Genomic DNA, 55,496 nt, shown 5'->3' on the forward strand with positions numbered 1-55,496 from the left:
GAACACGGAAGTTAAGCTCTCTAGCGCCGATGGTAGTTGGGACCTTGTCCCTGTGAGAGTAGGACGTCGCCAAGCAACTAAACACGAGTCAAATGACTCGTGTTTTTTCGTGTTTTCTTTTATAATCCATAGTAATTAAAAAAATGTGCTTAAATAATTACTATTTTGATTAAATGCAGGGGAATGTGGCTAGGATAGTGAATAAGCAAAAGAGTTGCAAATTTTATTAATACGTATATAATTAAAGTCAAAGATAGTCAAAGTCAATAAAGGTGGCGGATAAATGAGAAATATATCTGATATCATTGAGCAATATCTAAAGCAAGTTATTGACTTAAGTAATAATAATGTGATTGAAATCAAAAGAAATGAGATTGCGGATCGATTCGAGTGCGTACCATCTCAAATCAATTATGTAATCAATACCCGTTTTACATTAGAAAGAGGATTTGTAGTAGAAAGTAAACGTGGTGGAGGAGGTTACATTCGCATTATAAAAGTCAAACTGCATGATGATATAGACATTATTGATCAAATGCTTCATATGATTGATCATAGCGTTGCACAAGGGAATGCAGAGAGTATGATTATACGTTTATTAGAAGAGGGAATCATAACAGGCCGTGAAGCAAAACTAATGTTAAGTGTACTAGATCGTTCTGTATTATCAATGGATATTCCTTCTCGAGATGAACTTAGGGCTCGAATATTATGCGCAATGTTAAGAACACTGAAATATAAATAAATACAGCTTTTGTAAAAGAATGATAATTAAGATAGGGCAGTTAAATATTGTAGAAGTTTTGAAAAAGAGCATGTACTTTTATCTAAATGGATTAAGGAAAGAGGACAATCTAGTAATGTATGAAAAGTATCATGAGGTAGATCGTTCCTGTTGTAAAGGTGGGGATATTGATGACTTGTCAAAACTGTAATATAAGACCAGCAACTTTACATTATACAAAAGTAATCAACGAGAAGAAGGCGGAAGTTCATCTTTGTGAGCAATGTGCGGAGCAAAGTGGCTATACGCCTTTCTTTCAATCATCACAGTCTAACTTTTCATTTCATGATGTATTTGCTGGTTTATTACACGGTGAATCAACAATGTTTGGAGAAGGAAAAAATGGGTTTTCAAATACAAATACAGTAAGATGTCCAGGTTGTAAGATGACATATGAACATTTTACAAAGGTGGGACGCTTTGGTTGTGCTTCTTGTTACGATACATTTAAAGGACACTTAAACCCATTGTTAAAGCGACTTCATGGTGGACATACAGAACATTGTGGAAAAATTCCGGAACGAATGGAAGGAAATATCCACTTAAAGAAAGAATTAGATGAACTAAAACTTATTCTGAAACAATATGTACAGAATGAGGAGTTTGAGAAAGCTGCTGAGGTAAGAGATGAAATTCGAGGGCTTGAAACTCAGCTTAGTGAGCATAGAGAGGGGGAGTAGTTCTATGTCACTGGACAAAATTATGAATGAAGCGATTAGTCCATGGATGAAGGGGGATGGCCCTGATTCTGATATTGTTTTAAGTAGTCGAATTCGTTTGGCTCGTAATTTTAAGCAATATCAATTTTCTACTATGCAAAACGAAGAGGAAGCTCAAAAGGTTCAAGAATTATTTAAAAAGAAATTTATAAATAAAGCGGTAGAGCCCTTTGGGAAGTTTGGACTATTAAAAATGAATGAATTAACGCCTCTTCAAAGGAGAGTTTTAGTCGAAAAGCATTTAATTAGTCCAAATCTAGCAGGGACTGAATATGGAGCATGTCTGTTATCAGAAAGCGAACACATTAGTGTGATGCTTAATGAGGAAGACCACATTAGGATTCAGTGCCTATTTCCAGGACTACAGTTATCAAAGGCGCTTCAAAGCGCCAATCAAATAGATAATTGGATTGAGAAAGAGGTTGAATATGCTTTTGATGAATCACTTGGATATATTACGAGTTGTCCTACTAACGTTGGTACAGGATTAAGAGCTTCTGTAATGATTCATTTACCAGGGCTGGTTTTAACAAAAAGAATTAGCCGTATTATACAAGTAATTCAAAAATTAGGTTTAGTAGTAAGAGGAATATACGGTGAAGGTAGCGAAGCGTTAGGTAATATATTTCAAGTATCAAATCAAATGACGCTAGGGAAATCCGAAGAAGATATTATTGCAGATTTAAAGAGTGTCATGCAGCAAATTATACAACAAGAAAAATTGGCCAGAGAATTAATTGTACAAAATTCGAGTATTGAGCTTGAAGATAAGGTTTATCGTTCTTACGGTATACTAGCAAATAGTCGTTTAATTCAATCTGCAGAAGCGGCAACTTGCTTATCGGATGTACGACTTGGTATTGATCTAGGATATATAAAAGGTATATCGAGAAATATTTTGACTGAGCTAATGGTTCTTACGCAACCAGGTATTTTACAACAATACGCAGGAGGACCTTTAGGACCAGAAGAAAGAGATTATCGAAGAGCAACCTTAATCCGTGAGCGATTACGTATTGAAAAAAACTAAGCGCAAGTAGGAGGCGATTTCTATGATGTTTGGAAGATTTACAGAAAGAGCACAGAAAGTATTAGCTTTATCTCAAGAGGAAGCAATTCGCATTGGGCATAATAATATTGGAACAGAACATATTTTACTTGGGCTTGTACGCGAAGGTGAAGGAATTGCAGCAAAAGCGTTAATTGCTCTTGGATTGAGCCCGGAGAAAGTGCAAAAAGAGGTAGAAGCGTTAATTGGACGTGGAACAGAAGCTTCTCAAACTGTACATTATACACCTCGTGCTAAAAAAGTTATTGAATTATCTATGGATGAAGCGCGTAAGCTAGGACATTCTTACGTTGGAACAGAACATATTTTACTTGGCTTAATCCGTGAAGGTGAAGGTGTAGCGGCACGTGTTTTAAATAATTTAGGCGTCAGCCTTAACAAAGCAAGACAACAAGTGTTACAACTTCTTGGAAGTAACGAGGCAAGTTCAGGTCACCAAGGTGGTTCATCGACAAATGCCAATACACCGACACTAGACAGTTTAGCGCGCGACTTAACAGTTGTTGCACGTGAGAATCGTTTGGATCCTGTTATTGGACGTAGTAAAGAAATTCAACGTGTAATTGAAGTGTTAAGCCGTAGAACAAAAAACAATCCAGTGTTAATTGGAGAGCCTGGTGTAGGTAAAACAGCAATTGCTGAAGGGTTAGCACAGCAAATCGTAAATAATGAAGTTCCTGAAACGTTAAGAGATAAGCGTGTTATGACACTAGATATGGGAACAGTGGTAGCTGGGACGAAATATCGTGGTGAGTTTGAAGATCGTTTAAAGAAAGTAATGGATGAAATACGTCAAGCAGGGAATATTATTCTATTTATTGATGAACTTCATACATTAATCGGTGCAGGTGGAGCAGAAGGTGCAATCGATGCATCAAATATTTTAAAACCATCTTTAGCACGCGGAGAATTACAATGTATTGGTGCGACAACTTTAGATGAGTATCGTAAATATATTGAAAAGGATGCAGCTTTAGAGAGACGTTTCCAGCCAATTCATGTTGATGAGCCGAGTCTAGAAGAATCAACTCAAATCTTGAAAGGTTTACGCGATCGTTATGAGGCCCATCACCGTGTGTCTATTACAGATGATGCAATTGATGCAGCTGTGAAACTTTCTGATCGTTATATTACGGATCGTTTCTTACCAGATAAAGCAATTGATTTAATTGATGAAGCTGCTTCAAAGGTTCGCTTACGTTCTTATACAACACCACCAAACTTAAAAGAGCTTGAAGTGAATCTTGAGGAAATTCGAAAAGAAAAAGATGCGGCTGTACAAAGTCAAGAGTTTGAAAAGGCTGCTTCCTTACGTGATATGGAACAACGCTTACGTGAGAAATTGGAAGATACAAAGCGTCAGTGGAAAGAACAACAAGGAAAAGAAAATTCAGAGGTTACGGTAGAAGATATTGCAAATGTCGTTTCTACATGGACACGTATCCCTGTTTCTAAACTTGCACAAACAGAGACTGATAAATTATTAAACTTAGAATCCATTCTTCATGATCGTGTCATCGGCCAGGATGAAGCGGTAGTGGCTGTAGCGAAAGCTGTTCGTCGTGCAAGAGCAGGACTGAAAGATCCGAAACGTCCAATTGGTTCATTTATTTTCTTAGGACCAACAGGTGTAGGTAAAACAGAATTAGCAAGAGCATTGGCAGAATCTATGTTCGGTGATGAGGATGCAATGATTCGCATTGATATGTCTGAGTATATGGAGAAACATTCAACTTCTCGCTTAGTTGGTTCTCCTCCAGGATATGTTGGGTATGAAGAAGGCGGACAATTAACAGAGAAGGTTCGTCGTAAGCCGTATTCAGTTGTCCTATTAGATGAAGTAGAGAAGGCGCATCCTGATGTATTTAATATTTTACTACAGGTATTGGAAGATGGTCGTTTAACTGATTCTAAAGGACGTACAGTTGACTTCCGTAATACGATTGTTATTATGACGTCTAACGTTGGTGCTGAGGCGTTAAAACGTAACAAACATCTTGGATTTAACGTACAAGATGAAAGCCGTGATTATTCGGATATGAAAGGTAAAGTAATGGATGAGCTGAAAAAGGCATTTCGTCCAGAATTCTTAAACCGTATTGATGAAATTATCGTATTCCATATGCTTGAGAAAAAACATATTCAAGAAATTGTGACTCTTATGGTAAATCAGTTAGTGAATCGCTTAAAAGAACAAGAAATTGAATTGCAATTAACAGAAGGGGCGATTGCAGCTATTGCTGATAAAGGGTTTGATCGTGAATATGGTGCTCGTCCACTACGTAGAGCAATTCAGAAGCATGTAGAAGATAGACTATCGGAAGAACTTTTAAAAGGTGCTATTGAGAAAGGACAAAAAGTTATCTTTGATGTAGAAGGGGAAACATTTGTCATTCATAGTGCTGAAAAGGTAAAATAAGTATAGACAAACTAAGAGGGCTACGAGATAGCCCTCTTTCTTGTACGAGAAGGTCAAATGTTTATAGATGAAAGCGAAGTGAAATATAAAAAGATATGGCTAAAAAGAAAACAAAATTCACATGTCAAGAGTGTGGTTATCAATCACCAAAATATATGGGTAAATGTCCAGGGTGTGGTCAATGGAATTCGCTTGTTGAAGAGATGGAACCCGTTGTATCATCCAGACGCCTAAATTATGCAAATGCAATTCAAACAGAAGTAACAAAACCAAGACGTCTTACAGAAGTAGAAACAAAGTCTGAGGCACGTATTGAAACAAAATTTCAGGAGTTTAACCGTGTACTAGGTGGCGGAATTGTAGATGGATCTTTAGTACTTATTGGTGGGGACCCTGGGATTGGAAAATCAACGTTATTATTACAGATTTCCTCGCAATTAGCAGATGCTTCATATGATGTATTGTATATATCAGGTGAGGAGTCAGCAAAGCAGATTAAACTTCGTGCAGATCGTTTACATGTAAATGGTAGTAATCTATTTGTTGTATCAGAGACAGATTTACAGCGTATTGCAGCACATATTGAAGAGATGAATCCTGCTTTTGTTGTTATTGATTCTATTCAAACGATACATTTACCTGAGGTGACATCAGCTCCTGGTAGCGTGGCGCAAGTACGTGAATGTACAGCAGAATTAATGAAACTTGCAAAAACAAAGGGAATCCCAATTTTCATCGTAGGACATGTGACAAAAGAAGGTGCAATTGCGGGGCCGCGTATGTTAGAACATATGGTCGATGCAGTTCTTTACTTTGAAGGAGATCGACACCATACATATCGTATTTTACGAGCTGTAAAGAATCGTTTTGGTTCTACGAATGAAATGGGTATCTTTGAAATGAAAGAACTTGGCCTTGCAGAAGTCTTAAATCCTTCTGAAATTTTCCTTGAGGAAAGACCAGTTGGAGTTGCAGGTTCAACAGTAGTTGCCTCAATGGAAGGAACAAGACCAGTTTTAGTAGAAATACAGGCATTAATTTCCCCTACTAGTTTTGGAAATCCTCGAAGAATGGCGACAGGAATTGATCATAATCGTGTCTCGCTTATTATGGCGGTACTAGAGAAAAGAACAGGTTTACTATTACAAAATCAAGATGCGTATTTAAAAGTAGCTGGTGGTTTGAAATTAGATGAACCGGCAATTGATTTAGCTGTTGCCTTAAGTATAGCTTCAAGTTTTAGAGATAAATCTACGGCACCAACTGATGCGGTAATAGGAGAAGTTGGATTAACTGGAGAAATAAGAAGAGTATCAAGAATCGAACAACGTGTACAAGAAGCAGCTAAATTAGGATTTCAACGTGCTATCATTCCTAGAAAAAATTTAGGGGGGTGGACAATTCCAGAGGGGATTGAGGTTGTAGGTGTTTCTAATTTAGGAGAAGCGCTTCGTTTGACATTAGGAGGCTAGGCTATGGAAGAAAATAAGCAACGTGTCAAAAGTATAATTAATATTTTACAGCTCGTGGCCCCGGGAACACCACTGCGCGAAGGGATAGATAATGTACTTCGTGCACAAACAGGGGGACTAATTGTTCTTGGGTATAATGAGCAGATTAAAAGCATTGTTGATGGTGGTTTTCATATTAATTGCGCATTCTCTCCTGCTAGTTTATATGAATTAGCAAAAATGGATGGAGCACTTATTTTAAATGAAACTGGAAGTAAAATTTTAATTGCAAACGCACAGTTAGTTCCGGATTCATCTATTGATTCTATTGAAACAGGTATGCGTCACCGAACAGCAGAGCGTGTAGCAAAGCAGACGGGCAGCCTTGTTGTGGCCATTTCACAAAGACGTAATGTAATTACGCTATATCAAGGGAACTTACGTTATACACTAAAAGATATAGGTGTCATTTTAACGAAGGCAAATCAAGCAATTCAAACGCTAGAAAAATATAAGGCTGTATGGAATGACGGCATTACGAATTTGGGTATTCTAGAATTTGAAGAGGTCGTTACAATGTCCGAGGTGGTTCACGTTTTACATAGTGTTGAAATGGTGCTGCGTATAAAAAATGAAATATTGAGCTATATTCATGAGCTAGGAACAGAAGGTAGGTTAATTCGTTTACAGCTTACAGAATTACTAGCTGATTTAGAGGCAGAGGCAGCATTGTTAATTAAAGATTATCACCAGGAGAAAACACAAGACCATCATCAAATCTTGAAAAAGTTACAAGATCTTGCAAATACACAACTTTTAGAGGATAGTGATTTAGTTAAATTACTTGGGTATCCAGGACAAACAAGTTTAGAAGAAAGTGTGACACCTAGAGGGTACCGAATCACAAGCAAGATTTCTCGTGTTCCGCCACTTATTATCGAGAATTTAATTAATCGATTTAAAACATTGCAAGGTGTTTGCCGAGCAACTATTAATGAATTGGATGATGTGGAAGGAATTGGAGAAGTGAGAGCGAAGAAAATACGAGAAGGTCTAAAAAGAATTCAAGAGCATCTCTATATGAGTAGACACAATTAAGAATATTACATTGATTCTATAATATAACGACACTAGAACATTTTTGGTATATGATATGATATATTGGTAAATAAAACTATTTACAAAAAAACACGTCCGCTTTTGCATTCGGCGTTTTGATTAGCGAAACAATGGTTAATAATGAGTAGGAGGTGGTTGGATGTTAAAACGGATTGTACAGCTCTTCTTTTTAGTGATCGGGGGAGCGTTAGGGATTTACTTAATCCCAAAAATTATTAATGTATTAGATATCGGTGCGGTTCCTTTGTTGGAAGGATCGTATGTTCGTGCAATTATTGGTGCAATTATTTTATTTTTAACAACATTTTGGCTTGTAGATTATATTGTTCAACTTATTAAGCATATTGAAGAGGCTCTTGTAAAGGCGCCTGTAGCAGATGTTTTATTTGGTACATTAGGATTAATCTCTGGTCTTATTGTTGCATATTTAATTTTGATACCAATTCGTGAATTTACAATTCCAGTTATTAGTACGGTGTTGCAAGTGTTCTTCACCCTTTTACTTGGATATTTAGGATTCCAAGTAGGGTTTAAAAAGAGGAATGAATTGCTAGGATTATTTACATTACCCCAACGCGGAGGTAAGAAGAAAAACAATAGTGAGAATGAAGAGGTAGAGGTCGAAGCAGAAAAATCTACGACTCATTGGAAAATTCTTGATACGAGTGTAATTATTGACGGACGTATTGCAGATATTTGCCAAACAAAGTTTTTAGAAGGAACAATTGTCATTCCGCAATTCGTATTAGAAGAGCTTCAGCATATTGCCGATTCTTCAGATGCTTTAAAGCGTAATCGTGGCCGCAGAGGGCTAGACATTTTAAATCGTATTCAAAAGGAGATGCCAATTCCGGTAGAAATTTATGAAGGCGATTTCGATGATATCCAAGAAGTAGATAGCAAGCTTGTAAAGTTGGCAAAAATCACTGGTGGAACTGTAGTAACAAACGATTTCAATTTAAACAAAGTTTCTGAATTACAAGGGGTTACGGTGTTAAACATTAATGATTTAGCTAATGCGATTAAACCAGTCGTACTCCCTGGTGAAGAATTAAGTGTTTATGTTGTGAAAGATGGTAAAGAACAGAATCAAGGTGTTGCATACTTAGATGATGGTACGATGATTGTAGTAGAAGATGGTAGAGAGTATGTGGGTTCACAACTTGATGTACTTGTTACTAGCGTATTACAAACATCGGCTGGTCGTATGATTTTCGCAAAACGTAAATTGCTAGAAAAAGCATTATAAGTAGAGGATTATTAATATGTATACATTAATTATTCCGGCAGCGGGCCAAGGGAAACGAATGGGTGCTGGTAAAAATAAGTTATTTTTACTTATAGATGAAGTACCAATTATTGTGCACACATTGCGTGCTTTTGAAAAAGATAAAGCGTGCAAAAGTATTATTATGGCAATTAACGAAGAAGAACGCCCGTATTTTGAAGAGTTGATGCAGAAGTACCAGATTGAAAAGCAGGTACAATTTATTCAGGGTGGAGCCGAAAGACAAGATAGCGTATATAACGCACTTCAGTATGCGAGTGGTGTCGAATATGTTCTTGTTCATGACGGGGCGCGCCCGTTCGTAACGAATAAAGTGATTCGCGATGTATTAACTGCAGCAGAAAAATATGGAGCTTCCATTTGTGCAGTGCCAGTAAAAGATACTGTTAAGAAAGTAGAGCAGGGTGTTGTTGTAGAAACGGTAGAGCGGTCTCAACTTAACGCTGTACAAACACCACAAGGATTCTCTGTTTCTCTTTTGCTAGAAGCTCATAGAAGCGCAAAGCAAAGTTGTTTTCTTGGCACAGATGATGCAAGTCTCGTAGAACGCGTTGGGAAGCAAGTTGGTGTAGTGGAGGGGAGTTACTATAATATTAAAGTGACGACTCCGGAAGATCTACTAATTGCTGAAAGTTTCCTTCGTGTTCAGAAGAAATAACGTTGATGATGTGTTAATAAAGAAAAGCTCGGCAACAGCCGGGCTTTTCTTTATAAGGATAGCGATATAATATAGAGTCATAAAGCTCAGTAGTTTAGCTTAAGGAGGAAGTAAGGATGTTTCGAATTGGACAAGGTTTTGATGTACATGAATTTGCGGAAGGGCGTCCGTTGATTATCGGTGGAATTACAATTCCACACGAGAAAGGATTAATTGGTCATTCAGATGCAGATGTATTGTTACATACGATTGCTGATGCATGTTTAGGTGCGATTGCAGCAGGAGATATCGGAAAGCATTTTCCTGATACAGACCCAGCTTTTAAAGATGCAGATTCAGCTGTATTGTTACAAAAAGTTTGGGAATTTGTGCGTGAACAAGGTTACGAGTTAGGAAATTTAGATTGTACAATTATTGCTCAAAAACCAAAAATGGCACCACATATTGAGAGCATGCGTAAGCGCATTAGTGAACTGTTAGAAACGTCTATCAATAACATTAATGTAAAGGCAACAACAACAGAAAAATTAGGATTTACAGGTAGAGAAGAAGGGATTGCTTCTCAAGCGGTTGTTTTATTACAGAAAAAATAATGGTTTTTAATTCGTAAGATGGATAATCACATTTTTTTGGTGTACAATTATAGAATGTGTTGACATTAAGAATGGAAGGTGTACCAATTATGGAAAAGCAAGTGAGAGTGCGCTACGCGCCAAGTCCAACAGGACACTTACATATCGGAAATGCGCGTACGGCATTATTTAATTATTTATTTGCTCGTCATTTAGATGGCAAATTTATTATTCGTATTGAAGATACTGATGTAAAACGTAACGTGGCTGGTGGAGAAGAAAGCCAATTAAAATACTTGAAATGGCTCGGTATGGACTGGGATGAAGGTGTTGATGTTGGTGGTGAATTTGGACCATATCGCCAAACAGAGCGTTTAGATATTTATAAAAAATTATATGAAGATTTATTAGAGCGTGGTCTAGCTTATAAATGTTATATGACAGAAGAAGAGCTAGAAGCAGAGCGTGAAGGACAAATCGCTCGCGGTGAAACACCTCGTTACGCAGGTAACCACCGTGAATTAACTGAAGAACAAGTGAAAGAATTTGAAGCTGAGGGACGTATTCCAAGTATTCGTTTCCGTGTACCAGCTGATCGTGACTACACATTCAAAGATATTGTAAAAGATGAAGTTGCGTTCCATTCAAATGATTTCGGTGATTTTGTTATTGTGAAAAAAGATGGAATTCCAACTTATAACTTTGCAGTAGCAGTAGATGATCATCTAATGGAAATTACACATGTACTTCGTGGTGATGATCATATTTCAAATACACCGAAACAAATGATGATTTATGAAGCTTTCGGCTGGGATATTCCACAATTCGGTCATATGACTCTAATTGTTAATGAAAGTCGTAAAAAGTTAAGTAAGCGTGATGAATCTATTATTCAATTTATTGAGCAATATAAAGAGCTTGGGTATCTTCCAGAAGCAATCTTTAACTTTATTGCACTACTAGGTTGGTCTCCGGTAGGAGAAGAAGAAATCTTCTCTAAAGATGAGTTTATCAAAATGTTCGATGCAGCTCGTTTATCAAAATCACCTGCATTATTTGATTCTCAAAAACTAAAATGGATGAACAACCAGTATATGAAAAAGCAAGATTTAGATACGGTTGTAGAGTTAAGCTTACCGCATTTAGTGAAAGCTGGACGTGTGGGAGAAACTTTAAGCGAACAAGACCAAGCTTGGATTCGTGATGTAATTGCTTTATACCATGAACAAATGAGTTTTGGAGCTGAAATTGTAGAGCTTTCTGAAATGTTCTTTAAAGATCATGTTGATTATGAAGAAGAAGGACAAGAAGTATTAAATGGTGAACAAGTACCTGAAGTACTTCGTGCATTTGCTGGTCAAATAGAAGCTCTAGAAGCAATGGAGCCAGCAGCAATTAAGGCAGCGATTAAAGCAGTTCAAAAGGAAACAGGACATAAAGGTAAAAATTTATTTATGCCAATCCGTGTTGCAACTACAGGACAAACGCATGGTCCAGAGCTTCCGAATGCTATTGCACTTCTTGGAAAAGAAAAAGTTTTAAATCGTCTTCAAAAAGTAATTGGTTAACATTTTCTAGGTTTAGAAATATAATAAGTATACCTAAAACCTAATAAGGAAAAGCGACGAGAAGGAGAAGTAGAAAATCAGGCTTTTTACAGAGAGAACCACCTTTAGGCTGGGAGTGGTTTATAAGCGGATTTTTGAAATGCCCCTTCGAGTCTTCTGCTGAACAGCGAATTGCTTCGTGGGATGTCTTAGGCCGCAAAGTAAGCAGAAGCGGTGTACACCGTTATCATGGATGAGTTTGAGGCTTTTTTAAGCCTAAACAGAGTGGAACCGCGCTTAAAAGGCGTCTCTGTCAATATGACAGAGACGCCTTTTTTTTATACCGTGTAAATAGGTATGAATATAGAATTTATCTCCTTATATAAAGAATTAGGGGAGAAGTGATGAGTTAGGGGAGTTAGTTCGTTCGACAAAAAAGCAGCCCATAAAGGGGAGGGAACACCGATGTTTAAGAGGCTTCGGGAAGATATTGAAGTCGTTTTTGAACAGGATCCAGCGGCAAGAGGTTATTTCGAAGTCATTTTAACTTACTCTGGATTACATGCAGTTTGGGCCCATCGAATTGCACATGCTTTTTATAAAAGAAATTTTTTCTTTCTTGCACGTTTTGTTTCACAAGTGAGCCGCTTTTTTACTGGCATTGAGATCCATCCAGGAGCAACTATTGGTCGACGCTTTTTTATAGATCATGGAATGGGAGTTGTAATTGGAGAAACTTGTGAAATTGGTGATAATGTAACGATTTATCAAGGGGTTACATTAGGTGGTACAGGAAAAGAAAAAGGGAAGAGGCACCCAACAATTCAGGATAATGTATTAATTGCGACGGGTGCTAAAGTTCTTGGGTCTATTACTGTGGGAGAGAATTCTAAAATCGGAGCAGGGTCTGTCGTATTAAAAGAAGTTCCTGCACATTCTACAGTTGTAGGTATACCTGGCCGTGTCGTTATTCAAAATGGAGTAAAGATTGGTCAAGAATTAAATCACTCTGACCTTCCAGATCCGATTTTTGATAAATTAAAGGCTATGGAAGTAGAACTTGATAAATTGAAGAAACAATTGGAATTAAAGGTAGAAAGGAAGGATAAAAATGACTATTCACATTTATAATACGTTAACACGTCAAAAAGAAGAGTTTGTTCCATTAGAAGAAAATAAGGTAAAGATGTATGTATGCGGACCTACAGTTTATAACTACATTCATATTGGGAATGCAAGACCTCCTATGGTATTCGATACAGTGCGTCGTTATTTAGAATACAAAGGATACGATGTGCAATATGTATCTAACTTTACGGACGTAGATGATAAATTAATTAAAGCGGCAAATGAATTAGGTGAAGATGTACCAACGATTGCTGATCGTTTTGTTGAAGCGTACTTTGAAGATGTAACAGCACTAGGTTGCAAACACGCAACAGTTCATCCTCGTGTAACAGAAAATATGGATATCATTATTGAATTTATTCAAGAACTTGTGAATAAAGGGTATGCATATGAATCAGAGGGTGATGTGTACTTTAAGACGAAGGAATTCGAAGGTTACGGTAAATTATCACATCAACCAATCGCAGATTTACGTCACGGTGCTCGTATTGAGGTAGGGGAAAAGAAACAAGACCCTCTTGATTTTGCTTTATGGAAAGCTGCGAAAGAAGGAGAAATCTTCTGGGAAAGCCCTTGGGGGCAAGGACGTCCAGGATGGCATATTGAATGCTCAGCAATGGCGCGTAAGTACTTAGGGGATACAATTGACATTCATGCTGGTGGGCAAGACTTGGCGTTCCCGCATCATGAAAATGAAATTGCGCAGTCAGAGGCATTGACTGGAAAAACGTTTGCACGTTACTGGATGCATAATGGATATATTAATATTAACAATGAGAAGATGTCTAAATCGCTGGGTAACTTTATTTTAGTTCACGATATTATTAAGCAATACGACCCGCAGTTAATTAGATTCTTTATGTTATCAGTACACTATCGTCACCCGATTAACTTTAGTGAAGAGTTATTACAAAGTACGAATAATGGACTGGAAAGAATTAAAACAGCTTATGGAAACTTAAAGCATCGTATGGAGAGTAGTACGGATTTAACGGACCATAATGAGAAATGGTTAGCTGAAATAGAGAAATTCCAGACTGCATTTGAAGAGGCAATGAATGATGACTTTAACACTGCAAATGCAATTACCGAATTATACAACGTAGCAAATCATGCAAATCAATATTTACTTGAAGAGCATACATCTAAAGTTGTGATTGAAGCATACGTAAAACAACTGGAAACGTTATTTGATATTTTAGGATTAGAATTATCAAAAGAAGAATTACTGGATGAAGAAATTGAAGAGCTTATCCAAAAGCGCATTGAAGCTCGTAAAAATCGCGATTTCGCATTGTCTGATCAAATTCGTGACGATTTAAAAGAACGTAATATTATTTTAGAAGATACCGCTCAAGGTACAAGATGGAAAAGAGGATAAGGATGATTGATGCAAAGCAATTAAACAGCTTGGCGTTAGCGTATATGGGTGATGCGGTATATGAACAATATATCCGCTATCACCTCCTTCAAAAAGGAAAAGTTCGCCCTAATCAATTACATCGCTTAGGGACGAGCTTTGTTTCAGCAAAAGCACAGGCGAAAGTTGTTTATCATTTATTAGAGACGGCATTTTTGACAGAGGAAGAAGAGGCGGTATTAAGAAGAGGGCGTAATGCAAATTCAGGTACAGTTCCGAAAAATACGGATGTACAAACATATCGACATAGTACAGCCTTTGAAGCACTAATTGGTTATCATCATTTATTAAATAATCGTGAAAGATTAGACGAAATTGTATATAAGGCAATTGCAGTTTTAGAAGAAAAGGAAGGGGGCACATCATCATGACTAGTGAATATATTATCGGACGTAACCCTGTAATTGAAGCGTTAAGATCAGGGAGAGATATTAATAAAATTTGGATCGCAGAAGGTGCTGCCAAAGGACAAGTACAAATTGTACTAGCGTTAGCGAAAGAAAATAAGATTATTTTACAACATGCACCAAAGAAAAAGTTAGATCAATTAGTTGAGGGTAATCATCAAGGTGTAATTGCTCAAGTAGCTGCATATCAGTATGCAGAGTTAGAAGATTTATTCAAAGTGGCAGAAAAACGTAATGAAGATCCGTTCTTCTTGATTTTAGATGAGATTGAAGATCCGCATAACCTAGGTTCTATTATGCGTACTGCTGATGCAACAGGAGCTCATGGAATTATTATTCCGAAGAGAAGAGCTGTGGGACTTACCGCATCAGTTGCGAAAGCATCAACAGGAGCGATTGAATACATTCCTGTTGCGCGCGTAACAAACTTATCTCGTACAATTGATGAATTAAAAGAGCGTGGACTTTGGATTGCTGGTACAGATGCCAAAGGGAAAACGGATTACCGTAATTTAGATGGTACAATGCCGATTGGATTAGTAATTGGTAGTGAAGGAAAAGGTATGAGTCGTATTATTGGTGAAAAGTGTGATTTCTTAATCACTCTACCGATGGTTGGTAAAGTTACATCCTTAAATGCTTCAGTAGCCGCAAGTTTGTTAATGTATGAGGTATATCGTAAACGTCACGAAATTGGTAAATAAAAAATGAACGATATTTTAATCGTTGACGGCTACAACATTATCGGAGCTTGGGGAGATTTGAAGAAACTGCGGGATGTAGATTTACAATCATCAAGAGATGCGCTTATTGATAAGATGGCGGATTATCAAGGTTATACAGGCACAAAAGTGATGATAGTCTTTGATGCCTATACAGTCCATGGTATTGAAAAAAAGATGAAACAATCTCGTGTAGAAGTAATATTCACACGAAAGAATCAAACTGCAGACGAAAAGATAGAGCAACTTGCGATAGAGCTTAGAAATATAAATACACAAATATATGTTGCAACTTCTGATTATACAGAACAATGGGTTATATTTGCGCAAGGTGCCCTTCGAAAATCTGCGCGTGAATTAGAGTTGGAAGTACAAGCGATGGAACAACAAGTAAGAAGGCGTACAAAAGACGCGAAAGAACAGCAGCCCGCCATGCGAAAGATATTTAGTAAGGATATTACAGAAAAATTAGAAAAATTAAGAAGAGGAGAGCGTTGAAGCATTGACGCTCTTTATCTTTTTACTGTATAATATTGCTAAATAAATAGCGGTCGGAGGGATCAAGGTGGAAGCAGGCTTCGTAAGTATAGGCGACGTTACATTTCGTGATTTAGAGGATGAGGCAATCGTTGAGTTAGTTCGAAAAGGTAATACTGACGCTCTAGAATATTTAATTCACAAGTATAAGAACTTTGTTCGTGCGAAATCAAGATCTTACTTTTTAGTGGGTGCCGATCGAGAAGACATTGTTCAAGAAGGTATGATAGGGTTGTTTAAAGCAATTCGTGATTATAAAGAGGACAAGCTGTCTTCATTCAAAGCATTTGCTGAACTATGTATCACTCGACAAATTATTACCGCTATTAAAACGGCAACAAGACAAAAACATATTCCTTTAAATTCGTATGTGTCTTTAGATAAGCCGATTTACGATGAGGAATCTGATCGAACGTTATTGGATGTTATTTCTGAAGCGAAGGTGACTGATCCTGAAGAGATGATCATTAGCCAGGAAGAATATACAGACATAGAATCAAAAATATCTGAATTATTAAGCGATTTAGAAAGAAAAGTGCTTTCTTTATATTTAGATGGTCGTTCTTATCAAGAGATTTCAGAACAGTTAAACAGGCATGTGAAATCTATTGATAACGCTTTACAAAGAGTAAAGAGGAAATTGGAACGATATATGGAAATGAGAGAAAGTACAACTTTAAATTCATAAGAAGTAACAAGTGCTGCAGGTGTAAAATAAATCACCTGTTTTCTTTTGTAGAGAGTACAAAATGCATGTCATTGACATTGTCTTTTATTGTATGATACATTTTTAGGGACATAATGTTACAAGGTTGGTGTAACTAATGAGGAAAAAAGTTGTACTCTCATGTGAAGAGTGTAAAAATCGAAACTACTCTACTATGAAAGATACGAGCTCAATAGAGCGACTTGAAATAAAAAAGTTTTGTAAAACATGCAATCAGCATACAGTTCACAAGGAAACAAAATAAATAATTGAAATAATACACTGGAGGTCCCGCAGATGCGTTTAACGAACTTTTTCGGCGATGTAGGTCGCGAAATGAAAAAAGTAAGTTGGCCTAAAAAAGATGAATTACTCCGCTCAACAGCGACTGTTGTTGCTACAGTTGTGTTCTTTGCGATTTTCTTCGCAGTAGTTGATATGGGCATTTCTTCTTTAATTCGGTTAATTCTTGGTTAATTCTTGAATAAGAAGCACTTATCCATGATATAATGTTATTTATAAGAACTGTGTAAAAGCCCGGTGAACGGGTTTTTTCATTTGCGCAAAAAAATGTACGTCAGGGAGGGAAGGACGCTCGTCCTAAATGAATGGAAAAAAGTTGGTATGTTGTCCATACTTATTCTGGATATGAAAATAAAGTAAAAGCAAACCTAGAGAAACGTGTAGAATCAATGGGTATGCAAGATAAAATTTTCCGTGTTGTTGTCCCGGAAGAAGTAGAAGTAGAAATGAAAAACGGAAAAGAAAAATTAATGAAAAGAAAAGTGTTCCCAGGTTATGTATTAGTAGAATTAATCATGACTGATGACTCTTGGTATGTTGTACGTAACACGCCGGGTGTAACTGGGTTCGTTGGTTCTTCTGGTTCTGGATCTAAACCATCACCTCTATTAGAAGAGGAAGTTGTTACCATTATGAAACATATGGGAATGGACAACGAAGTGGTTGATTTCGACTTTGAACTTCATGAGACAGTACGTGTAAATGAGGGGCCATTCGCAGATTATACAGGTGCTATTGAAGAAATTGATGTGGAGAAGAAAAAGGTTAGCGTGCTTGTGGACATGTTTGGTCGCGAGACTCCAGTTGAACTTGACTTCCATCAAATTGAAAAATTATAAAATGAAACTTGAAATGAATTGTAAAAAGTGATAATATCTTTTAAGTCAGTACGTCTTCGTTATCGGAGACGTTTTTTGAAAGATTTTATCCTTACAGATAAAATATGACGTGGGAGGGCAAATCACTGTCCAATTGACCACATCACGGACTTAAGGAGGTGTGTCTCGTGGCTAAAAAGGTAATTAAAATGGTAAAGCTTCAAATTCCTGCAGGTAAAGCTAACCCAGCTCCACCAGTTGGTCCAGCATTAGGACAAGCAGGTGTTAACATCATGGGCTTCTGTAAAGAGTTTAACGCTCGTACAGCAGATCAAGCTGGTCTTATCATCCCTGTTGAAATTACGGTATTTGAGGACCGTTCATTCACTTTCATTACTAAAACTCCTCCTGCTGCTGTTCTTCTTAAGAAAGTAGCTGGTATTGAGTCTGGTTCTGGTGAACCAAACCGTAATAAAGTGGCAACTGTTAAGCGTGATAAAGTACGCGAAATCGCTGAAACTAAAATGCCTGACCTAAACGCTGCTAGCGTAGAAGCTGCAATGCGTATGGTTGAAGGTACTGCACGCAGTATGGGCATCGTTATCGAAGACTAATTCGATTTGTTTTTAAAAAAGGTTGCGGGTCTGGAATTCCAATTCGCAACCTTTATTATCGTAAATGATTATCGTTTTTAAATAAATGGATGGCGCTCATCCTCAGGTTATACCTGAAAACAGGCGTAAACGTGGGAGGTTATTCCGCTAAAACCACATTCGAGGAGGAAATAAAAATGGCTAAAAGAGGTAAAAAGTACGTAGAAGCTGCAAAGCTTGTTGATCGTGCAGCTGCTTACTCTGCAACAGAAGCAGTAGAATTAGTAAAGAAAACAAACACAGCTAAATTTGATGCAACTGTAGAAGCTGCATTCCGTTTAGGTGTTGACCCTAAGAAAGCTGACCAACAAATCCGTGGTGCAGTTGTTCTTCCACACGGTACTGGTAAAGTACAGCGTGTATTAGTATTTGCTAAAGGTGAAAAAGCTAAAGAAGCTGAAGCTGCTGGAGCTGACTTCGTAGGCGATACTGATTACATCGGTAAAATCCAACAAGGTTGGTTCGATTTCGATGTAGTAGTAGCAACTCCTGACATGATGGGTGAAGTTGGTAAACTTGGTCGCGTATTAGGACCTAAAGGTTTAATGCCAAACCCTAAAACTGGAACAGTTACTTTCGATGTAACTAAAGCTGTTAACGAAATCAAAGCTGGTAAAGTTGAATACCGCGTTGATAAAGCTGGTAACATCCACGTTCCAATCGGTAAAGTATCTTTCGAAGATGCTAAATTAGTAGAAAACTTCAAAACAATTGCTGACACTTTACAAAAAGTTAAGCCAGCTGCTGCAAAAGGTACTTACATGAAGAACGTAACAGTTGCTTCTACAATGGGACCTGGCGTACGTGTAGACGTTTCTACATTAGCGTAAATTTTGGAAGTTGACTTCATAAAGAAGTTTTAATATAATCATTTATGTTGTGAATTTAATTAGTGTACCGTAGACAGTAGGTGTCAATAGACTTAATTTCCTACCTAGGTGTTAATATACGAAGCGGAATCTTTTTTCTGTGACTATATGCCTCCATGTCTACAAGTTGGGCATGGAGGTTTTTAGTGCACTTTCGGTACATCTTCTATATAATCTACAGGAGGTGTAATAACATGAGCAAAGTAATCGAAACTAAACAACAAGTTGTAACTGAAATCGCGGACAAACTTCGCGCTAGTAAATCTACAATCGTTGTTGACTACCGTGGTTTAACAGTTTCTGAAGCAACAGAATTACGTAAGCAATTACGTGAAGCTGGCGTTGAGTTCAAAGTTTACAAAAACTCTCTAACTCGTCGTGCTGCAGAATCTGCTGAAATGGCTGAGTTAAATGAATTCTTAACAGGACCAAACGCAATCGCGTTCAGTAACGAGGATGTAGTTGCTCCTGCGAAAGTATTAAACGACTTCGCTAAAGATCATGAAGCTTTAGAAATTAAAGCGGGCGTAATCGAAGGTAAACTTGTAACACTTGATGAGGTTAAAGCAATCGCTACTCTTCCATCACGTGAAGGCTTACTTTCTATGCTTCTTAGCGTTCTTCAAGCTCCAATCCGTAACCTTGCACTTGCTACTAAAGCAGTTGCAGACCAAAAGGAAGAGCAAGGCGCTTAATTTTTTAAAAGATAATTACGTATTATCGATAAAACAATACAAACCTATTTAAGGGAGGATATTTACAATGACTAAAGAACAAATCATTGAAGCAGTTAAATCTATGACTGTATTAGAACTTAACGACTTAGTAAAAGCTATCGAGGAAGAATTCGGCGTAACTGCTGCTGCTCCTGTAGCTGTTGCTGGTGGCGCTGGAGAAGCTGCTGCTGAGAAAACTGAATTTGATGTGGAACTAACTAGCGCTGGTGCACAAAAAATCAAAGTTATCAAAGTTGTTCGTGAAATCACTGGTCTTGGCTTAAAAGAAGCTAAAGAATTAGTTGACAACACTCCAAAAGTAATCAAAGAAGCTGCTGCTAAAGAAGAAGCTGAAGAAATCAAAGCTAAACTTGAAGAAGTTGGCGCTGCTGTAGAAGTTAAGTAATTAACTTTTGATGCTTTAAAAAAAGCTCGCTCTCATGCGAGCTTTTTTTTTAACTGTAAAGAAAAGAGGTGGCCATATGGCAGACCATTATTTTTCTAACGACCCTTCTAGTAAAAGTGATCGTAAGCGATGGGAGTTTGCCCTTCGTGGATCTCGATTCACTTTCTTATCTGACCATGGGGTGTTCTCGAAAAACGAAGTGGACTTTGGTTCCCGTCTTTTAATTGAAGCGTTTCAAATGCCAGATATTAAAGGTGATATATTAGACGTAGGTTGCGGATACGGTCCTATTGGTTTGTCGTTAGCGAAAGAGTTTCAAGGTCGTGAAGTTCACATGGTGGATGTGAACGAGAGGGCACTTGGGCTTGCGAAAGAAAACGCCGCTAATAACAAAATCGAGAATATACGTATTTTTCAAAGTAGCGTCTATGAAAATGTAGATGGTAAGTATGCTGCTATTCTATCTAACCCTCCAATTCGTGCGGGTAAAGATATCGTACATGAGATTTTAGAAAAAGCTGTGGAGTATTTAGTTCCAGATGGAGAGCTTTGGATTGTTATTCAAAAGAAACAAGGTGCACCGTCTGCGCTAAAAAAACTAGAAGAAGTATTTTCTGAAGTTGAGGTTGTAGAAAAGAAAAAAGGATATTATATCATAAAATCAAAAAAACGTTGACGGTTATTTTTGGCTATGTTAACATTATACAATGCCAATATATGATTTTCTGCGTTGAGAAAGATGTATATTTTTGTTTCTCTTGGAAAAGATAGTAAAATCAGCAGATTATGAAACAGAATGATGGTTTTCTTATAGAAGCCATTTTTCTTTTTTGAGCAGGTAGAAAGACTCAACGTATTTATCTTTAAGAGAAAGAGACTACGCTAATAGCAGTAGTTGTATTTATTTGTGATTTTGCACAAATTTTTTTGTGCATTTATAATACTCATGATTTGAGGGGTGAAGCAGTTGACAGGTCAACTAGTTCAATACGGACGCCACCGCCAACGAAGAAGTTATGCCCGTATTAGTGAAGTATTAGAGTTACCAAATCTTATCGAAATTCAAACCTCTTCTTATCAGTGGTTTCTTGATGAGGGTTTGCGAGAAATGTTCCAAGACATTTCTCCGATTGAAGACTTTACGGGAAATCTATCGCTTGAATTTATCGACTACAGCTTAGGTGAACCTAAATACTCTGTAGACGAATGCAAAGAGCGTGATGTGACGTATGCAGCACCACTTCGTGTAAAAGTGCGTCTAATCAACAAGGAAACTGGTGAAGTAAAAGAACAAGATGTGTTCATGGGAGATTTCCCACTCATGACAGAGACTGGAACATTCGTAATTAACGGTGCAGAACGTGTTATCGTTTCCCAGTTAGTTCGCTCTCCAAGCGTATACTATAGTGGCAAAGTGGATAAAAACGGAAAACGTGGTTTTACTGCTACTGTAATTCCAAACCGCGGAGCTTGGTTAGAGTATGAGACAGATGCTAAGGATGTTGTATATGTGCGTATTGACCGTACGCGTAAACTTCCTGTAACTGTTTTGTTACGCGCATTAGGGTTTGGCTCTGATCAAGAAATCACCGAGCTTTTAGGTGATAACGAATACTTAAGCAACACATTAGAAAAAGACAACACAGATAGCACAGAAAAAGCATTGCTTGAAATTTATGAGCGTCTACGTCCTGGTGAACCACCAACAGTAGAAAATGCTAAGAGCTTACTTGTGTCTCGTTTCTTCGATCCAAAGCGCTACGATTTAGCAAATGTAGGTCGCTATAAGATCAACAAGAAGTTACACATTAAAAACAGATTGTTTAATCAACGTTTAGCTGAAACATTAGTGGATCCAGAAACTGGTGAAATTTTAGCGGCAGAAGGAACAATCTTAGATCGTCGTACACTTGATCGCATTTTACCTTACTTAGAGAAAAACATTGGATTCAAAACAGCGAAACCAATGGGTGGAGTGGTAGAAGGCGATGTTGAGCTGCAATCTATTAAGATTTATGCTCCTGAGTCGGAAGGCGAACGCGTAATTAATGTAATTGGTAATGCAAACATTACTCGTGATGTGAAACACATCACACCAGGTGATATCCTTGCTTCTATCAGTTACTTCTTCAACCTACTATACAAAGTAGGGGATACAGATGATATTGACCATTTAGGAAACCGTCGTCTGCGTTCTGTTGGAGAACTATTACAAAATCAATTCCGTATCGGTCTTTCTCGTATGGAACGTGTTGTTCGTGAGAGAATGTCGATCCAAGATACAAATGCGATTACACCACAGGCACTAATTAATATTCGTCCTGTTATTGCATCTATTAAAGAGTTCTTCGGAAGTTCTCAGTTATCTCAGTTTATGGACCAAACAAACCCATTAGCAGAGTTAACTCACAAACGAAGACTATCTGCATTAGGACCTGGTGGTTTAACGCGTGAGCGCGCAGGCTTTGAAGTGCGTGACGTTCATTACTCTCACTACGGTCGTATGTGTCCGATTGAAACACCAGAGGGACCAAACATCGGTTTGATTAACTCATTATCTTCGTTCGCGAAAGTAAATGAGTTTGGTTTCATTGAAACACCATACCGTCGTGTTGACCCAGAAACTGGTCTTGTAACAGGGCATGTTGATTACTTAACAGCAGATGAAGAAGATAATTATGTTGTAGCCCAAGCGAATATGAAATTATCTGACGAAGGTGAATTCCTAAGTGAAGATATCGTAGCTCGTTTCCGTGGTGAAAACATTGTCACAAATAGAGAACGCATCGACTACATGGATGTATCTCCAAAACAAGTAGTGTCGGCAGCGACAGCTTGTATTCCGTTCTTAGAAAACGATGACTCTAACCGCGCACTTATGGGAGCGAACATGCAACGTCAGGCGGTTCCGTTAATGAATCCGGAATCTCCGATTGTAGGTACAGGTATGGAGTACGTATCAGCAAAAGACTCAGGTGCTGCAGTAATCTGTAAACATCCTGGTGTTGTTGAGCGCGTAGAAGCACGTGAAGTTTGGGTACGTCGCTATGTAGAAGTTGACGGTCAAACAGTAAAAGGCGACTTAGATCGCTACAAAATGCAAAAATTCATTCGTTCTAACCAAGGAACTTGTTACAACCAACGTCCAATCGTAAGTGTTGGAAATGAAGTTGTAAAAGGTGAAATCCTTGCGGATGGTCCTTCTATGGAATTAGGTGAACTAGCACTTGGACGTAACGTGCTTGTTGGCTTCATGACTTGGGACGGTTATAACTACGAGGATGCGATCATCATGAGTGAGCGCCTTGTAAAAGATGATGTGTACACTTCTATTCATATTGAAGAATATGAATCAGAAGCTCGTGATACGAAGCTTGGACCAGAAGAAATTACACGTGACATTCCAAACGTTGGGGAAGACGCATTACGTAACCTTGACGAGCGCGGTATCATTCGCGTTGGTGCTGAAGTAAAAGATGGAGATTTACTTGTTGGTAAAGTAACACCTAAAGGTGTAACAGAATTAACAGCTGAAGAACGTCTATTACATGCTATCTTTGGAGAAAAAGCGCGTGAAGTACGTGATACATCACTACGTGTACCACACGGTGGTGGCGGTATTATCTTAGACGTAAAAGTATTCAACCGTGAAGATGGCGATGAATTGCCACCAGGCGTGAATCAACTTGTACGTGCATATATCGTTCAAAAACGTAAAATTTCTGAAGGTGACAAGATGGCCGGACGTCACGGTAACAAAGGTGTTATTTCTCGTATTTTACCAGAAGAAGATATGCCTTACTTACCAGACGGTACGCCAATCGATATCATGTTAAACCCATTAGGGGTACCATCTCGTATGAATATCGGTCAGGTATTAGAGCTTCATCTTGGTATGGCAGCAAGATACCTTGGCATTCACATTGCAACACCAGTATTCGATGGTGCTCGTGAGGAAGATGTTTGGGGCACAATTGAAGAAGCTGGTATGGCAAATGACGCGAAAACAATCCTGTATGACGGACGTACTGGTGAACCATTCGATAACCGCGTATCTGTTGGTGTCATGTATATGATCAAACTTGCGCACATGGTTGACGATAAACTTCATGCTCGTTCTACTGGACCATACTCACTTGTAACGCAGCAACCTCTTGGAGGTAAAGCTCAGTTCGGTGGACAGCGTTTCGGTGAGATGGAGGTTTGGGCACTTGAAGCTTACGGTGCTGCTTATACTCTTCAAGAAATCTTAACAGTGAAGTCTGATGATGTTGTTGGACGTGTTAAGACTTATGAAGCAATTGTTAAAGGCGAAAATGTTCCAGAACCAGGCGTTCCTGAATCATTCAAAGTATTGATTAAAGAGCTGCAAAGTTTAGGTATGGACGTTAAAATGATGTCTAGCGACGATACAGAAATTGAAATGCGTGATACAGAAGATGACGATGATCATCAATCAGCAGATAAATTGAATGTCGAAGTTGAGACAACTAAGGAATAATTGGGATAACCTGTAGACTAAAAGGGAGGTAGGCCCCTTGATAGATGTAAATAACTTTGAATATATGAAGATTGGACTTGCTTCACCTGACAAGATTCGTTCTTGGTCATACGGTGAAGTTAAGAAACCAGAAACTATTAACTATCGTACGTTAAAGCCTGAAAAAGATGGCTTGTTCTGTGAGCGTATTTTCGGACCACAAAAGGACTGGGAATGTCATTGCGGAAAATACAAACGTGTACGTTATAAAGGTGTAGTTTGTGATCGATGTGGCGTTGAAGTAACGCGTGCAAAAGTACGTCGTGAACGTATGGGTCATATCGAATTAGCTGCTCCTGTATCTCATATTTGGTATTTCAAAGGTATCCCGAGCCGCATGGGACTTGTCTTAGACATGTCCCCTCGCGCGCTTGAAGAAGTAATTTATTTCGCTTCTTATGTTGTAACAGAAAGTGGAGATACACCACTTGATAAGAAGCAATTACTTTCTGAAAAAGAATACCGTGCATATCGTGATCGATATGGTAGCACATTCCAAGCTGCTATGGGTGCAGAAGCAATTAAAAAGCTACTACAAGACATCGATTTAGATAAAGAAGTAGACTTCTTAAAAGAAGAATTAAAAACAGCACAAGGACAACGCCGTACTCGTGCTATTAAACGTCTAGAAGTATTAGAAGCATTCCGTAACTCTGGAAATGAACCGTCTTGGATGATCTTAGATGTTCTACCAGTAATTCCACCAGAACTACGCCCAATGGTACAGTTAGACGGTGGACGTTTTGCTACTTCTGACTTAAACGACTTATACCGTCGTGTAATTAACCGTAACAATCGTTTAAAACGTCTATTGGACTTAGGTGCACCAAGCATCATCGTTCAAAACGAAAAACGTATGTTACAAGAAGCTGTAGACGCATTAATCGATAATGGTCGTCGTGGCCGTCCAGTTACTGGACCAGGTAACCGTCCATTAAAATCACTATCTCACATGCTTAAAGGTAAACAAGGACGTTTCCGTCAAAACTTATTAGGTAAACGTGTTGACTACTCTGGTCGTTCTGTAATCGTTGTAGGACCGAACTTAAAGATGTATCAATGTGGATTACCAAAAGAAATGGCGCTTGAACTGTTCAAACCTTTCGTAATGAAAGAGTTAGTTGAAAAAGGATTAGCACATAACATTAAGAGTGCGAAACGTAAAATCGAGCGTGTACAACCTGAAGTTTGGGACGTTTTAGAGTCTGTGATTAAAGAACATCCAGTACTTCTAAACCGCGCACCAACACTTCACCGTCTTGGTATCCAGGCGTTTGAACCTACATTAGTAGAAGGTCGCGCAATCCGTCTTCACCCACTTGTATGTACTGCATACAACGCGGACTTTGACGGTGACCAAATGGCCGTTCACGTACCTTTATCATCAGAAGCTCAAGCTGAAGCTCGTCTTCTTATGTTAGCGGCACAAAACATCTTGAACCCGAAAGACGGTAAACCAGTTGTTACTCCATCTCAGGATATGGTATTAGGTAACTATTACTTAACACTTGAGCGTGAAGGTGCAATCGGTGAAGGTATGGTCTTCAAAGATGCAAACGAAGCATTGCTTGCATATCAAAATGGATATGTTCATCTTCATACACGTGTTGCAGTAGCTGCAAGTGCAGTAAACAACGCAACATTTACTGAAGAGCAAAAGAGTATGCTTCTATTAACAACAGTTGGTAAATTAATATTTAACGAAATCTTACCAGAGTCGTTCCCTTATATTAATGAACCAACAAATTCAAACCTTGAAAAAGAAACACCAGCGAAATATTTCGTTGAAAAAGGTGCGAACATTAAAGAAATTATTGCTAGTCGCGAAGAAGTGGCGCCATTTAGCAAGAAAATCCTTGGTAACATCATTGCGGAAGTATTCAAACGTTTCCAAATTACAGAAACGTCTCGCATGCTTGACCGTATGAAAAACTTAGGATTCAAGTACTCTACAAAAGCTGGTATTACAGTTGGGGTATCTGACATTCTTGTATTAGGCGAAAAAGATGAAATTCTCCACGAAGCACAAGCAAAAGTAGATAATGTAATTAAACAATTCCGTCGCGGTTTAATCACGGAAGAAGAACGTTACGATCGCGTTATCTCTATTTGGAGTAATGCAAAAGATGTTATCCAAGGAAAACTGATGAAATCCTTGAATAAACGCAACCCAATCTTCATGATGAGTGACTCAGGTGCCCGTGGTAACGCATCTAACTTTACTCAGCTTGCTGGTATGCGTGGTCTTATGGCCAATCCATCTGGTCGTATCATCGAACTTCCAATCAAATCGAGTTTCCGTGAAGGTTTAACAGTACTTGAGTACTTCATCTCTACGCACGGTGCGCGTAAAGGTCTTGCTGATACAGCACTTAAAACTGCCGATTCTGGTTACTTAACACGTCGTCTTGTTGACGTTGCACAAGATGTAATCGTTCGTGAAGATGATTGTGGAACAGATCGCGGTTTATTAATCGGTGCGATTAAAGAGGGTAATGAAGTTATCGAGTCATTATATGATCGTCTTGTTGGACGTTTTGCAAGAAAAACTGTAAAACATCCTGAAACAGGTGAAGTATTAGTTGCTGAAAATCAATTAATTACTGAAGATATCGCTCATATCGTTGAAAATTCGGGTGTTGAAACTGTAAACATTCGTTCAGCGTTTACGTGTAACACTCGCCACGGTGTATGTAAGAAGTGTTACGGTCGTAACTTAGCAACTGGAACAGACGTAGAAGTAGGAGAAGCGGTAGGTATTATCGCAGCTCAATCTATCGGTGAGCCAGGTACACAGTTAACGATGCGTACATTCCATACAGGTGGGGTTGCCGGAGATGATATCACTCAAGGTTTACCTCGTATCCAAGAGATCTTCGAAGCTCGTAATCCGAAAGGTCAGGCAGTTATCAGTGAAATCGACGGTGTTATCGCAGCGATCAACGACGTTAAAGATCGCCAAGAAGTAGTTGTACAGGGTGAAGTTGAAGCTCGTACGTATGCTATTCCTTACGGTGCTCGTCTGAAAGTAACTCCAGGACAGCCAATTAGCCACGGTAAAGAGTTAACAGAAGGTTCTATTGATCCGAAAGAATTACTAAAAGTAACGGACATTACGGCGGTTCAAGAATACTTATTACGTGAAGTTCAAAAAGTATACCGTATGCAAGGGGTAGAAATTGGTGACAAACACGTAGAAGTAATGGTACGTCAAATGTTACGTAAAGTTCGTGTAAGTGATGCAGGTGAAACAGATGTATTACCAGGAACATTACTAGATATCCATCAGTTCACTGATGCGAATGCTAAGGTCTTACTGCAAGGTAAGCAACCAGCAACAGCTAGACCTGTTCTACTTGGTATTACAAAAGCTTCACTTGAAACAGATTCATTCTTATCTGCAGCATCGTTCCAAGAAACAACTCGTGTCTTAACTGATGCAGCAATTAAGGGTAAACGCGATGAACTTCTAGGATTAAAAGAAAATGTTATTATCGGTAAACTTGTTCCTGCTGGAACAGGTATGAATCGTTATCGCAAAGTGGATCTTGTAAAAACAACACAAGATGACATGAATGTAGAAAACGATGAGGTTTATGTGGAACAGTAAAATTTTCCGGCATAAATTTTGTATAAAAACAATTAATCTTAGTTGACATTGTATGAGTCAAAATGTTACTATAATCAAGGTTGCTCCTGAACGATGCTTTGGAGGATATTTATATGTCTTATCAAAAAGTATCAACTGCTGAAAATGTAGTCGTTGGTCATAAACGCACATTGGAGGCAATCAAAAATGGTACAGTTAAAGAAGTTGTCATCGCAGAGGATGCTGACATGCGGTTAACCCATGCTATCATTCGTGTCGCAATGCAATATAACGTGCCCATAACAAAAGTTGAATCAGTTCGTAAGCTTGGTAAAGCTTCGGGGATTCAAGTGGGAGCTTCAGCAATAGGAATAATAAGTTAAAACTGTTTTTGTGAGGAGAGAGCATTTGCTCTTCCTTGCAAAAACTTTGTTTTCAACTAATAATGAACCACCTGGATATGTGGTCATACAAACATGCGAAGGGAGGATAATCAAATGCCTACTATTAACCAATTAGTGAGAAATGGTCGTACTGATAAAGTATGGAAATCTAAATCACCTGCGTTAAACAAAGGTTTTAACTCTTTAAAGAAAAAATCAACTGATATCTCTGCACCTCAAAAACGTGGTGTATGTACTCGTGTTGGTACAATGACTCCAAAGAAACCTAACTCAGCGTTACGTAAATACGCTCGTGTACGTTTAACAAACGGTATCGAGGTTACAGCTTACATCCCAGGTATCGGTCATAACCTACAAGAGCATAGCGTAGTATTAATTCGCGGTGGTCGTGTAAAGGATTTACCGGGGGTACGTTACCACATCGTTCGTGGTGCGCTTGACACAGCTGGTGTTGACAAACGTATGCAAGGACGTTCTAAATATGGTACTAAGAGACCAAAACCTGCTAAAAAATAATAACTTTAAAATGAAAGGAGGAACTCAATATGCCTCGTAAAGGACCTGTTGCGAAACGTGACGTGTTACCAGATCCAATGTACAATTCGAAGCTAGTAACACGCCTTATCAACAAAATGATGGTTGACGGTAAAAAAGGTAAATCTCAAACAATTCTTTATAATGCGTTCGATATCGTAAACGAACGTACTGGTAAAGAGCCAATGGAAGTATTCGAGCAAGCTCTTAAGAACATCATGCCTGTTCTTGAAGTACGCGCTCGTCGTGTTGGTGGTGCTAACTACCAAGTTCCAGTTGAGGTTCGTCCAGAACGCCGTACAACTTTAGGTCTTCGTTGGTTAGTAAACTACGCTCGTCTTCGTGGTGAAAAAACTATGGAAGAGCGTCTTGCTAACGAAATCTTAGATGCAGCTAACAACGCTGGTGCATCTGTTAAGAAACGTGAAGACACTCATAAAATGGCAGAAGCTAACAAAGCATTTGCTCATTACCGTTGGTAGGATTCAACGTAAAATAAATGTAAGCATAAACCGCTTTATTTGTCGCTTATGGAAGTGTGGAGAGGGAGAATGCCTCTCCCTTTCATCGGGCGCTCGTTTTACATAATGAGAGTACTGGACATACTGACATGTGTAACAATATAAAGTGGCTTTTTTGCTACTTAAAATAAAAAAATCCAATCCATATATGGAAGGAGCAAGACACCAAATGGCAAGAGAGTTCTCTTTAGAAAACACTCGTAATATTGGTATCATGGCTCACATCGATGCTGGTAAAACAACAGCAACTGAGCGTATTCTGTACTACACAGGACGTATTCATAAAATCGGTGAAACTCACGAAGGTGCATCTCAGATGGACTGGATGGAGCAAGAGCAAGAGCGTGGTATCACAATTACTTCTGCTGCAACTACAGCACAATGGAAAGGTCATCGTGTAAACATCATTGATACTCCAGGACACGTAGATTTCACAGTAGAAGTAGAACGTTCTTTACGCGTACTTGATGGCGCTGTAGCAGTACTTGATGCGCAATCTGGTGTAGAACCACAAACAGAAACTGTTTGGCGTCAGGCTACTACTTACGGCGTACCTCGTATCGTATTCGTTAACAAAATGGATAAGATCGGTGCAGATTTCTTATACTCTGTAGGAACAATCCACGATCGTTTACAAGCAAACGCACATCCAATTCAGTTACCAATCGGTGCTGAAGATGAGTTCAATGGTATCATTGACCTTGTTGAAGAGTGTGCTTACATGTACGGTAACGATTTAGGAACAGACATTCAACGTGTTGAAATTCCTGAAGAGCACAAAGAATTAGCTGAAGAATACCGTGGAAAACTTATTGAAGCGGTAGCTGAGCTTGATGAAGAAATGATGATGAAGTACCTAGAAGGTGAAGAAATCACTGTAGAAGAGCTTAAAGCTGGTATCCGTAAGGCTACAACTTCTGTAGAATTCTTCCCAGTAATCTGTGGTTCTGCATTCAAAAACAAAGGTGTTCAAATTCTGTTAGACGCAGTTATCGACTACCTTCCATCTCCACTAGATGTACCTGCTATTAAAGGTACTCTACCGGATACAGATGAAGAAGTAGAACGTAAGTCTAGCGATGAAGAACCATTCGCAGCTTTAGCATTCAAAATCATGACTGACCCTTATGTTGGTAAGTTAACGTTCTTCCGTGTGTACTCTGGTGTGTTAAACTCTGGATCATACGTGAAAAACTCAACTAAAGGTAAGCGTGAGCGTGTAGGTCGTATCCTACAAATGCACGCTAACAGCCGTGAAGAGATTTCAACAGTTTACGCTGGTGATATCGCTGCTGCTGTAGGTTTAAAAGATACTACTACTGGTGATACTCTTTGTGACGAGAAGAGCCTTGTTATCCTTGAGTCTATGGAATTCCCAGAGCCAGTTATCTCTGTAGCTATCGAACCAAAATCTAAAGCTGACCAAGATAAAATGGGTACAGCATTATCTAAGCTTTCTGAAGAAGATCCAACATTCCGTGCTCACACTGACCAAGAAACTGGCCAAACTATCATCGCTGGTATGGGTGAACTTCACCTTGATATCATCGTTGACCGTATGCGTCGTGAATTCAAAGTGGAAGCAAACGTTGGTGCTCCTCAGGTAGCATACCGTGAGACTTTCCGCGCTGCTGCGAAAGTTGAAGGTAAGTTCGCTCGTCAATCTGGTGGTCGTGGACAATTCGGTCACGTTTGGATTGAGTTTGAACCTAACGAAGAAGGTAAAGGATTCGAATTCGAAAACAAGATCGTCGGTGGTGTAGTTCCTCGTGAATACATCCCAGCTGTTGGAGCAGGTCTTGAAGATGCACTTAAAAATGGTGTACTAGCTGGTTATCCACTAGTTGACATTAAAGCTGCATTAGTTGACGGATCTTACCATGATGTCGATTCATCTGAGATGGCGTTCAAAATCGCTGCATCTATGGCACTTAAAGCTGCGGTTTCTAAATGTAGCCCAGTAATTCTTGAGCCAATGATGAAAGTTGAAGTTGTAATTCCTGAAGAGTACATGGGTGACATTATGGGTGACGTAACATCTCGTCGTGGACGTGTAGAAGGTATGGAAGCTCGCGGTAACGCACAAGTTGTTCGCGCTATGGTTCCACTTTCTGAAATGTTCGGTTATGCAACGTCATTACGTTCTAACACTCAAGGACGCGGAACATTCTCTATGGTGTTTGACCACTATGAAGAAGTACCAAAGTCTGTTTCTGAAGAAATTATCAAAAAAAATAAAGGTGAATAATTGATTTTTATCGATTGTTCAAGTATAACTACTTATGTAAGCTTAGAAAGTGGGACGTAAGTTTCACTTTCTAGTCTAAATATAAAATAACCTATATAAACTAAGGAGGAATTTAGAATGGCTAAAGCTAAATTCGAACGTTCTAAACCCCATGTTAACATCGGTACAATCGGCCACGTTGACCATGGTAAAACTACATTAACTGCTGCGATCACTACAGTTCTTGCAAAAGCTGGTGGTGCTGAAGCACGCGGATACGATCAAATCGATGCTGCTCCAGAAGAAAGAGAGCGCGGTATCACAATCTCAACTGCACACGTTGAGTACGAAACTGAAACTCGTCACTATGCACACGTTGACTGCCCAGGTCACGCTGACTATGTTAAAAACATGATCACTGGTGCTGCTCAAATGGACGGCGGTATCTTAGTAGTATCTGCTGCTGATGGCCCAATGCCTCAAACACGTGAGCACATCCTTCTTTCTCGTCAAGTAGGTGTTCCTTACATCGTTGTATTCTTAAACAAATGCGACATGGTAGATGACGAAGAATTATTAGAATTAGTAGAAATGGAAGTTCGCGACCTATTATCTGAATACGGATTCCCAGGCGACGACATTCCTGTAATCAAAGGTTCTGCTCTTAAAGCTCTTCAAGGAGAAGCTGATTGGGAAGCAAAAATCATTGAATTAATGGCTGAAGTTGATGCTTACATCCCAACTCCAGAACGTGAAACTGACAAACCATTCTTAATGCCTGTAGAGGACGTATTCTCTATCACAGGTCGTGGTACAGTTGCTACTGGTCGTGTTGAGCGCGGTATCGTTAAAGTTGGTGACGTAGTAGAAATCATCGGTCTTGCTGAAGAAAATGCTTCTACAACTGTAACTGGTGTAGAGATGTTCCGTAAACTTCTTGACCAAGCTCAAGCTGGAGACAACATCGGTGCTTTACTTCGTGGGGTTGCTCGTGAAGACATCCAACGTGGACAAGTACTTGCAAAAAGCGGTTCTGTAAAAGCTCACGCTAAATTCAAAGCTGAAGTTTTCGTATTATCTAAAGAAGAAGGTGGACGTCACACTCCATTCTTCGCTAACTACCGTCCTCAGTTCTACTTCCGTACAACTGACGTAACTGGTATCATCCAATTACCAGAAGGTACTGAAATGGTAATGCCTGGTGACAACATCGAAATGACTATCGAACTTATCGCTCCAATCGCTATCGAAGAGGGAACTAAATTCTCTATTCGTGAAGGTGGACGTACAGTAGGTTACGGTGTAGTTGCTACTATCGTTGAGTAATCTTAACTGATATAAAAAAACCTAAGGGATTTTCCCTTAGGTTTTTTGTTTGCGTTTATATAAGGGAGAAGAGAGTGTTTTTTTGTTTTGACGAGTTTCTTCTATAGTAATATAAAAACAACAAAAGATAATCCAGAAACTGTAAAATGAATTCTGTTAGATGAAAACTTGAAATTCTTTAAAGTGCCATGTATAATAGCAAAAGTAGAGAAAAGCAGATGCAAACAAAAAGATGCTTGCATCTAGACGAATAACATTGTATAATAGACAATGTTGGTCTTTGACTGCGATGAAGTGGAAGGTTGCTGACACACCCGGCCGCTTTGCCATGGCATGGTGTGGGGAAATTTCCATGGAGAAGGTCTATTTTAGAAATAGGCGAACGAAGGAGGGAAAATAATGGCAAAAGAAAAAATTCGTATCCGTTTAAAAGCTTACGATCACCGTATTCTTGATCAGTCAGCTGAGAAAATTGTAGAAACAGCTAAGCGTTCTGGGGCAACAGTTTCTGGTCCGATCCCATTACCAACTGAAAAAACTGTTTACACAATTCTTCGTGCTGTTCATAAGTACAAAGATTCTCGTGAGCAATTCGAAATGCGCACGCACAAACGTCTAATCGACATCGTGAGTCCTACTCCACAAACAGTAGATTCATTAATGCGTTTAGATTTACCATCTGGTGTAGATATCGAAATCAAACTATAATTTATATAACTTAAAAATGTAGGAGGTGTAACTCATGACCAAAGGAATCTTAGGAAGAAAGATCGGTATGACTCAAGTATTTGCTGAGAACGGTGAGTTAATCCCAGTAACAGTTATCGCTGCTAATCCAAACGTTGTTCTTCAAAAGAAAACAACTGAAACTGATGGCTACAATGCAATCCAGTTAGGATTTGAAGATAAACGTGAAAAGTTAACTAACAAACCTGAACAAGGCCACACTGCTAAAGCATCTACAACTCCTAAGCGCTTCATTCGCGAAATCCGCGATGCAGACGTGGACGGATTAGAGGTTGGTCAAGAGGTAAAAGTTGACGTATTCGCTACAGGTGAAATCGTTGATGTAACAGGAATTTCTAAAGGTAAAGGTTTCCAAGGTGTTATCAAACGCCACGGACAATCTCGCGGACCTATGTCTCATGGTTCTCGCTATCACCGTCGTCCAGGTTCAATGGGCCCAGTTGCTCCGAACCGTGTATTCAAAGGCAAAAAACTTGCTGGACGTATGGGTGGAGACCAAGTTACTATCCAAAACTTAGAAATCGTTCAAGTTGACACTGAGCGCAACTTATTACTAGTAAAAGGTAACGTTCCAGGTGCTAAGAAATCTCTTGTAGTTGTTCAAGGCGCTGTGAAGGTTAGCAAATAATTCACAATAGGAAGGAGGAATTCCAATGCCAAAAGTTACTGTATATAACCAAACTGGTTCACAGGTTGGTGAAATCGAATTAGCTGAAGCTATTTTCGGTATCGAACCAAATGAAGCTGTACTTTTCGAAGCTGTAATGATGCAACGTGCATCTTTACGTCAAGGTACACACAAAGTAAAAACTCGCTCTGAAGTTCGCGGTGGTGGTCGTAAACCATGGCGTCAAAAAGGAACTGGACGTGCTCGTCAAGGGTCTATCCGCTCTCCTCAATGGCGTGGTGGTGGTACGGTATTCGGACCTACACCAAGAAGCTATGCGTACAAACTTCCTAAGAAAGTTCGTCGTTTAGCAATCAAATCTGCATTAGCTACTAAAGTAGTTGAGAACAACATTGTAGTTCTTGAAGACCTAGTGTTAAATGCACCAAAAACAAAAGATATGCTAGCAGTACTTAAAGGATTAACTGTTGAGAAGAAAGCTCTTATCGTAACTGCTGATGCAAACGAATCTGTAGAGTTATCTGCTCGCAATATCCCTGGAGTAACAGTAATCACTGCTGATGGCGTAAACGTTTTAGACGTGCTTCATCATGATAAGCTAATCATGACAAAAGCGGCAGTGGAAAAAGTAGAGGAGGTGCTTGCATAATGAGAGATCCTCGTGATATCATTAAGCGCCCAGTTATCACTGAACGTTCTATGGAAATGATGGCTGAAAAAAAATACACGTTCGATGTGGACGTTAAATCTAATAAAACAGAAGTTAAAGATGCTCTTGAAGCGATCTTTGGTGTTAAAGTAGAAAAAGTGAACATCATGAACTACAAGCCGAAAGCAAAACGCGTTGGTCGTCACGCTGGTTTTACTAGCCGTCGTCGTAAAGCAATCGTTAAGCTAACTGCTGACAGCAAAGAAATCGAAATCTTCCAAGGCGTTTAATTCTTACTAAAGAAGGAGGGAAATTGAGATGGGAATCAAAAAGTATAATCCAACTACTAACGGTCGTCGTAATATGACTACGAATGATTTCGCTGAAATCACGACTGATAGACCCGAAAAGTCATTACTTGCTCCTTTAAGCAAGAAGGCTGGTCGTAATAACCAAGGTAAAATCACTGTACGTCATCAAGGTGGCGGACATAAGCGTCAATACCGTATCATCGACTTTAAGCGTAACAAAGATGGAATTCCAGGACGCGTTGCTACGATCGAATACGATCCAAACCGCTCTGCGAATATCGCATTAATTAACTACGTTGACGGTGAAAAACGTTACATTCTTGCTCCTAAATCTTTAGAAGTAGGTATGGAAGTTATGTCTGGCCCAGAAGCTGACATTAAAATCGGTAACGCATTACCATTAATCAACATTCCAGTAGGTACTGTTGTTCATAACATCGAGCTTAAGCCTGGTCGTGGCGGACAATTAGTTCGTTCTGCTGGTACATCTGCTCAAGTACTTGGTAAAGAAGGTAAATACGTACTTGTACGTTTAACTTCTGGTGAAGTACGTCTTGTATTATCTGCTTGTCGCGCTTCAATCGGTCAAGTAGGTAACGAACAACACGAACTTATCAAAATCGGTAAAGCAGGTCGCTCTCGCTGGTTAGGTAAACGCCCAACAGTTCGTGGTTCTGTAATGAATCCGGTTGATCACCCACACGGTGGTGGTGAAGGACGTTCTCCAATCGGACGTAAGTCTCCAATGTCTCCATGGGGTAAACCAACTCTTGGATTCAAGACTCGTAAGAAAAACAAAGCGTCTGACAAATTCATCGTTCGTCGTCGTAAAAAATAATGGGATTGTAGTACGGTTCATTTCTAGAACCGTACGCCAATCACGAAGGGAGGCACCAAAATGGCTCGTAGCTTAAAAAAAGGACCATTTGTCGATGATCACTTAATGAGCAAAATGGAAAAATTAGTTGCATCTGAGCAAAAACAAGTTGTTAAAACTTGGTCTCGCCGTTCAACAATCTTCCCTCAGTTCATCGGACACACAATTGCTGTATATGATGGTCGTAAACACGTACCTGTGTACATCACTGAGGATATGGTTGGCCATAAGTTAGGTGAATTCGCACCAACTCGTACGTACAAAGGTCACCTTGCTGACGATAAGAAAACTAGAAGATAATGAGAGGAGGCACTTCAATGCAAGCTAAAGCAGTAGCGAGAACAGTTCGTATTGCTCCTCGTAAAGTTCGTTTAGTAGTAGACTTAATCCGAGGTAAGCAAGTGGGTGAAGCGATTGCTATCCTTAACCACACACCAAAAACTGCTTCTCCAGTTGTAGAAAAAGTTTTAAAATCTGCAATCGCAAATGCAGAGCACAATTATGAGATGGACATTAACAACCTAGTTGTAGAAAAAGTTTTCGTTGACGAAGGTCCAACGTTAAAACGTTTCCGTCCACGTGCAATGGGTCGTGCAAGCCAAATTAACAAACGCACAAGCCACATCACAGTTGTGGTATCAGAAAAGAAGGAGGGATAATCGATGGGTCAAAAGGTTAATCCAATTGGTCTTCGTGTCGGCGTTATCCGTGACTGGGAATCTCGTTGGTTCGCTGAGAAAGATTACGCTACATTATTACATGAAGACATCAAAATCCGTGAGTACATTAATGTACGCTTAAAAGATTCTGCTGTTGCTAAAGTAGAAATCGAACGTGCAGCAAATCGTGTAAATGTTACAATTCACACTGCAAAACCTGGTATGGTAATTGGTAAAGGTGGTACTGAAGTTGAAGCACTTCGTAAAGCTCTTAACCAATTAACAGGCAAGCGTGTACACATCAACATTTTAGAAGTTAAGAGAGCTGATCTTAACGCTAAATTAGTAGGCGAAAACATCGCTCGTCAATTAGAAAACCGTGTATCATTCCGTCGTGCACAAAAGCAAGTTATTCAACGTGCTATGCGTGCAGGTGCTAAAGGTATTAAAACACAGGTTTCTGGTCGTCTTGGCGGAGCTGATATCGCTCGTGCAGAATCTTACAGTGAAGGAACTGTTCCACTTCATACACTTCGCGCTGATATTGACTATGCAGCAGTTGAAGCTGATACAACATACGGTAAATTAGGCGTAAAAGTATGGATCTACCGTGGAGAAGTCCTTCCTACAAAAAAGAAAGCTTCTGAGGAAGGAGGAAAATAATATGTTAATGCCAAAACGCGTAAAATATCGTAGAGAGCATCGTGGTAAAATGCGTGGTCGTGCTAAAGGTGGAACTGAAATTGCTTTCGGTGAATTCGGTTTACAAGCACAAGCTGCTTCATGGATTACAAACCGTCAAATCGAAGCTGCTCGTCGTGCAATGACTCGTTACATGAAACGTGGCGGTAAAGTATGGATTAAAATTTTCCCTTCTAAACCTTACACTGCAAAACCTCTAGAAGTACGTATGGGTTCCGGTAAAGGGGCACCAGAAGGCTGGGTAGCAGTAGTAAAACCTGGGAAAATTATGTTCGAAATCGCGGGTGTATCTGAAGAGGTAGCACGCGAAGCATTACGTCTTGCAGCTCACAAGTTACCTGTGAAATGTAAATTCGTAAAACGTGAAGAAAATGGTGGTGAATCTAATGAAAACTAATGATATTCGTGAATTAACCACTGCCGAAATCGAAACAAAAGTTAAAGCTTTAAAGGAAGAGTTGTTTAATCTTCGCTTCCAACTTGCTACAGGACAATTAGAGAATCCAACTCGCATTCGTGAAGTGCGTAAAGCAATTGCTCGTATGAAAACTGTAGTTCGTGAAAGAGAGATCGGAATTAATCGATAAATTGAGGGGAGGTTTGCATAGTGAGCGAACGTAACCAACGCAAAGTTTATACTGGTCGTGTAGTGTCTGACAAAATGGACAAAACGATTACAGTTTTAGTTGAAACTTACAAAACTCATTCCTTGTACGGAAAACGTGTTAAGTATTCTAAGAAGTACAAAGCCCATGATGAGCAAAACCAAGCGAAACTTGGCGATATCGTTAAAATCATGGAAACTCGCCCGCTTTCTGCTACTAAGCGTTTCCGTTTAGTTGAAATCGTTGAAGAAGCGGTTATTATCTAAATAGACGAATCGGAATTTTTAGTCCGAAGGGAGGTTTCATAACATGATCCAACAAGAATCTCGTTTGAAAGTTGCTGACAACTCTGGTGCACGTGAACTTTTAACAATTAAAGTATTAGGCGGCTCTGGTCGTAAATATGCTAACATTGGTGACATTATCGTTGCTACGGTAAAACAAGCAACACCAGGTGGCGTTGTTAAAAAAGGTGACGTTGTTAAAGCAGTAGTGGTACGTACGAAGAGCGGAGCTCGTCGTCCGGACGGTTCTTACATCAAATTTGATGAAAACGCAGCGGTTATCATTAAAGACGATAAGAGCCCACGTGGTACTCGTATCTTCGGACCAGTAGCTCGTGAATTACGTGATAGCAACTTCATGAAGATCGTTTCTTTAGCTCCAGAAGTTCTATAATTTAAGGTATTGCCTTGCTAAGGAGGTGCAGAATTAAGATGCATGTAAAAAAAGGTGATAAAGTACAGGTAATCACTGGTAAAGACAAAGGAAAACAAGGCGTTATCCTTGTGGCTTTCCCAAAGCAAAACCGTGTTATCGTTGAGGGTGTCAATATCGTTAAGAAGCACTCTAAGCCATCTCAATTAAATCCACAAGGTGGAATTATTACTAAAGAAGCACCTATTCACGTTTCTAACGTTATGATTTTAGATCCGAAAACAGGTGAACCTACTCGTGTAGGCTTCAAAGTAGAAGATGGTAAAAAAGTTCGTATTGCAAAAAAATCTGGTGAATTATTAGATAAATAATTTTCTTAAGAAAGGAGGTCACTTCATTGAATCGCCTTAAAGAGAAGTTCCAAAAGGAAATTACTCCTGCTCTAGTGAGCAAGTTTAACTATAAATCTGTAATGCAGGTACCAAAAATCGAAAAGATCGTAATCAACACTGGTGTTGGTGACGCGGTATCTAACTCAAAAGCGTTAGACAACGCAGTAGAAGAATTAACACAAATCACAGGTCAAAAACCTGTTGTAACTCGTGCTAAAAAATCAATCGCTGGTTTCCGTCTTCGTGAAGGTATGCCAATCGGTGCGAAAGTAACTTTACGCGGCGAGCAAATGTATGAGTTCTTCGACAAATTAGTATCAGTTTCTTTACCACGTGTACGTGATTTCCGTGGTGTTTCTAAGAAATCATTCGATGGTCGTGGAAACTATACATTAGGTGTTAAAGAGCAACTTATTTTCCCTGAGATTGATTATGATAAAGTAAGCAAAGTCCGCGGTATGGACATCGTAATCGTTACTACAGCGAAAACTGATGAAGAAGCTCGTGAACTTTTAACACAATTCGGTATGCCATTCCAAAAATAATGGAAGCCAACGCTAAGTAGAGGAGGCGAAAACGTGGCTAAAAAATCTATGATAGCGAAACAAAAGCGTACTCCTAAGTTTAAAGTACAAGAGTATACACGTTGCGAACGCTGCGGTCGTCCGCATTCTGTATACCGCAAATTTAAACTTTGCCGTATTTGTTTCCGTGAACTTGCATATAAAGGTCAAATTCCTGGTGTTAAAAAAGCTAGTTGGTAAAACCCACAAATGGGAAGGAGGTAAAACACATGGTGATGACAGATCCAATTGCAGACATGCTTACTCGCATCCGTAATGCGAACATGGTACGTCATGAGAAATTAGAGGTTCCTGCTTCTAAAATCAAAAAAGAGATCGCTGAACTTTTAAAACGTGAAGGTTTCATTCGTGATGTAGAATACATCGAGGATAACAAACAAGGTATCCTTCGTATTTTCCTGAAATATGGTGCAAACAATGAACGTGTAATCACTGGATTAAAACGTATCAGTAAACCTGGCTTACGCGTTTACGCTAAAGCTGACGAAGTACCACGTGTACTTAACGGATTAGGTATCGCTCTTGTTTCTACATCTAAGGGAGTAATGACAGACAAAGACGCTCGTCAATTACAAACTGGTGGAGAAGTAGTAGCATACGTTTGGTAATATATATTTAAAACGAACGGAGGTGTGACCACATGTCTCGTATTGGTAAAAAGATTCTTGAAATCCCTGCAGGTGTTACTATTACAGTTGCAGAAGACAATACTGTAACAGTAAAAGGCCCTAAAGGTGAATTAACTCGTACTTTCAATGCTGATATGCTTATCAAAATTGAAGAGAATACATTAACAGTTGAGCGTCCATCTGAACAGAAGGAACACCGTGCATTACACGGTACAACTCGTGCTTTAATCGGAAACATGGTTGAAGGTGTAACTGAAGGTTTCGCACGCGGACTTGAATTAGTCGGTGTTGGTTACCGTGCTCAAAAACAAGGTGATAAACTTGTATTAAGCGTAGGTTATTCTCATCCAGTAGAAATGACTCCGGAAGCAGGTCTTGAAGTTGAAGTACCTGCACCAACTAAGATCGTAATTAAAGGTATCGACAAGCAACGTGTTGGCGAATTCGCTGCTAACATCCGTGCTGTACGTGCTCCTGAGCCTTACAAAGGTAAAGGTATTCGTTACGAAGGCGAAGTTGTTCGTCGTAAAGAAGGTAAAACTGCTAAGTAAACCCGTTAGGTGAGAGAAAGGAGTGACAAGAATGATCACTAAAGCTGATAAAAATGCGACTCGTAAGAAAAGACATGCACGTGTACGTGCTAAACTTACTGGTACTGCAGAGCGTCCACGTTTAAACGTGTTCCGTTCTAACCAACATATTTACGCTCAAGTTATTGATGATGTGAATGGTGTAACGTTAGTAAGTGCATCTACTCTTGATAAAGACCTTGCTCTTAACGGTACTAGCAATATTGAAGCTGCTACGAAAGTTGGAGAATCAGTTGCTAAGCGTGCTGTAGAGAAAGGCGTTAAAGAAGTAGTATTTGATCGCGGTGGTTACTTATACCATGGCCGTGTTAAAGCTCTAGCTGAAGCTGCTCGTGAGGCTGGATTACAATTTTAATGGTCAAAGGAGGGAAAATTGATGCATCGCATTGACCCAAGTAAATTAGAACTTGAAGAACGTGTAGTTACGATAAATCGTGTCGCGAAAGTTGTTAAGGGTGGTCGTCGTTTCCGCTTTGCTGCACTAGTTGTAGTTGGCGATAAAAACGGTCATGTTGGATTCGGTACTGGTAAAGCACAAGAGGTACCAGACGCAATCCGTAAAGCTATCGAAGACGCTAAGAAAAACTTAATCGCTGTACCATTAGTTGGTACAACAATTCCACACACAATCAACGGTCATTTTGGCGCTGGTGAAGTATTCTTAAAACCTGCTGCTGAGGGTACTGGTGTTATTGCTGGTGGACCTGTTCGTGCGGTCCTTGAATTAGCTGGTGTACAAGATATTCTTTCGAAATCTCTTGGTTCTAACACACCAATCAACATGATTCGCGCTACTGTGAACGGATTAAGCGAACTTAAGCGCGCTGAAGATGTTGCAAAATTACGCGGTAAATCTGTAGAAGAGCTACTAGGTTAAGGAGGGAAAACAAATGGCGAAAAAGTTAGAAATTACCCTCACTCGTAGTGTAATTGGTCGTCCACAAGATCAACGTGCGACGGTAGAAGCTTTAGGTCTTAAAAAGTTGAATTCAACTGTAGTTAAGGAAGAAACTCCTGCTATTCTTGGTATGATCAACAAAGTTTCTCACCTTGTAACTGTAAAAGAAGCTTAAGGATAACTCATTAATATAAGGAGGTGCCTGGGAATGAAACTTCATGAATTAAAACCTGCAGAAGGTTCTCGTAAAGTACGTAACCGTGTCGGTCGTGGTATCGGTTCTGGTAACGGTAAAACTGCTGGTAAAGGTCATAAAGGACAAAACGCACGTTCTGGCGGCGGTGTTCGTCTTGGCTTCGAAGGTGGTCAAACTCCATTATTCCGTCGTTTACCAAAACGCGGCTTCACAAACATTAACCGTAAAGAGTTTGCTATTGTAAACTTATCAACGTTAAATCGTTTTGAAGATGGTACAGAAGTAACACCTGAATTATTGCTGGAAACTGGCGTTATCAGCAAGTTAAACGACGGTGTTAAAGTTCTTGCAAGCGGAGCAGTAGAGAAAAAACTAACTGTTAAAGCGCACAAGTTCTCTTCAAGTGCTAAAGAAGCAATTGAAGCAGCTGGCGGATCAGTTGAGGTGATCTAATGTTTCGTACAATCTCCAACTTTATGCGCGTTGCTGAGATAAGACGTAAAATATTATTCACTTTAGCGATGTTAATCGTATTCAGGATTGGCACGTTTATCCCCGTGCCATTTACAAATGGAGACGTACTGAAGGCACAAGATCAATTAAATGCTTTAGGTATTCTAAATACATTTGGCGGTGGAGCCTTGAAAAACTTCTCCATCTTTGCGATGGGAATCATGCCGTATATTACAGCATCCATCATCGTGCAATTATTGCAGATGGATGTTGTTCCTAAATTTTCGGAATGGTCGAAGCAAGGTGAAATGGGCCGTCGTAAATTAACGCAATTCACGCGTTACTTTACAATTGTTCTTGCGTTTATTCAGGGGTTTGGTATGTCAATCGGTTTTAACGGTATGGTAGGTGGACAATTAATTTTGAATCCAGGTTGGAGCACTTATTTATACATTGCTACGGTACTGACTGCTGGTACTGCATTTTTAATGTGGTTAGGTGAACAGATTACAGCTAAAGGTGTAGGTAATGGTATTTCCATCCTTATCTTTGGCGGTATTGCCGCAGCGATCCCAAGTGTTATATCTCAAGTGTATCAGCAACAGTTTCAAAATATCGGAGATCAATTGTTCATGAGTATCGTTAAAGTTGCATTGATTTTACTAGCTGTGCTAGCAGTTATTGTGGGTGTTATTTTCATTCAACAGGCTGTTAGAAAGATCCCAATTCAATATGCGAAGCGTGTAACAGGAGGAAATGGTGGTTATGCTGGAGCACAAAACACACATTTACCGCTTAAGGTAAATAGTGCTGGTGTTATTCCAGTAATTTTTGCTGTTTCATTCTTAATTACGCCTCCGACTATTGCACAGTTCTTCCCGAAACATGATGTATCGCAGTGGATTATTGCAAACTTTAACTATTCTCACCCAGTGGGAATGATCATATATGTTGCGCTCATTGTAGCCTTCACATATTTCTATGCATTTGTTCAGGTTAATCCAGAGCAAATGTCAGAGAATCTAAACAAGCAAGGTGGATATGTTCCAGGTATTCGTCCGGGTAAGAATACGGAACAATATCTAACAAAAATCTTGTATCGTTTGACCTTTGTAGGATCAATTTTCCTAGCAGCGATTGCAATCTTACCAGTTATCTTTACGAAATTGGGAAATCTTCCTCCATCTGCACAGATCGGTGGAACGAGTATGTTAATCGTTGTCGGCGTTGCTTTAGAAACAATGAAGCAGCTAGAAAGCCAACTGGTAAAACGCCATTACAAAGGGTTTATCAAGCAGTGAGTAAGTGGGAAGAATTGTCTTCCCTACATGCTCATGTACTCTGAGGGGGAACAAGGATGAACTTAATTTTAATGGGGCTTCCTGGTGCTGGTAAAGGTACACAAGCCGAACAGATTGTTGCCAAGTATAACATCCCTCACATTTCAACAGGAGACATGTTCCGTGCAGCTATGAAGGCTGAAACTGAAATGGGTCTACAAGCAAAATCTTTTATTGATAAAGGTGCACTTGTTCCAGATGAAGTTACGATCGGAATCGTTCGTGAACGTTTAAGTCAAGACGACTGCGTAAGAGGTTTCTTACTAGACGGTTTCCCACGAACTGTTGCACAAGCATCAGCTCTTGAAGAAATTATGAAAGATCTTGGCAAAAAAATCGACTATGTTTTAAACATTAATGTGGATTCAGGGTTGTTATTAAAACGCCTTACAGGCCGTCGCATTTGTAAAGAGTGCGGTGCGACTTACCACTTAGAATTCAATCCACCAGCAAAAGCTGATGTGTGCGATAAATGTGGTGGCGAATTATATCAACGCTCTGATGACAATGAAGAAACTGTAGCAAATCGTTTAGATGTAAATATTAAGCAAACAAAACCTTTGCTTGATTTCTACGAAGAGCTTGGTTACTTACAAAGCATTAATGGTGAGCAAGATATCAATAAAGTATTTGCTGATATCGATGTTCTCATCGGAGGCTTAGCGTAATGATAATCTGCAAAACTCCTCGCGAGATAGAAATCATGCGAGAAGCTGGCAGGATCGTTGCTTTGACTCATCAAGAGTTGAAACAGCACATTACTCCAGGAATTACAACGAAAGAGCTCGATCAAATAGCGGAAAAGACGATTCAAAAATATGGTGCTACGCCATCTTTTAAAGGATACAACGGATTTCCGGGGAGCATATGTGCTTCTGTAAATGAAGAGCTTGTACACGGAATTCCAGGGAAGCGCAAGCTCAAAGAGGGCGATATCATCAGTATCGATATTGGTGCGAAATACAATGGGTACCATGGAGATTCTGCATGGACGTATCCAGTTGGAAACATTTCTGAATCTGTTCAAAAGCTACTTGATGTCACAGAAAAATCGTTGTATCTTGGTCTAGAACAAGTAAAACCAGGCGAGAGATTATCAAATATCTCACATGCGGTTCAAACCCATGCTGAAGAGAATGGATTCTCGATCGTTAGGGAGTATGTTGGTCACGGAATCGGGCAAGACTTACATGAGGACCCTCAAATCCCGCACTATGGTCCACCAAATAGAGGCCCTAGATTAAAGCCGGGAATGGTCATCTGTGTTGAGCCGATGGTGAATCAAGGAAGACGATATGTAAAAACACTATCTGATGACTGGACAGTGGTAACGGTAGATGGTAAATGGTGTGCCCATTTTGAGCACACGATTGCTCTTACAGAAGCAGGATACGAAATCCTTACCACTTTATAAGTAGCTGGCTCTCCGGGATTTCAGAGCAGTGTAAAATGTTACTGATTTGAAGAAGGGAGAACTATTGAATGGCTAAAGATGATGTAATTGAAGTCGAAGGTACCGTTCTTGAAACGTTGCCAAATGCTATGTTCAAAGTAGAATTAGAGAATGGGCATGTCGTATTGGCTCACGTTTCTGGTAAAATCCGTATGAACTTCATTCGTATTTTACCAGGAGACAAAGTTACGGTAGAATTATCTCCGTACGATTTAAATCGTGGTCGTATTACGTACCGTTTTAAATAATATAGCACTCCGTAATCTTTAAGGAGGTTCGAGACATGAAAGTAAGACCGTCAGTTAAACCAATCTGCGAAAAATGTAAAGTTATTCGTAGACGTGGAAAAGTAATGGTTATTTGTGAAAACCCTAAACATAAACAAAAACAAGGTTAATCAGAAGGAGGTGCATTCGTAATGGCACGTATCGCAGGTGTAGATATTCCTCGAGACAAACGCGTTGTTATTTCTTTAACTTACGTATTCGGCATTGGTCGCACAACTGCTGAAAAAATTCTTGCTGAAGCAGGTATTTCTGAAGAAACACGAGTTCGTGATTTAACGGAAGACGAATTAGGACGTATCCGTGATATCATCGATCGTATTAAAGTTGAGGGAGACCTTCGTCGTGAAGTATCTCTTAACATCAAACGTCTAATGGAGATCGGTTCTTACCGTGGTCTTCGTCACCGTCGTGGTTTACCAGTTCGTGGTCAAAACTCTAAAAACAATGCTCGTACACGTAAAGGTCCACGTCGTACAGTAGCAAATAAAAAGAAATAATAAGTAAAGGAGGTTGAACTAACAATGGCACGTAAAACAAACACTCGTAAAAAACGTGTGAAAAAGAATATTGAAGCTGGTATAGCTCATATTCGTTCTACTTTCAACAACACAATCGTAACACTTACAGATACTCACGGTAACGCACTTTCTTGGTCTAGTGCTGGTGCACTTGGTTTCCGTGGATCTCGTAAATCTACTCCATTCGCTGCGCAAATGGCTGCTGAAACTGCTGCTAAAGCTGCAATGGAACACGGTTTAAAAACTTTAGAGGTTACTGTTAAAGGTCCTGGTGCTGGTCGTGAAGCTGCAATTCGTGCTCTTCAAGCTGCAGGTCTAGAAGTAACAGCAATTAGAGATGTTACTCCAGTTCCTCATAATGGATGTCGTCCACCAAAACGTCGTCGTGTGTAATTTTTCTGTATAGAATTTTCCCTTTTGTCTATAATGGATATGATGCATTATCGAGAAATTTCGTACAGAAACATCGCTTGTTGTGCACAATCGGGAACTGCCTAAGGGGGACTTTCGGTTAGACAGGGGTTATACCTTTGTTTAACCGGGGTTTCGACGTTTTGAAGGAGGGTTTAGTTAATGATTGAAATCGAAAAGCCGAAAATCGAAACGGTTGAACTTAACGAAGATGCTAAATATGGTAAATTCGTAATTGAACCGCTTGAGCGTGGATATGGTACTACTTTGGGTAACTCCTTACGTCGTATTCTTTTATCCTCACTCCCTGGTGCCGCTGTTACTGCTATCCAAATCGATGGCGTATTACATGAATTTTCAACAGTTGAGGGCGTAGTAGAAGACGTTACGACGATCATCTTAAACTTGAAAAAGTTAGCTCTTAAAATCTACTCTGAAGAAGAGAAGACGTTGGAAATTGATGTACAGGGCGAAGGTATTGTCACAGCTGCTGATATTACTCACGATAGTGATGTAGAAATCTTAAATCCAGATTTACACATTGCAACGTTAGCAAAAGATGCGCATTTCCGCGTGCGTTTAACTGCAAAGCGTGGCCGTGGGTATACGCCAGCTGATGCAAATAAAAGCGAAGATCAACCAATAGGAGTAATTCCTATTGATTCTATTTATACTCCAGTATCACGTGTGACTTACCAAGTGGAAAAGACACGTGTCGGACAAGTGGCTAATTATGATAAGCTTACGCTTGATGTATGGACGGATGGAAGCATCGGGCCAAAAGAAGCTATCTCTTTAGGTGCCAAAATCTTAACTGAGCATTTAAATATCTTTGTTGGTTTAACTGATGAAGCACAAAATGCTGAGATTATGGTCGAGAAGGAAGAAGATCAAAAAGAGAAAGTTCTTGAGATGACTATCGAAGAACTAGACCTTTCTGTTCGTTCTTATAATTGCCTAAAACGTGCAGGAATTAATACTGTACAAGAGCTTGCGAACAAAACAGAAGAAGATATGATGAAAGTTCGTAACTTAGGACGTAAATCCTTAGAAGAAGTTAAACATAAACTTGAGGAATTAGGTTTAGGTTTACGTAAAGACGACTGAGGATTTAAACCCATCAACAAAGGAGGGAACTACGAATGGCATACAGAAAATTAGGCCGTACAAGTGCGCAACGTAAAGCTATGTTACGTGATTTAGCTACTGATTTAATTATCAACGAGCGCATCCAAACGACAGAAACTCGTGCAAAAGAACTTCGTTCTGTAGTGGAAAAAATGATCACTTTAGGTAAACGCGGAGATCTTCATGCTCGTCGTCAAGCAGCAGCTTTCATTCGCAATGAAGTAGCTAACGCTGAGACTGGTCAAGATGCACTTCAAAAACTATTCGCTGATGTAGCTCCACGCTATGCTGAGCGCCAAGGCGGATACACTCGTATTGCAAAAATTGGTCCACGTCGCGGAGACGCAGCACCAATGGTAATTATCGAGTTAGTATAATGATAATTAAAAGGGCAGGACAGTTCTTTTCAAGAAACTGGTCATGGCCCTTTTTTTTAAATATAAAAATAGGCTAACTGTGCGAAGGAAAGGGTGCCTTCTATTGAAAAAAGAGAAACTTCGGATAGAAAATATATCATTTCAATATCCTGGGGCAGCCACTTATGCATTAAAAGATGTTTCATTTTCCTTATATGAGGGAGAATGGGTATCTATTATTGGACAAAACGGTTCAGGAAAGTCTACACTTGCAAAATTATTGAATGGTTTGTTTTTGCCAGAAGCAGGGACTATTACAGTAAATGATACAATGGTTTTATCAGAGGAAACGGTATGGGATGTTCGAAAACAAATTGGAATGGTATTTCAAAATCCAGATAATCAATTTGTTGGAACAACAGTGCAAGATGATGTTGTATTTGGCTTAGAGAATATCGGAATGCCAAGAGAACAAATGATTGAAAGATTAGAACAGGCCTTGCGACTTGTCCGTATGGAAGATTTTCTTAATGATGAGCCTCATTCCTTATCTGGTGGGCAAAAGCAGCGAGTGGCAATAGCAGGCGTTTTAGCACTTCAACCATCTATTTTAATATTAGATGAAGCAACGTCAATGTTAGACCCTCAAGGGAGACGTGAAGTAGTAGAAACGGTTAGACAACTTGTTACTCAAAAAGGTATTACCGTGTTATCGATTACGCACGATTTAGAAGAAGCGGCACAGTCAGATCGTGTCATTATTTTAAATAAGGGAGAAATATTAGAGGAAGGGACTCCAGAAAAAATTTTCAAATCCTCTCATATGCTCCAAGAAATTGGCTTAGATGTACCGTTTTCAGTGAAAATAGCAGAATTATTAAAAAGAAATGAAATTCTCTTGCAAAATACGCATCTTACAATGGAAAGCTTGGTGAACGAACTTTGGAGATTACATTCCAAAAAGTAGAGCATCGTTATCAATATAAAACTCCATTTGAAAGACGCGCACTTTATGATGTAGATGTGTCGTTTCCAAGTGGGGGCTATTATGCCATTATTGGTCATACTGGTTCAGGTAAGTCAACGATGATTCAACATTTAAATGGTTTATTGCAGCCGACAAATGGTACAGTTCAAATTGGTGAACATTTGATTTCGGCAGGAAAGAAAGAAAAAAAGTTAAAGCCACTACGTAAAAAAGTAGGGGTTGTCTTTCAATTCCCAGAACATCAGTTGTTTGAAGAGACTGTGGAGAAAGATATTTGTTTCGGCCCTACTAATTTTGGAGTATCTGTAGACGAAGCAAGGCAAAAGGCTAGAAAGGCAATTGAACTTGTAGGGCTAGAACCGGAACTGTTAACACGTTCTCCATTCGAATTAAGTGGTGGACAAATGAGACGTGTTGCTATAGCGGGTGTACTGGCGATGGAACCTGAAGTGCTTGTATTAGATGAACCTACAGCAGGACTAGATCCAAAAGGGCAGAACGAACTTATGGAGATGTTTTATAAGCTGCACAAGGAAAAGGGGCTTACAGTTATCCTTGTAACGCATAATATGGAGGATGCTGCTCAGTATGCGGAGCAGATTGTAGTTATGCATAAAGGAACGGTCTTTTTGCAAGGAAGTGCAGAGGAAGTATTTTCACATGCCGATGAACTAGAGAAAATTGGTGTGGATCTTCCTATGTCATTAAAGTATAAACGTGCAATTGAAGAGAAGTTTGGTATTTCAATTCCAAAGGCTACCTTATCTTTAGAGGATCTTACTCATGAAGTTGTGCAGGTGTTACGAAAAGGTGGTCATGAATCATGCAGCAGTTGATTATTGGGAGATATATCCCGGGGAATTCACTTATTCATCAACTTGATCCACGTACGAAGCTGCTGATTGTCTTTTTATATGTATTTGTTGTTTTCTTAGCAAATAATGCGATTTCATATGGATTTTTATTTTTATATGCACTCATTGCTTTATTTTTTGCAAAAGTGCCGATTCGTTATGTACTTTCGGGCTTAAAACCAATTTTATGGATTTTTCTTTTTACATTTTTCCTGCATATTTTTACAAATAAGGAGGGGGATGTACTATTCCAGCTTGGTTGGTTTTCGATATATGAAAAAGGATTAGAGCAAGGGATATACATTTCTGTACGATTCTTCGTTATTATTTTAATGACGACATTATTAACGTTAACGACGACACCTATTGAAATTACAGATGGTTTGGAGACGTTATTAAAGCCGTTGAAGCGTATAAAGGTTCCTGTTCATGAAATCGCATTAATGATGTCAATTTCTCTTCGTTTTATCCCGACATTAATGGATGAAACGAGTAAAATAATGAAAGCACAAGCGTCACGTGGTATTGATTTTGCCGGGGGACCGATAAAAGATAGAATGAAAGCTATTATTTCACTGCTCGTTCCTCTGTTTATCAGTGCTTTTAAGCGTGCAGAGGACTTAGCCATTGCGATGGAAGCTCGTGGATATCAAAGTGGTGAAGGACGTACTAAATTTAGGCAACTACGCTGGAAAACAAGCGATACAGTAACGATTGTCAGCTTATTTTGTTTAGCTTGTATTTTGGCATGGGTGCGATCGTAATGGAGAATAGAGAAATGGATAGAATAAAATGTACGGTTGCATATGATGGCATGCATTTTTGTGGTTATCAAATTCAGCCGAACCATCGTACTGTTCAACAGGAGATAGAAAAAGCATTGCAGAAATTGCATAAGGGAGAACTTGTTCGTGTTCAGGCATCTGGTAGAACAGATTCTACAGTTCATGCAAAAGGACAAGTAATACACTTTGATACTCCTTTGTCTCTTGAAGAGTGGCAATGGATTAATGCTTTAAACACAATGTTGCCAGATGATATTGTTATTAGGCAAGTAGAGAAAAAAACAGAAGAATTTCATGCACGTTACGGTGTTGAGAAAAAAGAATATCGTTATCGTGTATTATTATCAAAGACTGCGGATGTATTCCGTAGAAATTACGTATATCAATATCCATATCCGCTCGAAATCAACTCTATAAGAAAAGCAATTCCTTATTTTATTGGAACACATGATTTCACTTCTTTTTGTTCGGCAAAAACTGACAAAAAAGATAAAGTGCGAACAATTTATGAAATCGAGTTAATTGAACAAAATGATGAAATAATTTTTCGTTTTGTAGGTAATGGATTTTTATATAATATGGTCAGAATTATTGTTGGTACGTTACTTAGCGTAGGGCAAGGAAAGCTTGATCCTGATAGCATTCCAGAGATTTTAGCGAAACAAAATCGTCAGTTTGCTGGAAAGATGGCTCCAGGTCATGGGCTTTACTTATGGGAGGTAAACTATAACAACTAATCCTGGTGTAACATTTGCTTGACATTAGAAACTCAAAAGTATATCATAACATATGGTATTGTTTCTAAAACCACGATTAGCCCCGGAAGGAAATCGTGTTTAAGATAAACAATAGATTTTTTCTATGGAAAAGATAACGAGGAGGGAAACACATGCGTACGACTTTTATGGCAAAAGCTAACGAAGTTGAGCGTAAATGGTATGTGGTTGATGCTGAAGGTCAAACTTTAGGTCGCCTTGCTAGTGAAGTAGCATCCATTTTACGTGGTAAAAACAAACCTACATTTACACCACACGTTGACACGGGTGATCATGTAATTATTATTAACGCTGAGAAAATTCATTTAACAGGTAATAAATTAAACGATAAAATTTACTACCGTCACACTAACCACCCAGGTGGACTTAAGCAAAGAACAGCTCTTGAAATGCGTACAAACTACCCTGTACAAATGTTAGAGCTTGCAATTAAAGGCATGCTTCCAAAAGGACGCTTAGGCCGTCAAGTTTCTAAGAAACTTAACGTGTATGCTGGAGCAGAGCATCCACACCAAGCACAAAAACCAGAAGTTTACGAACTTCGCGGATAATTAATTAAAGGAGGGCTTACTTTGGCACAGGTTCAATACTATGGCACTGGACGTCGTAAGAGTTCAGTAGCGCGCGTACGCCTAGTTCCAGGCGAAGGACGCGTTATCATTAACGGTCGTGATTTTGAAAACTATATCCCATTTGCTGCATTACGTGAAGTAGTGAAACAACCTCTAGTTGCAACAGAAACTTTAGGTAACTACGATGTACTTGTAAACGTAAATGGTGGTGGATACACTGGTCAAGCTGGTGCTATTCGTCACGGTATTTCTCGCGCTTTATTAAAAGCTGATCCAGAATACCGTCTAACACTAAAACGTGCAGGTCTATTAACTCGTGACGCACGTATGAAAGAGCGTAAAAAATACGGTCTTAAAGGCGCACGTCGTGCACCTCAGTTCTCAAAACGTTAATTTTTGCGAACTACAAACCCCAACCATTTTGGTTGGGGTTTTTTTATGTTTCATTCCTCTTTTGCAATTTTTATAGCTTGGAATATTTTAGTGCTACCGCCACGCGTATGCTTCTTCTTTAGAAGTTTAGACTAATACGTATTAGGGAGGTTTATAAGTACTATGAATGTCATTGTCAGCTTACAAGAAAAACAAAAAGAAAAGCAGTTAAAATACGAGCGGAAGATGTTGCGGGAATTATCATTAAAAACATTGCGTTCAAATATTCGTGATGCCTTTCAAATGCAAGAGCTTCATCGTCAGTATGAAGATTACTGTATTGAATTAGGGATAGAATCTTATTTATTAGGAGCGAGATACAGTAAATTTGGTTATTATGGTGAATCGATTTTTGATGTGAAATATAGAGCTTTAGAAGAAGAACAACAATTAACTGAAACGCTATTTCAATTTTTAACGAGTATGACTATGCGAGAAATAAAGTTGAAAGATGAGGAATTACTTTTTGAATCTTGTCAGCAGTTTATAGGATTGTGGTGGCAAGAAGGGTATGAAAAAGGTGAAAGAAGATATCGATTAAAGCTTCATTAAGACAAGCATAAACTTTCCTCTTGTCCCATATAAGTAATTAGAGGGACTAGCTGGAGGAGGAAAGGTATGAAGAGAATTCGAATTATCTCTTTTGCGCTCGCTGCGGTTGTATTGTTTTTTTTAGTTAAACAAGAATTTCAAATTACAAAATCGTGGCGAGCTTGGAATTTACCCTTATCAGGGAAAGTAATTGTATTAGATGCTGGGCATGGTGGACCAGATGGAGGGGCTGTTGGTGGAAAGGATATTATAGAAAAGGATATTACGCTTGAAATTACAAAAAAGGTACAAGACTATTTACAAGAACAAGGTGCACTAGTTATTTTAACGCGTGAGGGAGATTATGATTTAGCTAACAAAGATACAAAGTCATATAGTAGACGTAAAGCAGAGGATTTAAAAAAACGTGTAGAAATCATCAATAAACCTGATGTAGACTTTTTTGCAAGTATTCATTTAAATGCTTTAACTAGTAGTGGATCGAAAGGCGCACAAACGTTCTATTACCGCTCTTCGATTGAAAATGAACGTGCTGCAAAATTTATACAGGCTGAATTGAGAACAAGTTTAGAAAACACGAATCGTTCTGCTAAGACAATTTCGCATGTATATTTATTAAAGTATTCTAAAACACCAGGTGCTTTAATTGAAGCTGGCTTTTTATCGAATGTGAACGAAAGGTATATGTTAAATTCGGAGAAATATCAGCAAAAGGTAGCAGCTGCAATATACCGTGGTATATTACGTTATTTCACGGAAAAAGGAAATCCTCCAGAATAAGGAGGATTTTTTTGAGCTTCTCTCGTTAACGAAGTTTTCGGAAAATATGTTATACTGGAAATGTAAACGCATTTATTTCAAGGATAAGCAGAGATAAATTCAATTAACATTACGTTATTTTTCATACAGGGGGCTGGGCTAATTATGATAACGAAAGAGCAAGTGGTTGAAGCGTTAGAAGGGATTGTAGATCCGTTTTTACATAAAACATTAAAAGAAACAAGTGCAATTAAAGAGGTAACAGTCAAGCCAGAGAAGGAACATGTGAGTGTCAAAATTGCAATCGTAAAAACCGGTACAGCGGAACAAATGCAGTTGCAGTCTGGAATTGTAAAGTTAGTAAAAGAACTTGGGGCAGCAACAGTTGGACTTCGTTTTGCAGAATTTACAGAAGAGGAATTAGCTCAGTTTGCACCGGAACAAGAAGAAGAGCAAAGTGAATCTTTATTGTCACCTAATTCAAAAACAACATTCTTAGCAGTAGCGAGTGGAAAAGGTGGCGTGGGAAAATCAACTGTTTCCGTTAACCTTGCAGTTGCTTTAGCTCGTTTAGGAAAAAAAGTTGGTATTATTGATGCGGACATTTACGGTTTTAGTGTGCCAGACATGATGGGGATAGAAAAACGTCCTATCGTAAGAGGTGACAAGATAATTCCGGTGGAACGTTTAGGTGTAAAGGTAATCTCAATGGGCTTCTTTGTAGAGGATAATGCACCAGTTATTTGGAGAGGACCTATGCTTGGGAAAATGTTAAACCACTTCTTCACAGAAGTAGAATGGGGCGATTTAGATTATTTAGTACTAGATTTGCCACCAGGCACAGGTGATGTTGCGTTAGATGTGCACTCAATGTTGCCATCTTGCAAAGAGATTATTGTAACGACGCCTCATCCAACAGCTGCGTTTGTAGCAGCGCGTGCTGGAGCGATGGCATTGCGCACTGAACATAGTATTCTTGGTGTTGTTGAGAATATGGCATATTTTGAAAGTAAGGTAACTGGTGAGAAAGAATATGTATTTGGAAAAGGCGGGGGAGATAAGTTAGCTACCGAATTACAAACGAATGTTCTTGGTCGCATTCCGCTACAACAACCCGATTGGAATAAAGAAGACTTTGCTCCTTCAGTATATGAAGATACACATACAACGGGCATTATTTATAGTAAAATAGCTGAAACAGTAATTGATAGAACAGCTGTTACACAAAAATAAAGTGAAACTTTAATCAGTGGGGT

The 55,496-nt window shown here is 39.1% G+C and carries 70 protein-coding genes and 2 other annotated features; all 70 genes read left to right on the forward strand.

Going from position 1 to position 55,496, the window contains the following annotated elements:
* Window positions 1–283 precede the first annotated feature (283 nt).
* The 70 genes from ctsR (at window position 284) to HFD78_RS26645 (ending at window position 55,473) form a co-directional block, all read left to right on the forward strand.
* Window positions 284–745, forward strand: coding sequence for a transcriptional regulator CtsR (gene ctsR, locus HFD78_RS26300; RefSeq protein WP_001244565.1), 462 nt, complete (start codon window positions 284–286; stop codon window positions 743–745).
* 170 nt (window positions 746–915) lie between these two features.
* Entirely contained in the window at window positions 916–1,464 is a 549-nt protein-coding gene (gene mcsA, locus HFD78_RS26305) for a protein-arginine kinase activator protein McsA (protein ID WP_097814229.1), read from the forward strand.
* A 4-nt stretch (window positions 1,465–1,468) separates the two neighbouring features.
* A complete protein-coding gene (gene mcsB / locus HFD78_RS26310) occupies window positions 1,469–2,533 on the forward strand; it encodes a protein-arginine kinase McsB (RefSeq protein WP_000050842.1) in 1,065 nt (354 codons plus the stop codon).
* 22 nt (window positions 2,534–2,555) lie between these two features.
* Window positions 2,556–4,991: an ATP-dependent protease ATP-binding subunit ClpC gene (gene clpC / locus HFD78_RS26315; RefSeq protein WP_000971187.1), complete on the forward strand. Its 2,436-nt coding sequence runs from the start codon at window positions 2,556–2,558 to the stop codon at window positions 4,989–4,991.
* Between the two features lie 95 nt (window positions 4,992–5,086).
* Window positions 5,087–6,463, forward strand: coding sequence for a DNA repair protein RadA (gene radA / locus HFD78_RS26320; RefSeq protein WP_001085202.1), 1,377 nt, complete (start codon window positions 5,087–5,089; stop codon window positions 6,461–6,463).
* Between the two features lie 3 nt (window positions 6,464–6,466).
* Window positions 6,467–7,540 carry a DNA integrity scanning diadenylate cyclase DisA gene (gene disA / locus HFD78_RS26325; RefSeq protein WP_000392158.1) on the forward strand — a complete coding sequence of 358 codons (1,074 nt, stop codon included), beginning with the start codon at window positions 6,467–6,469 and terminating at the stop codon, window positions 7,538–7,540.
* A 160-nt stretch (window positions 7,541–7,700) separates the two neighbouring features.
* Complete coding sequence (locus HFD78_RS26330; RefSeq protein ID WP_000919677.1) at window positions 7,701–8,810, forward strand: PIN/TRAM domain-containing protein; 1,110 nt, start codon at window positions 7,701–7,703, stop codon at window positions 8,808–8,810.
* A gap of 16 nt (window positions 8,811–8,826) precedes the next feature.
* A complete protein-coding gene (gene ispD, locus HFD78_RS26335; protein WP_000288286.1) occupies window positions 8,827–9,507 on the forward strand; it encodes a 2-C-methyl-D-erythritol 4-phosphate cytidylyltransferase in 681 nt (226 codons plus the stop codon).
* Between the two features lie 116 nt (window positions 9,508–9,623).
* Window positions 9,624–10,100: a 2-C-methyl-D-erythritol 2,4-cyclodiphosphate synthase gene (gene ispF, locus HFD78_RS26340; RefSeq protein ID WP_000488388.1), complete on the forward strand. Its 477-nt coding sequence runs from the start codon at window positions 9,624–9,626 to the stop codon at window positions 10,098–10,100.
* Between the two features lie 89 nt (window positions 10,101–10,189).
* Window positions 10,190–11,647 carry a glutamate--tRNA ligase gene (gene gltX / locus HFD78_RS26345; RefSeq protein WP_000415143.1) on the forward strand — a complete coding sequence of 486 codons (1,458 nt, stop codon included), beginning with the start codon at window positions 10,190–10,192 and terminating at the stop codon, window positions 11,645–11,647.
* 47 nt (window positions 11,648–11,694) lie between these two features.
* Window positions 11,695–11,941 (forward strand) — a binding site (T-box leader).
* Between the two features lie 150 nt (window positions 11,942–12,091).
* Complete coding sequence (cysE, locus tag HFD78_RS26350) at window positions 12,092–12,757, forward strand: serine O-acetyltransferase (protein ID WP_000476497.1); 666 nt, start codon at window positions 12,092–12,094, stop codon at window positions 12,755–12,757.
* Window positions 12,738–14,135, forward strand: coding sequence for a cysteine--tRNA ligase (cysS, locus tag HFD78_RS26355; RefSeq protein ID WP_000152276.1), 1,398 nt, complete (start codon window positions 12,738–12,740; stop codon window positions 14,133–14,135). Before cysE ends, cysS begins: the two co-directional genes overlap by 20 nt.
* Before the next feature lie 2 nt (window positions 14,136–14,137).
* A complete protein-coding gene (locus tag HFD78_RS26360; protein ID WP_000564261.1) occupies window positions 14,138–14,545 on the forward strand; it encodes a Mini-ribonuclease 3 in 408 nt (135 codons plus the stop codon).
* Entirely contained in the window at window positions 14,542–15,285 is a 744-nt protein-coding gene (rlmB, locus tag HFD78_RS26365) for a 23S rRNA (guanosine(2251)-2'-O)-methyltransferase RlmB (RefSeq protein ID WP_000200237.1), read from the forward strand. Before HFD78_RS26360 ends, rlmB begins: the two co-directional genes overlap by 4 nt.
* Before the next feature lie 3 nt (window positions 15,286–15,288).
* Window positions 15,289–15,801, forward strand: coding sequence for an NYN domain-containing protein (locus HFD78_RS26370; RefSeq protein ID WP_000997880.1), 513 nt, complete (start codon window positions 15,289–15,291; stop codon window positions 15,799–15,801).
* A gap of 67 nt (window positions 15,802–15,868) precedes the next feature.
* Window positions 15,869–16,528, forward strand: coding sequence for an RNA polymerase factor sigma-70 (locus HFD78_RS26375; protein WP_000387193.1), 660 nt, complete (start codon window positions 15,869–15,871; stop codon window positions 16,526–16,528).
* Between the two features lie 136 nt (window positions 16,529–16,664).
* The gene (rpmG, locus tag HFD78_RS26380; protein ID WP_014481927.1) at window positions 16,665–16,811 is read left to right on the forward strand and encodes a 50S ribosomal protein L33; all 147 of its coding nucleotides are present in this window, start codon (window positions 16,665–16,667) and stop codon (window positions 16,809–16,811) included.
* Window positions 16,812–16,843: 32 nt separating this feature from the next.
* The gene (secE, locus tag HFD78_RS26385) at window positions 16,844–17,023 is read left to right on the forward strand and encodes a preprotein translocase subunit SecE (RefSeq protein ID WP_001241323.1); all 180 of its coding nucleotides are present in this window, start codon (window positions 16,844–16,846) and stop codon (window positions 17,021–17,023) included.
* Window positions 17,024–17,154: 131 nt separating this feature from the next.
* A complete protein-coding gene (gene nusG / locus HFD78_RS26390; protein ID WP_000415794.1) occupies window positions 17,155–17,688 on the forward strand; it encodes a transcription termination/antitermination protein NusG in 534 nt (177 codons plus the stop codon).
* Between the two features lie 167 nt (window positions 17,689–17,855).
* The gene (gene rplK / locus HFD78_RS26395) at window positions 17,856–18,281 is read left to right on the forward strand and encodes a 50S ribosomal protein L11 (RefSeq protein ID WP_001085872.1); all 426 of its coding nucleotides are present in this window, start codon (window positions 17,856–17,858) and stop codon (window positions 18,279–18,281) included.
* A 176-nt stretch (window positions 18,282–18,457) separates the two neighbouring features.
* Window positions 18,458–19,150, forward strand: a complete 693-nt coding sequence (gene rplA / locus HFD78_RS26400; RefSeq protein ID WP_001987630.1) for a 50S ribosomal protein L1 — start codon at window positions 18,458–18,460, stop codon at window positions 19,148–19,150.
* Window positions 19,151–19,199: 49 nt separating this feature from the next.
* Window positions 19,200–19,344, forward strand: a sequence feature (ribosomal protein L10 leader region).
* Window positions 19,345–19,383: 39 nt separating this feature from the next.
* Window positions 19,384–19,884, forward strand: coding sequence for a 50S ribosomal protein L10 (gene rplJ / locus HFD78_RS26405; protein ID WP_000048716.1), 501 nt, complete (start codon window positions 19,384–19,386; stop codon window positions 19,882–19,884).
* Window positions 19,885–19,951: 67 nt separating this feature from the next.
* A complete protein-coding gene (rplL, locus tag HFD78_RS26410) occupies window positions 19,952–20,311 on the forward strand; it encodes a 50S ribosomal protein L7/L12 (protein WP_000159736.1) in 360 nt (119 codons plus the stop codon).
* Window positions 20,312–20,387: 76 nt separating this feature from the next.
* On the forward strand, window positions 20,388–20,987 hold the full coding sequence (locus tag HFD78_RS26415) for a class I SAM-dependent methyltransferase (protein ID WP_000763262.1): 600 nt from the start codon (window positions 20,388–20,390) through the stop codon (window positions 20,985–20,987).
* A gap of 291 nt (window positions 20,988–21,278) precedes the next feature.
* Window positions 21,279–24,812, forward strand: coding sequence for a DNA-directed RNA polymerase subunit beta (gene rpoB / locus HFD78_RS26420; protein WP_000147553.1), 3,534 nt, complete (start codon window positions 21,279–21,281; stop codon window positions 24,810–24,812).
* A 37-nt stretch (window positions 24,813–24,849) separates the two neighbouring features.
* On the forward strand, window positions 24,850–28,461 hold the full coding sequence (gene rpoC, locus HFD78_RS26425; RefSeq protein ID WP_000567939.1) for a DNA-directed RNA polymerase subunit beta': 3,612 nt from the start codon (window positions 24,850–24,852) through the stop codon (window positions 28,459–28,461).
* Window positions 28,462–28,574: 113 nt separating this feature from the next.
* On the forward strand, window positions 28,575–28,823 hold the full coding sequence (locus HFD78_RS26430; RefSeq protein WP_000121837.1) for a 50S ribosomal protein L7ae-like protein: 249 nt from the start codon (window positions 28,575–28,577) through the stop codon (window positions 28,821–28,823).
* 114 nt (window positions 28,824–28,937) lie between these two features.
* A complete protein-coding gene (gene rpsL, locus HFD78_RS26435; protein ID WP_001142341.1) occupies window positions 28,938–29,360 on the forward strand; it encodes a 30S ribosomal protein S12 in 423 nt (140 codons plus the stop codon).
* A 29-nt stretch (window positions 29,361–29,389) separates the two neighbouring features.
* Window positions 29,390–29,860 carry a 30S ribosomal protein S7 gene (gene rpsG, locus HFD78_RS26440; RefSeq protein ID WP_001137491.1) on the forward strand — a complete coding sequence of 157 codons (471 nt, stop codon included), beginning with the start codon at window positions 29,390–29,392 and terminating at the stop codon, window positions 29,858–29,860.
* A 208-nt stretch (window positions 29,861–30,068) separates the two neighbouring features.
* Entirely contained in the window at window positions 30,069–32,147 is a 2,079-nt protein-coding gene (gene fusA, locus HFD78_RS26445) for an elongation factor G (RefSeq protein WP_000090370.1), read from the forward strand.
* A 117-nt stretch (window positions 32,148–32,264) separates the two neighbouring features.
* Window positions 32,265–33,452 carry an elongation factor Tu gene (tuf, locus tag HFD78_RS26450; protein ID WP_001029614.1) on the forward strand — a complete coding sequence of 396 codons (1,188 nt, stop codon included), beginning with the start codon at window positions 32,265–32,267 and terminating at the stop codon, window positions 33,450–33,452.
* A gap of 399 nt (window positions 33,453–33,851) precedes the next feature.
* Window positions 33,852–34,160 (forward strand): 30S ribosomal protein S10, encoded by a 309-nt coding sequence (rpsJ, locus tag HFD78_RS26455; protein ID WP_001040596.1) that lies wholly within the window; start codon window positions 33,852–33,854, stop codon window positions 34,158–34,160.
* A gap of 34 nt (window positions 34,161–34,194) precedes the next feature.
* The gene (rplC, locus tag HFD78_RS26460) at window positions 34,195–34,827 is read left to right on the forward strand and encodes a 50S ribosomal protein L3 (protein ID WP_000160207.1); all 633 of its coding nucleotides are present in this window, start codon (window positions 34,195–34,197) and stop codon (window positions 34,825–34,827) included.
* Between the two features lie 25 nt (window positions 34,828–34,852).
* Complete coding sequence (rplD, locus tag HFD78_RS26465) at window positions 34,853–35,476, forward strand: 50S ribosomal protein L4 (RefSeq protein ID WP_001127258.1); 624 nt, start codon at window positions 34,853–34,855, stop codon at window positions 35,474–35,476.
* On the forward strand, window positions 35,476–35,766 hold the full coding sequence (gene rplW / locus HFD78_RS26470; protein WP_001205558.1) for a 50S ribosomal protein L23: 291 nt from the start codon (window positions 35,476–35,478) through the stop codon (window positions 35,764–35,766). The genes rplD and rplW overlap by 1 nt, the downstream gene beginning before the upstream one ends.
* A gap of 28 nt (window positions 35,767–35,794) precedes the next feature.
* Window positions 35,795–36,625, forward strand: a complete 831-nt coding sequence (gene rplB, locus HFD78_RS26475; RefSeq protein ID WP_000511583.1) for a 50S ribosomal protein L2 — start codon at window positions 35,795–35,797, stop codon at window positions 36,623–36,625.
* 60 nt (window positions 36,626–36,685) lie between these two features.
* The gene (gene rpsS / locus HFD78_RS26480) at window positions 36,686–36,964 is read left to right on the forward strand and encodes a 30S ribosomal protein S19 (protein ID WP_000124454.1); all 279 of its coding nucleotides are present in this window, start codon (window positions 36,686–36,688) and stop codon (window positions 36,962–36,964) included.
* Window positions 36,965–36,981: 17 nt separating this feature from the next.
* A complete protein-coding gene (rplV, locus tag HFD78_RS26485; RefSeq protein ID WP_001148024.1) occupies window positions 36,982–37,323 on the forward strand; it encodes a 50S ribosomal protein L22 in 342 nt (113 codons plus the stop codon).
* A gap of 3 nt (window positions 37,324–37,326) precedes the next feature.
* Window positions 37,327–37,986: a 30S ribosomal protein S3 gene (gene rpsC, locus HFD78_RS26490; RefSeq protein WP_000529956.1), complete on the forward strand. Its 660-nt coding sequence runs from the start codon at window positions 37,327–37,329 to the stop codon at window positions 37,984–37,986.
* A 1-nt stretch (window position 37,987) separates the two neighbouring features.
* The gene (rplP, locus tag HFD78_RS26495; protein ID WP_000928969.1) at window positions 37,988–38,422 is read left to right on the forward strand and encodes a 50S ribosomal protein L16; all 435 of its coding nucleotides are present in this window, start codon (window positions 37,988–37,990) and stop codon (window positions 38,420–38,422) included.
* Window positions 38,412–38,612, forward strand: coding sequence for a 50S ribosomal protein L29 (gene rpmC, locus HFD78_RS26500; protein ID WP_000855718.1), 201 nt, complete (start codon window positions 38,412–38,414; stop codon window positions 38,610–38,612). Before rplP ends, rpmC begins: the two co-directional genes overlap by 11 nt.
* Before the next feature lie 20 nt (window positions 38,613–38,632).
* The gene (gene rpsQ / locus HFD78_RS26505; protein ID WP_000004106.1) at window positions 38,633–38,896 is read left to right on the forward strand and encodes a 30S ribosomal protein S17; all 264 of its coding nucleotides are present in this window, start codon (window positions 38,633–38,635) and stop codon (window positions 38,894–38,896) included.
* Window positions 38,897–38,939: 43 nt separating this feature from the next.
* Window positions 38,940–39,308: a 50S ribosomal protein L14 gene (gene rplN / locus HFD78_RS26510; protein ID WP_000615912.1), complete on the forward strand. Its 369-nt coding sequence runs from the start codon at window positions 38,940–38,942 to the stop codon at window positions 39,306–39,308.
* 38 nt (window positions 39,309–39,346) lie between these two features.
* Window positions 39,347–39,658, forward strand: coding sequence for a 50S ribosomal protein L24 (rplX, locus tag HFD78_RS26515; protein WP_000558200.1), 312 nt, complete (start codon window positions 39,347–39,349; stop codon window positions 39,656–39,658).
* Window positions 39,659–39,684: 26 nt separating this feature from the next.
* Window positions 39,685–40,224 carry a 50S ribosomal protein L5 gene (gene rplE / locus HFD78_RS26520; RefSeq protein WP_001080831.1) on the forward strand — a complete coding sequence of 180 codons (540 nt, stop codon included), beginning with the start codon at window positions 39,685–39,687 and terminating at the stop codon, window positions 40,222–40,224.
* A gap of 33 nt (window positions 40,225–40,257) precedes the next feature.
* The gene (gene rpsN, locus HFD78_RS26525; protein ID WP_001085700.1) at window positions 40,258–40,443 is read left to right on the forward strand and encodes a 30S ribosomal protein S14; all 186 of its coding nucleotides are present in this window, start codon (window positions 40,258–40,260) and stop codon (window positions 40,441–40,443) included.
* 29 nt (window positions 40,444–40,472) lie between these two features.
* Window positions 40,473–40,871, forward strand: coding sequence for a 30S ribosomal protein S8 (gene rpsH, locus HFD78_RS26530; protein ID WP_000245511.1), 399 nt, complete (start codon window positions 40,473–40,475; stop codon window positions 40,869–40,871).
* Between the two features lie 32 nt (window positions 40,872–40,903).
* Window positions 40,904–41,443 carry a 50S ribosomal protein L6 gene (gene rplF / locus HFD78_RS26535; protein WP_000086558.1) on the forward strand — a complete coding sequence of 180 codons (540 nt, stop codon included), beginning with the start codon at window positions 40,904–40,906 and terminating at the stop codon, window positions 41,441–41,443.
* A gap of 31 nt (window positions 41,444–41,474) precedes the next feature.
* Window positions 41,475–41,837 carry a 50S ribosomal protein L18 gene (gene rplR / locus HFD78_RS26540; protein WP_000628816.1) on the forward strand — a complete coding sequence of 121 codons (363 nt, stop codon included), beginning with the start codon at window positions 41,475–41,477 and terminating at the stop codon, window positions 41,835–41,837.
* Window positions 41,838–41,858: 21 nt separating this feature from the next.
* Entirely contained in the window at window positions 41,859–42,359 is a 501-nt protein-coding gene (gene rpsE / locus HFD78_RS26545) for a 30S ribosomal protein S5 (RefSeq protein ID WP_000554646.1), read from the forward strand.
* A 13-nt stretch (window positions 42,360–42,372) separates the two neighbouring features.
* Window positions 42,373–42,555, forward strand: coding sequence for a 50S ribosomal protein L30 (gene rpmD / locus HFD78_RS26550; protein ID WP_001085234.1), 183 nt, complete (start codon window positions 42,373–42,375; stop codon window positions 42,553–42,555).
* Window positions 42,556–42,588: 33 nt separating this feature from the next.
* The gene (rplO, locus tag HFD78_RS26555; protein ID WP_000766081.1) at window positions 42,589–43,029 is read left to right on the forward strand and encodes a 50S ribosomal protein L15; all 441 of its coding nucleotides are present in this window, start codon (window positions 42,589–42,591) and stop codon (window positions 43,027–43,029) included.
* Window positions 43,029–44,330 carry a preprotein translocase subunit SecY gene (gene secY, locus HFD78_RS26560; protein WP_000490117.1) on the forward strand — a complete coding sequence of 434 codons (1,302 nt, stop codon included), beginning with the start codon at window positions 43,029–43,031 and terminating at the stop codon, window positions 44,328–44,330. The genes rplO and secY overlap by 1 nt, the downstream gene beginning before the upstream one ends.
* Before the next feature lie 56 nt (window positions 44,331–44,386).
* The gene (locus HFD78_RS26565) at window positions 44,387–45,037 is read left to right on the forward strand and encodes an adenylate kinase (protein WP_001048989.1); all 651 of its coding nucleotides are present in this window, start codon (window positions 44,387–44,389) and stop codon (window positions 45,035–45,037) included.
* The gene (map, locus tag HFD78_RS26570; protein WP_000582539.1) at window positions 45,037–45,783 is read left to right on the forward strand and encodes a type I methionyl aminopeptidase; all 747 of its coding nucleotides are present in this window, start codon (window positions 45,037–45,039) and stop codon (window positions 45,781–45,783) included. The genes HFD78_RS26565 and map overlap by 1 nt, the downstream gene beginning before the upstream one ends.
* A gap of 68 nt (window positions 45,784–45,851) precedes the next feature.
* Window positions 45,852–46,070, forward strand: coding sequence for a translation initiation factor IF-1 (gene infA / locus HFD78_RS26575; RefSeq protein WP_001029884.1), 219 nt, complete (start codon window positions 45,852–45,854; stop codon window positions 46,068–46,070).
* 35 nt (window positions 46,071–46,105) lie between these two features.
* Window positions 46,106–46,219 (forward strand): 50S ribosomal protein L36, encoded by a 114-nt coding sequence (rpmJ, locus tag HFD78_RS26580; RefSeq protein ID WP_000868344.1) that lies wholly within the window; start codon window positions 46,106–46,108, stop codon window positions 46,217–46,219.
* Window positions 46,220–46,240: 21 nt separating this feature from the next.
* A complete protein-coding gene (gene rpsM / locus HFD78_RS26585; RefSeq protein WP_000090788.1) occupies window positions 46,241–46,606 on the forward strand; it encodes a 30S ribosomal protein S13 in 366 nt (121 codons plus the stop codon).
* A gap of 24 nt (window positions 46,607–46,630) precedes the next feature.
* Window positions 46,631–47,020, forward strand: a complete 390-nt coding sequence (gene rpsK / locus HFD78_RS26590) for a 30S ribosomal protein S11 (protein ID WP_000101798.1) — start codon at window positions 46,631–46,633, stop codon at window positions 47,018–47,020.
* Between the two features lie 180 nt (window positions 47,021–47,200).
* Complete coding sequence (locus HFD78_RS26595) at window positions 47,201–48,145, forward strand: DNA-directed RNA polymerase subunit alpha (RefSeq protein ID WP_000569643.1); 945 nt, start codon at window positions 47,201–47,203, stop codon at window positions 48,143–48,145.
* A gap of 35 nt (window positions 48,146–48,180) precedes the next feature.
* Window positions 48,181–48,543 (forward strand): 50S ribosomal protein L17, encoded by a 363-nt coding sequence (gene rplQ / locus HFD78_RS26600; RefSeq protein WP_000331490.1) that lies wholly within the window; start codon window positions 48,181–48,183, stop codon window positions 48,541–48,543.
* A gap of 103 nt (window positions 48,544–48,646) precedes the next feature.
* A complete protein-coding gene (locus tag HFD78_RS26605) occupies window positions 48,647–49,489 on the forward strand; it encodes an energy-coupling factor ABC transporter ATP-binding protein (protein ID WP_000711759.1) in 843 nt (280 codons plus the stop codon).
* Complete coding sequence (locus HFD78_RS26610; RefSeq protein ID WP_000406535.1) at window positions 49,465–50,346, forward strand: energy-coupling factor ABC transporter ATP-binding protein; 882 nt, start codon at window positions 49,465–49,467, stop codon at window positions 50,344–50,346. Before HFD78_RS26605 ends, HFD78_RS26610 begins: the two co-directional genes overlap by 25 nt.
* Window positions 50,334–51,128, forward strand: coding sequence for an energy-coupling factor transporter transmembrane component T family protein (locus tag HFD78_RS26615; RefSeq protein WP_001186526.1), 795 nt, complete (start codon window positions 50,334–50,336; stop codon window positions 51,126–51,128). The genes HFD78_RS26610 and HFD78_RS26615 overlap by 13 nt, the downstream gene beginning before the upstream one ends.
* 14 nt (window positions 51,129–51,142) lie before the next feature.
* Window positions 51,143–51,886, forward strand: a complete 744-nt coding sequence (gene truA, locus HFD78_RS26620; protein ID WP_002098927.1) for a tRNA pseudouridine(38-40) synthase TruA — start codon at window positions 51,143–51,145, stop codon at window positions 51,884–51,886.
* A gap of 152 nt (window positions 51,887–52,038) precedes the next feature.
* Complete coding sequence (gene rplM / locus HFD78_RS26625; protein ID WP_001260793.1) at window positions 52,039–52,476, forward strand: 50S ribosomal protein L13; 438 nt, start codon at window positions 52,039–52,041, stop codon at window positions 52,474–52,476.
* A gap of 21 nt (window positions 52,477–52,497) precedes the next feature.
* Window positions 52,498–52,890, forward strand: a complete 393-nt coding sequence (rpsI, locus tag HFD78_RS26630) for a 30S ribosomal protein S9 (RefSeq protein WP_000079986.1) — start codon at window positions 52,498–52,500, stop codon at window positions 52,888–52,890.
* A 162-nt stretch (window positions 52,891–53,052) separates the two neighbouring features.
* Window positions 53,053–53,481: a DUF2521 family protein gene (locus tag HFD78_RS26635; RefSeq protein WP_001101007.1), complete on the forward strand. Its 429-nt coding sequence runs from the start codon at window positions 53,053–53,055 to the stop codon at window positions 53,479–53,481.
* 66 nt (window positions 53,482–53,547) lie between these two features.
* Window positions 53,548–54,261, forward strand: a complete 714-nt coding sequence (gene cwlD, locus HFD78_RS26640) for an N-acetylmuramoyl-L-alanine amidase CwlD (RefSeq protein ID WP_000822439.1) — start codon at window positions 53,548–53,550, stop codon at window positions 54,259–54,261.
* A gap of 144 nt (window positions 54,262–54,405) precedes the next feature.
* Entirely contained in the window at window positions 54,406–55,473 is a 1,068-nt protein-coding gene (locus tag HFD78_RS26645; protein WP_000628846.1) for an Mrp/NBP35 family ATP-binding protein, read from the forward strand.
* Window positions 55,474–55,496: the final 23 nt, after the last annotated feature.

The organism is Bacillus sp. EKM501B (genome assembly GCF_011800505.1).
GTDB lineage: Bacteria > Bacillota > Bacilli > Bacillales > Bacillaceae_G > Bacillus_A > Bacillus_A cereus.

What these genes read in the sequence shown, in the direction of transcription:
- gltX (WP_000415143.1), top strand. Translation starts at nt 10,190, where the DNA reads ATGGAAAAGCAAGTGAGAGTGCGCTACGCGCCAAGTCCAACAGGACAC.
- secY (WP_000490117.1), top strand. Translation starts at nt 43,029, where the DNA reads ATGTTTCGTACAATCTCCAACTTTATGCGCGTTGCTGAGATAAGACGT.
- truA (WP_002098927.1), top strand. Translation starts at nt 51,143, where the DNA reads ATGGATAGAATAAAATGTACGGTTGCATATGATGGCATGCATTTTTGT.
- fusA (WP_000090370.1), top strand. Translation starts at nt 30,069, where the DNA reads ATGGCAAGAGAGTTCTCTTTAGAAAACACTCGTAATATTGGTATCATG.
- radA (WP_001085202.1), top strand. Translation starts at nt 5,087, where the DNA reads ATGGCTAAAAAGAAAACAAAATTCACATGTCAAGAGTGTGGTTATCAA.
- rpsH (WP_000245511.1), top strand. Translation starts at nt 40,473, where the DNA reads ATGGTGATGACAGATCCAATTGCAGACATGCTTACTCGCATCCGTAAT.
- HFD78_RS26370 (WP_000997880.1), top strand. Translation starts at nt 15,289, where the DNA reads ATGAACGATATTTTAATCGTTGACGGCTACAACATTATCGGAGCTTGG.
- HFD78_RS26565 (WP_001048989.1), top strand. Translation starts at nt 44,387, where the DNA reads ATGAACTTAATTTTAATGGGGCTTCCTGGTGCTGGTAAAGGTACACAA.
- rplF (WP_000086558.1), top strand. Translation starts at nt 40,904, where the DNA reads ATGTCTCGTATTGGTAAAAAGATTCTTGAAATCCCTGCAGGTGTTACT.
- rpsE (WP_000554646.1), top strand. Translation starts at nt 41,859, where the DNA reads ATGCATCGCATTGACCCAAGTAAATTAGAACTTGAAGAACGTGTAGTT.
- rplO (WP_000766081.1), top strand. Translation starts at nt 42,589, where the DNA reads ATGAAACTTCATGAATTAAAACCTGCAGAAGGTTCTCGTAAAGTACGT.
- clpC (WP_000971187.1), top strand. Translation starts at nt 2,556, where the DNA reads ATGATGTTTGGAAGATTTACAGAAAGAGCACAGAAAGTATTAGCTTTA.
- rlmB (WP_000200237.1), top strand. Translation starts at nt 14,542, where the DNA reads ATGACTAGTGAATATATTATCGGACGTAACCCTGTAATTGAAGCGTTA.
- HFD78_RS26635 (WP_001101007.1), top strand. Translation starts at nt 53,053, where the DNA reads ATGAATGTCATTGTCAGCTTACAAGAAAAACAAAAAGAAAAGCAGTTA.
- rplM (WP_001260793.1), top strand. Translation starts at nt 52,039, where the DNA reads ATGCGTACGACTTTTATGGCAAAAGCTAACGAAGTTGAGCGTAAATGG.
- rplA (WP_001987630.1), top strand. Translation starts at nt 18,458, where the DNA reads ATGGCTAAAAGAGGTAAAAAGTACGTAGAAGCTGCAAAGCTTGTTGAT.
- rplX (WP_000558200.1), top strand. Translation starts at nt 39,347, where the DNA reads ATGCATGTAAAAAAAGGTGATAAAGTACAGGTAATCACTGGTAAAGAC.
- rplP (WP_000928969.1), top strand. Translation starts at nt 37,988, where the DNA reads ATGTTAATGCCAAAACGCGTAAAATATCGTAGAGAGCATCGTGGTAAA.
- rplL (WP_000159736.1), top strand. Translation starts at nt 19,952, where the DNA reads ATGACTAAAGAACAAATCATTGAAGCAGTTAAATCTATGACTGTATTA.
- HFD78_RS26415 (WP_000763262.1), top strand. Translation starts at nt 20,388, where the DNA reads ATGGCAGACCATTATTTTTCTAACGACCCTTCTAGTAAAAGTGATCGT.
- HFD78_RS26615 (WP_001186526.1), top strand. Translation starts at nt 50,334, where the DNA reads ATGCAGCAGTTGATTATTGGGAGATATATCCCGGGGAATTCACTTATT.
- rpmG (WP_014481927.1), top strand. Translation starts at nt 16,665, where the DNA reads ATGAGGAAAAAAGTTGTACTCTCATGTGAAGAGTGTAAAAATCGAAAC.
- HFD78_RS26645 (WP_000628846.1), top strand. Translation starts at nt 54,406, where the DNA reads ATGATAACGAAAGAGCAAGTGGTTGAAGCGTTAGAAGGGATTGTAGAT.
- mcsA (WP_097814229.1), top strand. Translation starts at nt 916, where the DNA reads ATGACTTGTCAAAACTGTAATATAAGACCAGCAACTTTACATTATACA.
- rplQ (WP_000331490.1), top strand. Translation starts at nt 48,181, where the DNA reads ATGGCATACAGAAAATTAGGCCGTACAAGTGCGCAACGTAAAGCTATG.
- secE (WP_001241323.1), top strand. Translation starts at nt 16,844, where the DNA reads ATGCGTTTAACGAACTTTTTCGGCGATGTAGGTCGCGAAATGAAAAAA.
- rpsS (WP_000124454.1), top strand. Translation starts at nt 36,686, where the DNA reads ATGGCTCGTAGCTTAAAAAAAGGACCATTTGTCGATGATCACTTAATG.
- map (WP_000582539.1), top strand. Translation starts at nt 45,037, where the DNA reads ATGATAATCTGCAAAACTCCTCGCGAGATAGAAATCATGCGAGAAGCT.
- rpsJ (WP_001040596.1), top strand. Translation starts at nt 33,852, where the DNA reads ATGGCAAAAGAAAAAATTCGTATCCGTTTAAAAGCTTACGATCACCGT.
- rpmJ (WP_000868344.1), top strand. Translation starts at nt 46,106, where the DNA reads ATGAAAGTAAGACCGTCAGTTAAACCAATCTGCGAAAAATGTAAAGTT.
- rpsM (WP_000090788.1), top strand. Translation starts at nt 46,241, where the DNA reads ATGGCACGTATCGCAGGTGTAGATATTCCTCGAGACAAACGCGTTGTT.
- rplW (WP_001205558.1), top strand. Translation starts at nt 35,476, where the DNA reads ATGAGAGATCCTCGTGATATCATTAAGCGCCCAGTTATCACTGAACGT.
- rplJ (WP_000048716.1), top strand. Translation starts at nt 19,384, where the DNA reads ATGAGCAAAGTAATCGAAACTAAACAACAAGTTGTAACTGAAATCGCG.
- rpsG (WP_001137491.1), top strand. Translation starts at nt 29,390, where the DNA reads ATGCCTCGTAAAGGACCTGTTGCGAAACGTGACGTGTTACCAGATCCA.
- rplR (WP_000628816.1), top strand. Translation starts at nt 41,475, where the DNA reads ATGATCACTAAAGCTGATAAAAATGCGACTCGTAAGAAAAGACATGCA.
- rplN (WP_000615912.1), top strand. Translation starts at nt 38,940, where the DNA reads ATGATCCAACAAGAATCTCGTTTGAAAGTTGCTGACAACTCTGGTGCA.
- nusG (WP_000415794.1), top strand. Translation starts at nt 17,155, where the DNA reads ATGGAAAAAAGTTGGTATGTTGTCCATACTTATTCTGGATATGAAAAT.
- tuf (WP_001029614.1), top strand. Translation starts at nt 32,265, where the DNA reads ATGGCTAAAGCTAAATTCGAACGTTCTAAACCCCATGTTAACATCGGT.
- cwlD (WP_000822439.1), top strand. Translation starts at nt 53,548, where the DNA reads ATGAAGAGAATTCGAATTATCTCTTTTGCGCTCGCTGCGGTTGTATTG.
- rpsK (WP_000101798.1), top strand. Translation starts at nt 46,631, where the DNA reads ATGGCACGTAAAACAAACACTCGTAAAAAACGTGTGAAAAAGAATATT.
- rplV (WP_001148024.1), top strand. Translation starts at nt 36,982, where the DNA reads ATGCAAGCTAAAGCAGTAGCGAGAACAGTTCGTATTGCTCCTCGTAAA.
- HFD78_RS26330 (WP_000919677.1), top strand. Translation starts at nt 7,701, where the DNA reads ATGTTAAAACGGATTGTACAGCTCTTCTTTTTAGTGATCGGGGGAGCG.
- rplB (WP_000511583.1), top strand. Translation starts at nt 35,795, where the DNA reads ATGGGAATCAAAAAGTATAATCCAACTACTAACGGTCGTCGTAATATG.
- HFD78_RS26595 (WP_000569643.1), top strand. Translation starts at nt 47,201, where the DNA reads ATGATTGAAATCGAAAAGCCGAAAATCGAAACGGTTGAACTTAACGAA.
- ctsR (WP_001244565.1), top strand. Translation starts at nt 284, where the DNA reads ATGAGAAATATATCTGATATCATTGAGCAATATCTAAAGCAAGTTATT.
- rpmC (WP_000855718.1), top strand. Translation starts at nt 38,412, where the DNA reads ATGAAAACTAATGATATTCGTGAATTAACCACTGCCGAAATCGAAACA.
- cysE (WP_000476497.1), top strand. Translation starts at nt 12,092, where the DNA reads ATGTTTAAGAGGCTTCGGGAAGATATTGAAGTCGTTTTTGAACAGGAT.
- infA (WP_001029884.1), top strand. Translation starts at nt 45,852, where the DNA reads ATGGCTAAAGATGATGTAATTGAAGTCGAAGGTACCGTTCTTGAAACG.
- cysS (WP_000152276.1), top strand. Translation starts at nt 12,738, where the DNA reads ATGACTATTCACATTTATAATACGTTAACACGTCAAAAAGAAGAGTTT.
- disA (WP_000392158.1), top strand. Translation starts at nt 6,467, where the DNA reads ATGGAAGAAAATAAGCAACGTGTCAAAAGTATAATTAATATTTTACAG.
- rpmD (WP_001085234.1), top strand. Translation starts at nt 42,373, where the DNA reads ATGGCGAAAAAGTTAGAAATTACCCTCACTCGTAGTGTAATTGGTCGT.
- rpsL (WP_001142341.1), top strand. Translation starts at nt 28,938, where the DNA reads ATGCCTACTATTAACCAATTAGTGAGAAATGGTCGTACTGATAAAGTA.
- HFD78_RS26430 (WP_000121837.1), top strand. Translation starts at nt 28,575, where the DNA reads ATGTCTTATCAAAAAGTATCAACTGCTGAAAATGTAGTCGTTGGTCAT.
- ispF (WP_000488388.1), top strand. Translation starts at nt 9,624, where the DNA reads ATGTTTCGAATTGGACAAGGTTTTGATGTACATGAATTTGCGGAAGGG.
- mcsB (WP_000050842.1), top strand. Translation starts at nt 1,469, where the DNA reads ATGTCACTGGACAAAATTATGAATGAAGCGATTAGTCCATGGATGAAG.
- rplD (WP_001127258.1), top strand. Translation starts at nt 34,853, where the DNA reads ATGCCAAAAGTTACTGTATATAACCAAACTGGTTCACAGGTTGGTGAA.
- rpsC (WP_000529956.1), top strand. Translation starts at nt 37,327, where the DNA reads ATGGGTCAAAAGGTTAATCCAATTGGTCTTCGTGTCGGCGTTATCCGT.
- rplC (WP_000160207.1), top strand. Translation starts at nt 34,195, where the DNA reads ATGACCAAAGGAATCTTAGGAAGAAAGATCGGTATGACTCAAGTATTT.
- HFD78_RS26360 (WP_000564261.1), top strand. Translation starts at nt 14,138, where the DNA reads ATGATTGATGCAAAGCAATTAAACAGCTTGGCGTTAGCGTATATGGGT.
- ispD (WP_000288286.1), top strand. Translation starts at nt 8,827, where the DNA reads ATGTATACATTAATTATTCCGGCAGCGGGCCAAGGGAAACGAATGGGT.